The 46751-nt window shown below is 71.6% G+C and carries 39 protein-coding genes and 1 riboswitch (1 of these 40 running past the window's edge); of the genes, 15 read left to right on the top strand and 24 right to left on the bottom strand.

Annotated elements, in window-relative coordinates; translation table 11 throughout:
• The 3 genes from Cco03nite_RS08605 to Cco03nite_RS08595 all read left to right on the top strand — a co-directional run.
• A partial coding sequence (locus tag Cco03nite_RS08605; RefSeq protein ID WP_203690762.1) for a glycoside hydrolase family 48 protein occupies positions 1 to 2737 on the top strand: 2737 nt, incomplete at its 5' end.
• A gap of 154 nt (positions 2738 to 2891) precedes the next feature.
• Positions 2892 to 3605 carry a DUF4240 domain-containing protein gene (locus tag Cco03nite_RS08600; protein ID WP_203690760.1) on the top strand — a complete coding sequence of 238 codons (714 nt, stop codon included), beginning with the start codon at positions 2892 to 2894 and terminating at the stop codon, positions 3603 to 3605.
• Positions 3606 to 3832: 227 nt separating this feature from the next.
• Positions 3833 to 4129, top strand: coding sequence for a glycine zipper domain-containing protein (locus Cco03nite_RS08595; protein WP_203690758.1), 297 nt, complete (start codon positions 3833 to 3835; stop codon positions 4127 to 4129).
• Between the two features lie 110 nt (positions 4130 to 4239).
• Here Cco03nite_RS08595 and Cco03nite_RS08590 read toward each other — a convergent pair whose 3' ends face one another.
• Together Cco03nite_RS08590 and Cco03nite_RS08585 are read right to left on the bottom strand one after the other, a co-directional pair.
• Positions 4240 to 6351, bottom strand: coding sequence for an alpha-galactosidase (locus tag Cco03nite_RS08590; protein WP_239167215.1), 2112 nt, complete (start codon positions 6349 to 6351; stop codon positions 4240 to 4242).
• A 72-nt stretch (positions 6352 to 6423) separates the two neighbouring features.
• Entirely contained in the window at positions 6424 to 7182 is a 759-nt protein-coding gene (locus tag Cco03nite_RS08585; RefSeq protein WP_239167214.1) for a GNAT family N-acetyltransferase, read from the bottom strand.
• 55 nt (positions 7183 to 7237) lie between these two features.
• Between Cco03nite_RS08585 and Cco03nite_RS08580 the strand changes: the two genes are divergently transcribed.
• A complete protein-coding gene (locus tag Cco03nite_RS08580; RefSeq protein ID WP_203690756.1) occupies positions 7238 to 7984 on the top strand; it encodes a DUF72 domain-containing protein in 747 nt (248 codons plus the stop codon).
• A 176-nt stretch (positions 7985 to 8160) separates the two neighbouring features.
• Here the strand turns inward: Cco03nite_RS08580 and Cco03nite_RS08575 are convergent, their stop codons facing one another.
• From Cco03nite_RS08575 to Cco03nite_RS08550, 6 genes are all read right to left on the bottom strand, one after another.
• Complete coding sequence (locus tag Cco03nite_RS08575) at positions 8161 to 8799, bottom strand: hemerythrin domain-containing protein (protein ID WP_239167213.1); 639 nt, start codon at positions 8797 to 8799, stop codon at positions 8161 to 8163.
• A gap of 220 nt (positions 8800 to 9019) precedes the next feature.
• Positions 9020 to 9490, bottom strand: a complete 471-nt coding sequence (locus Cco03nite_RS08570; RefSeq protein ID WP_203690754.1) for a hypothetical protein — start codon at positions 9488 to 9490, stop codon at positions 9020 to 9022.
• 79 nt (positions 9491 to 9569) lie between these two features.
• Positions 9570 to 12143 carry a hypothetical protein gene (locus Cco03nite_RS08565; protein ID WP_203690752.1) on the bottom strand — a complete coding sequence of 858 codons (2574 nt, stop codon included), beginning with the start codon at positions 12141 to 12143 and terminating at the stop codon, positions 9570 to 9572.
• Between the two features lie 202 nt (positions 12144 to 12345).
• A complete protein-coding gene (locus tag Cco03nite_RS08560) occupies positions 12346 to 15435 on the bottom strand; it encodes a S1 family peptidase (RefSeq protein WP_203690750.1) in 3090 nt (1029 codons plus the stop codon).
• Positions 15436 to 15441: 6 nt separating this feature from the next.
• A complete protein-coding gene (locus tag Cco03nite_RS08555) occupies positions 15442 to 15747 on the bottom strand; it encodes a trypco2 family protein (RefSeq protein ID WP_203690748.1) in 306 nt (101 codons plus the stop codon).
• 178 nt (positions 15748 to 15925) lie between these two features.
• Complete coding sequence (locus Cco03nite_RS08550; RefSeq protein ID WP_203690746.1) at positions 15926 to 17074, bottom strand: site-2 protease family protein; 1149 nt, start codon at positions 17072 to 17074, stop codon at positions 15926 to 15928.
• Positions 17075 to 17194: 120 nt separating this feature from the next.
• Between Cco03nite_RS08550 and Cco03nite_RS08545 the strand changes: the two genes are divergently transcribed.
• Positions 17195 to 18163: a CapA family protein gene (locus Cco03nite_RS08545; RefSeq protein ID WP_203690744.1), complete on the top strand. Its 969-nt coding sequence runs from the start codon at positions 17195 to 17197 to the stop codon at positions 18161 to 18163.
• A 68-nt stretch (positions 18164 to 18231) separates the two neighbouring features.
• Entirely contained in the window at positions 18232 to 18411 is a 180-nt protein-coding gene (locus Cco03nite_RS08540) for a hypothetical protein (protein ID WP_203690742.1), read from the top strand.
• 106 nt (positions 18412 to 18517) lie between these two features.
• On the opposite strand, the gene Cco03nite_RS08535 is transcribed toward Cco03nite_RS08540, so the two are convergent.
• The 5 genes from Cco03nite_RS08535 to Cco03nite_RS42255 all read right to left on the bottom strand — a co-directional run bounded on the left by Cco03nite_RS08535 (position 18518) and on the right by Cco03nite_RS42255 (position 23468).
• Positions 18518 to 19282 (bottom strand): nucleotidyltransferase domain-containing protein, encoded by a 765-nt coding sequence (locus tag Cco03nite_RS08535; RefSeq protein WP_203690740.1) that lies wholly within the window; start codon positions 19280 to 19282, stop codon positions 18518 to 18520.
• Positions 19279 to 20775, bottom strand: coding sequence for an outer membrane protein assembly factor BamB family protein (locus tag Cco03nite_RS08530; protein WP_203690738.1), 1497 nt, complete (start codon positions 20773 to 20775; stop codon positions 19279 to 19281). Before Cco03nite_RS08530 ends, Cco03nite_RS08535 begins: the two co-directional genes overlap by 4 nt.
• A gap of 59 nt (positions 20776 to 20834) precedes the next feature.
• Entirely contained in the window at positions 20835 to 21530 is a 696-nt protein-coding gene (locus Cco03nite_RS08525; RefSeq protein WP_239167212.1) for a nucleotidyltransferase domain-containing protein, read from the bottom strand.
• A complete protein-coding gene (gene mgrA / locus Cco03nite_RS08520; protein ID WP_275412016.1) occupies positions 21530 to 22543 on the bottom strand; it encodes an L-glyceraldehyde 3-phosphate reductase in 1014 nt (337 codons plus the stop codon). Before mgrA ends, Cco03nite_RS08525 begins: the two co-directional genes overlap by 1 nt.
• A 112-nt stretch (positions 22544 to 22655) precedes the next feature.
• Positions 22656 to 23468: a hypothetical protein gene (locus tag Cco03nite_RS42255; protein ID WP_239167211.1), complete on the bottom strand. Its 813-nt coding sequence runs from the start codon at positions 23466 to 23468 to the stop codon at positions 22656 to 22658.
• A gap of 54 nt (positions 23469 to 23522) precedes the next feature.
• On the opposite strand from Cco03nite_RS42255, the gene Cco03nite_RS42250 reads away from it, so the two are divergent.
• Positions 23523 to 24113 carry an NUDIX domain-containing protein gene (locus Cco03nite_RS42250; protein WP_239167210.1) on the top strand — a complete coding sequence of 197 codons (591 nt, stop codon included), beginning with the start codon at positions 23523 to 23525 and terminating at the stop codon, positions 24111 to 24113.
• 10 nt (positions 24114 to 24123) lie between these two features.
• Here Cco03nite_RS42250 and Cco03nite_RS08510 read toward each other — a convergent pair whose 3' ends face one another.
• Entirely contained in the window at positions 24124 to 24705 is a 582-nt protein-coding gene (locus Cco03nite_RS08510; RefSeq protein ID WP_203690734.1) for a dihydrofolate reductase family protein, read from the bottom strand.
• A 177-nt stretch (positions 24706 to 24882) separates the two neighbouring features.
• A complete protein-coding gene (locus tag Cco03nite_RS08505) occupies positions 24883 to 25734 on the bottom strand; it encodes a helix-turn-helix transcriptional regulator (protein ID WP_203690732.1) in 852 nt (283 codons plus the stop codon).
• Between the two features lie 103 nt (positions 25735 to 25837).
• On the opposite strand from Cco03nite_RS08505, the gene Cco03nite_RS08500 reads away from it, so the two are divergent.
• Positions 25838 to 26566: an SDR family oxidoreductase gene (locus tag Cco03nite_RS08500; RefSeq protein WP_203690730.1), complete on the top strand. Its 729-nt coding sequence runs from the start codon at positions 25838 to 25840 to the stop codon at positions 26564 to 26566.
• Positions 26567 to 26612: 46 nt separating this feature from the next.
• Here the strand turns inward: Cco03nite_RS08500 and Cco03nite_RS08495 are convergent, their stop codons facing one another.
• A complete protein-coding gene (locus tag Cco03nite_RS08495; RefSeq protein ID WP_203690728.1) occupies positions 26613 to 27086 on the bottom strand; it encodes a molybdenum cofactor biosysynthesis protein in 474 nt (157 codons plus the stop codon).
• A 91-nt stretch (positions 27087 to 27177) separates the two neighbouring features.
• Between Cco03nite_RS08495 and Cco03nite_RS08490 the strand changes: the two genes are divergently transcribed.
• The 3 genes from Cco03nite_RS08490 to gcvP all read left to right on the top strand — a co-directional run bounded on the left by Cco03nite_RS08490 (position 27178) and on the right by gcvP (position 32602).
• Positions 27178 to 28392: a cysteine desulfurase-like protein gene (locus tag Cco03nite_RS08490; RefSeq protein WP_203690725.1), complete on the top strand. Its 1215-nt coding sequence runs from the start codon at positions 27178 to 27180 to the stop codon at positions 28390 to 28392.
• A 59-nt stretch (positions 28393 to 28451) separates the two neighbouring features.
• Complete coding sequence (locus Cco03nite_RS08485; RefSeq protein WP_203690724.1) at positions 28452 to 29429, top strand: zinc-binding dehydrogenase; 978 nt, start codon at positions 28452 to 28454, stop codon at positions 29427 to 29429.
• A 181-nt stretch (positions 29430 to 29610) separates the two neighbouring features.
• Positions 29611 to 29699, top strand: a riboswitch (glycine riboswitch).
• 98 nt (positions 29700 to 29797) lie between these two features.
• The gene (gene gcvP / locus Cco03nite_RS08480; protein WP_203690722.1) at positions 29798 to 32602 is read left to right on the top strand and encodes an aminomethyl-transferring glycine dehydrogenase; all 2805 of its coding nucleotides are present in this window, start codon (positions 29798 to 29800) and stop codon (positions 32600 to 32602) included.
• Positions 32603 to 32720: 118 nt separating this feature from the next.
• Here the strand turns inward: gcvP and Cco03nite_RS08475 are convergent, their stop codons facing one another.
• A complete protein-coding gene (locus tag Cco03nite_RS08475) occupies positions 32721 to 32918 on the bottom strand; it encodes a DUF5999 family protein (RefSeq protein ID WP_120321268.1) in 198 nt (65 codons plus the stop codon).
• A gap of 175 nt (positions 32919 to 33093) precedes the next feature.
• Here Cco03nite_RS08475 and Cco03nite_RS08470 point away from each other — a divergent pair, with 175 nt between their 5' ends.
• Positions 33094 to 34302: a chorismate-binding protein gene (locus Cco03nite_RS08470; protein ID WP_203690720.1), complete on the top strand. Its 1209-nt coding sequence runs from the start codon at positions 33094 to 33096 to the stop codon at positions 34300 to 34302.
• A 254-nt stretch (positions 34303 to 34556) separates the two neighbouring features.
• Here the strand turns inward: Cco03nite_RS08470 and Cco03nite_RS08465 are convergent, their stop codons facing one another.
• The 4 genes from Cco03nite_RS08465 to Cco03nite_RS08450 all read right to left on the bottom strand — a co-directional run bounded on the left by Cco03nite_RS08465 (position 34557) and on the right by Cco03nite_RS08450 (position 40806).
• The gene (locus Cco03nite_RS08465; RefSeq protein ID WP_203690718.1) at positions 34557 to 36296 is read right to left on the bottom strand and encodes a substrate-binding and VWA domain-containing protein; all 1740 of its coding nucleotides are present in this window, start codon (positions 36294 to 36296) and stop codon (positions 34557 to 34559) included.
• A 169-nt stretch (positions 36297 to 36465) separates the two neighbouring features.
• Positions 36466 to 37650, bottom strand: coding sequence for an alanine racemase (locus Cco03nite_RS08460; protein ID WP_203690716.1), 1185 nt, complete (start codon positions 37648 to 37650; stop codon positions 36466 to 36468).
• Positions 37640 to 39250 (bottom strand): IucA/IucC family protein, encoded by a 1611-nt coding sequence (locus Cco03nite_RS08455; protein ID WP_203690784.1) that lies wholly within the window; start codon positions 39248 to 39250, stop codon positions 37640 to 37642. The genes Cco03nite_RS08460 and Cco03nite_RS08455 overlap by 11 nt, the downstream gene beginning before the upstream one ends.
• A complete protein-coding gene (locus Cco03nite_RS08450; RefSeq protein ID WP_203690714.1) occupies positions 39250 to 40806 on the bottom strand; it encodes an IucA/IucC family protein in 1557 nt (518 codons plus the stop codon). Before Cco03nite_RS08450 ends, Cco03nite_RS08455 begins: the two co-directional genes overlap by 1 nt.
• A 229-nt stretch (positions 40807 to 41035) precedes the next feature.
• Here Cco03nite_RS08450 and Cco03nite_RS08445 point away from each other — a divergent pair, with 229 nt between their 5' ends.
• Entirely contained in the window at positions 41036 to 41986 is a 951-nt protein-coding gene (locus Cco03nite_RS08445; RefSeq protein WP_203690712.1) for a hypothetical protein, read from the top strand.
• Between the two features lie 79 nt (positions 41987 to 42065).
• On the opposite strand, the gene Cco03nite_RS08440 is transcribed toward Cco03nite_RS08445, so the two are convergent.
• Complete coding sequence (locus Cco03nite_RS08440) at positions 42066 to 42944, bottom strand: EamA family transporter (RefSeq protein ID WP_239167209.1); 879 nt, start codon at positions 42942 to 42944, stop codon at positions 42066 to 42068.
• 82 nt (positions 42945 to 43026) lie between these two features.
• Between Cco03nite_RS08440 and Cco03nite_RS08435 the strand changes: the two genes are divergently transcribed.
• A complete protein-coding gene (locus Cco03nite_RS08435) occupies positions 43027 to 43986 on the top strand; it encodes a LysR family transcriptional regulator (RefSeq protein ID WP_203690710.1) in 960 nt (319 codons plus the stop codon).
• Here the strand turns inward: Cco03nite_RS08435 and Cco03nite_RS08430 are convergent.
• Positions 43927 to 44706, bottom strand: a complete 780-nt coding sequence (locus Cco03nite_RS08430; protein WP_203690708.1) for a sulfite exporter TauE/SafE family protein — start codon at positions 44704 to 44706, stop codon at positions 43927 to 43929. The genes Cco03nite_RS08435 and Cco03nite_RS08430 overlap by 60 nt on opposite strands.
• Before the next feature lie 257 nt (positions 44707 to 44963).
• Here Cco03nite_RS08430 and Cco03nite_RS08425 point away from each other — a divergent pair, with 257 nt between their 5' ends.
• Complete coding sequence (locus tag Cco03nite_RS08425) at positions 44964 to 45767, top strand: alpha/beta fold hydrolase (protein ID WP_203690700.1); 804 nt, start codon at positions 44964 to 44966, stop codon at positions 45765 to 45767.
• A 168-nt stretch (positions 45768 to 45935) separates the two neighbouring features.
• Here the strand turns inward: Cco03nite_RS08425 and Cco03nite_RS08420 are convergent, their stop codons facing one another.
• On the bottom strand, positions 45936 to 46751 hold the 3' portion of the coding sequence (locus Cco03nite_RS08420; RefSeq protein ID WP_203690698.1) for a sporulation protein. 153 nt of this gene lie beyond the right edge of the window; 816 of the gene's 969 nt are visible here — the last part of the coding sequence; its start codon lies beyond the right edge, outside the window; it ends in the stop codon at positions 45936 to 45938.

Here is a 46751-nt window from a genome sequence, read left to right as displayed (position 1 = left end):
CACGTTCACGTCGAGCAACTGGAACACCAACCAGATCGTCACCCTGGCCGCGGCCGAGGACTCCGACACCACGAACGGCACCCGGCCGTTCACGGTCGCCGCCAGCGGCCTGACCTCGGTGACGGTGAACGCGACCGAGGCGGACAACGACTCGGTCACCCCGCAGGCCCTGATGGTGTCGGCGACCGGCGTCACGGTGCCCGAGGGCGGCACGGCGACGTACACGGTGCGCCTGGCCGCGCAGCCGTCCGGCAACGTGACCGTGACCAACACGGCCGGCTCCGGTGACACCAGCATCACCGTGTCGTCGGGGGCGAGCCTGACCTTCACCACGAGCAACTGGAGCACCGCCCAGACGGTGACCCTGGCCGCGGCCGAGGACTCGGACACGACCAACGGAACCCGCCCGATCACCGTGGCGTCCAGCGGCCTGACCTCGGTCACCGTGACCGCGACCGAGGCCGACAACGACACGACCACCACCCAGGCGCTGGTGGTCTCGCCGACGGGCGTGAGCGTGCCCGAGGGCTCCACCGCGGTGTACTCGGTGCGCCTGGCGATCCAGCCCAGCGGCAACGTCACGGTCACGAACACGGCCGGTTCCGGTGACACCGACCTCACGGTGTCGTCGGGCGCGAGCCTGACGTTCACGACCAGCAACTGGAACACCGCGCAGAACGTCACCCTGGCCGCCGCGCAGGACACCGACAGCACCAACGGCACCCGGCCGATCACGGTCGCGTCCAGCGGGCTGTCCTCGGTGACCGTCACCGCGACCGAGGTCGACGACGAGAACACCGCCAACGCCTACATCACCGAGTTCACGACGCAGTACAACAAGCTCAAGGACCCGGCCAACGGCTACTTCTCGCCGGAGGGCATCCCGTACCACTCGATCGAGACGCTGATCGTCGAGGCGCCCGACCACGGCCACGAGACCACGTCCGAGGCGTTCAGCTTCTGGATCTGGCTGGAGGCCCAGTACGGCCGGGTCACCGGCAACTGGACCCCGTTCAACAACGCCTGGAACATCACCGAGCAGTACGTCATCCCGTCGGCGTCCGCCCAGCCGGGGCAGAGCACGTACAACCCGAGCGACCCGGCCGACTACGCGCCCGAGGGGCTGCTGCCCAGCAACTACCCGGTGCCGCTCAGCACCAGCGTGGTCGCCGGCCAGGACCCGCTGGCCAACGAGCTGCAGTCGACGTACGGCAACCGCAACATCTACGGCATGCACTGGCTGCTCGACGTCGACGACGTGTACAAGTACGGCACCGGCCGCACCGGCGCCGAGTGCGGCGACAGCACGCAGCGGGTCACGTACATCAACACGTTCCAGCGCGGTCCGCAGGAGTCGGCGTGGGAGACGATCGCGCACCCGTCCTGTGACACGGGCCGGTTCGCGAACTTCCCGTCGCTGTTCATCCAGGGTTCGAGCACGGGGCAGTGGCGCTACACCAACGCCCCGGACGCCGACGCGCGTGCCGTGCAGGCGGCGTACTGGGCGCTGCAGTGGGCCACGGCCCAGGGCAACCAGTCGCAGATCTCGGCGACGGTGGCCAAGGCCGCCAAGATGGGCGACTTCCTGCGGTACTCGATGTACGACAAGTACTTCAAGAACCCGGGCTGCACCTCGCCGACCTGTGCCGCGGGCAGTGGCAAGAGCAGCAGCAACTACCTGCTGTCCTGGTACTACGCGTGGGGCGGCGACATCGGCGGGGCGTGGTCGTGGCGCATCGGCTCCAGCCACAACCACCAGGGCTACCAGAACCCGCTGGCGGCGTACGTGCTCGGCTCGTCCGGGCCGGCCGCGCTGCGCCCGCAGTCCCCGACGGCCGCGGCCGACTGGGACACCAGCCTCAACCGCCAGCTGGACTTCTACCTGTGGCTCCAGTCGGCCGAGGGCGCCATCGCCGGTGGCGCGACGAACAGCTGGAACGGCAACTACTCGGCCCCGCCGAGCGGCACGCCGACCTTCTACGGCATGGCGTACGACGTGAAGCCGGTCTACCACGACCCGCCGAGCAACCAGTGGTTCGGCTTCCAGGCGTGGTCGCTGCACCGGGTCGCGGAGCTGTACTACGCCACCGGCAACGCCAAGGCCAAGCAGATCATGGACAAGTGGGTCGCCTGGGCGGTCTCCCAGACCACGCTCGGGTCGGGCTCGTCGTTCACGATTCCGGGTGACATGACCTGGTCGGGTGCCCCGGCCGGCAACGTCAGCGGCGGGACCACTCCCGGCGCGAACCCGAACCTGCACGTCACCGTCGTCAAGACCAGCAACGACGTCGGCGTCGCGGCGGCGTACGCCCGCACCCTGACCTACTACGCGGCCAAGGCGGGCAGCACCACTCTCGGCAACTCCGCCAAGGCGACCGCCAAGGGCCTGCTCGACCGCATGATCCTGCTGAAGGCGAACGACAGCAAGGGCATCGTGGTGCCGGAGACCCGCGAGGACTACAACCGGTTCGACGACGTGTACAACGCGTCGACGGGCAACGGCCTGTACGTCCCGTCGGGCTTCAGCGGCACCATGGGCACCGGCGTGCCGATCAACTCCAGCTCGACGTTCATGTCGATCCGGCCGTTCTACACGACCGACCCCGCCTGGGGCCCGGTCCAGAACTACCTGAACGGCACCGGCCCCGCGCCCACCTTCACGTACCACCGCTTCTGGGCGCAGTCCGACATCGCCATGGCCTTCGCCGACTACGGCAGCCTGTTCCCCGCAGGCTGACCCCCACCGGCCCGGGCGGCGTCCCCCCACCGCCCGGGCCACCCCTCCATCCGCGTCGATCATGAACTTGTGGCACGGTTCGACGGCGTGTCCCGGCCCCGGCACCGTGATCGATCTCGGTGCCGGGGTCGGACCGTCGGACGGATGTGGGAGAGTGCCTGCCGTGGATGTGGGGGAGTTCTGGGCGCTCATCGAGCGCGCGGTGCGGGAGGATCCCGGCCGGGCGCGCCGTGCCGGGTGGATCCAGGGGCAGCTCGCGGCACGTGAGGTCGAGGAGATCCTGGATTTCGAGGCGCACCTCGACGACGCGTCCGACCGGGCGATGACCTGGCTCATGTGGGGCGCGGCGTACCGCGTCTTCGGCGGCTGCTCCGACGACGGCTTCTGCTACTTCCGCACCTGGCTGATGAGCCTCGGCCGGAACGCCTTCGAGCGCCTGGTCGACGACCCGGACGCGCTGGCCGGCCTGCCCCAGGTCCGCAGCCTCGCCGGGCGCGCGCGGGGCGAGTGGCGCGCCGACGAGTGGCCGGAGTGGGAGGAGCTCAACTACGCCGCCTCCGAGGCCTTCGAAGGCGTACGCGGCCACGGCGCCAACATCTACCGCGCGGTCGAGGAGCACCGCAGCCAGCCCCGGCTGCAGACCCTGCAGGACGAGCACTGGAACTTCGACGACCCGGCCGAGACGGCCCGCCGCCTGCCCGAACTCGCCCGGCTCTTCCCGCACCAGCCGTCCGAGTCCCTGCCGCCGGTGCCCCTGCCGCCCCTGCCGGCGGCCGCGAGCCCGTCCAACCCGTCCGACCGACCGGACGCGGGCGGCCCCACCCCGGAGATCCCCGGACAGCTCGCCATCCCCGGCCTCCCGGACTGACCCACCCGCCGCACTACCCAGCGTGCCCCCCTTGCTAAAGACGATCTTGCGCCGGTGGCCCCTCGACATGCCCATGACGGGCATCCGCGGGGTCATTTGTGCAAGATCGTCTTAAGCAAGGGACGCTTGCGGGTTCGGGGCCGGGCGGGGTTGCCGGTGTCTGACATGGTTCGGTGCGGGTCGGGTATGTGGTGTCCGACCGGAGGCGTGGGTAGAGGGAGGCGATCGTGACGGACGGCAGGGAACCGGGCGGGCCGGTGGAGGATCCGGCCGGCGGTGCGGACAAGCCGATGGAAGGTCCGGCTGATGGTGCGGGCAGCGGCGGGCCCGAGGGTGAGGGCGGCAACGGCGGCGACAAGGAGTCGGGCAGCGCCCTGGCCCTGGGCATCGCGCTCGGCGCGGGTATCGGTACGGCGCTGGGTCTGGCCCTGGACAACCTCGCCCTGGGCATCGGCATGGGCATCGCGGTCGGCGTGGCGCTCGGGGTCGGCATCCAGGCCCGGCGCCATCGGCAGGAGCCCTGACCCCGGGCGTCCGAGCAGCACCCACCCTTCTCAGGTGATCATGAACTTAGGGCAGCGACATGCCGTCGAGCCGTGCCATAAGTTCATGATCAACTCGGTGAGGGGGTGGGTCAGGGCTCGCGGTGCAGTTCCAGCACGAACGCCTCCGCTGGGCGCAGCGGCGGCGCGAGCAGGCCGTGGCCGGCCAGGGCCGCGCCGGAGAGCGCCAGGTCCGGCTGCCACGGGCGGCCGTGCAGCTGCGGGCCGGGCAGCTCGGGCAGCAGCGACACCCGGTAGACGCCGTCGGGGTCCAGGCCGGGCAGCCGCAGCCGGGTCGCGCCGTCCCGGGCGCTCGAACCCAGCTGGGCGTACGCGAACAGCGCGTGCCCGCCGTCGGCGGCGACCACGCCGTGCAGGTACGCCGTCGGGTCGGGGTGATCGGCGCGCACCGTGCGACCGGTGTGGATCAGCCCGCGCAGCCGCCGGTACGCCGCGATCCAGGAGGCCAGCGCGGCCCGCTCCTGGTCGGTGCAGCCGGTGATGTCCCACTCGATGCCCGCGTGGCCGAACAGCGCGGTGGCGCAGCGGAACGCCAGCGACGTGGCGCGGCCGTTGGTGTGCGACACGGGCGGGCCGACGTGGCAGCCGACCAGCTCCGGGGGCAGCAGCAGGCCGGTCCAGCGCTGGATGTGCTGGCGCTCCAGCGGGTCGTTGTTGTCCGAACCCCACACCCGGTCGGTGCGGGCCAGCACGCCGAGGTCGACGCGGCTGCCGCCGGACGAGCACGACTCGATCTCCAGGCCGGGGTGCCGCTCGCGGAGCGCGTCGAGCAGCCGGTACACGGCCTCGGTCTGCGCGTGAACCCCGGCCGCGCCGCCGTGCACCGCCTCGACCAGGTCCCGGTTGTGGTCCCACTTCAGGTACGCCGGGCGGTACTCGGCGACCAGCGCGTCGAGCCGCTCCAGCAGGTACGCGAAGACCTCGGGGCGGGCCACGTCGAGCACGTGCTGCCAGCGCTGCTCCTCGGGCAGCCGGCCGGGCGCGGCCAGCACCCAGTCGGGGTGCCGCTCCGCCAGCCGCGAGCGCGGGTTCACCATCTCCGGCTCGACCCACAGCCCGAACTGCATGCCGAGCCGGCGCACCTCGTCCACCAGCGGGTGCAGGCCGTCGGGCCACACGTCCGGGTCGACGTGCCAGTCGCCGAGGCCGGCCTTGTCGTCGCGGCGGCCGAGGAACCAGCCGTCGTCGAGCACGAAACGTTCCACGCCCAGCTCGGCGGCGGTGCGCGCGAGTTCGGTCAGCTTGCCGAGGTCGTGGTCGAAGTACACGGCCTCCCAGGTGTTCAGGGTCAGCGGCCGGGGCGTGACCGGGTGCGACGGCCGGGCGCGCAGCCAGCCGTGCACGGCCGCGGACAGCCCGTCGAGGCCCGCCGCCGAGTAGGCGAAGTGCGCCCACGGGCCGGTGTACGTCTCACCTTCGGCCAGCCGTACCTCGCCGGGTTCGAGCAGCTCGCCGCCGCCGAGCACGCCGTCGCGGTCGGGCAGGCGCTGGGCCAGGTGCTGGTGGTCGCCGGACCAGCCGACATGCACGCCCCACACCTCGCCGGTGCGCCAGCCGAACCCGGGCGTGCCCGCCGTGAACAGCGACGGCGCGCCGAAGCCGGTACGCCCGCGGCGGCTCTCGTGGGCGATGGTCTGGTCGCCGAACGCGCTGCGCTGCGGGGCTCGCTCGCGCGCCCAGCGGCCGGTGAAGTCGAGCACCTCGGCCGCCTGGGCGGGCACCGGGAGCAGGCAGAGCAGGCTGTCGACGTGCCAGACGCCCGGGGCGGTGCTGGTCACGGCGTGGCGCTGGCGGGCCAGGCCCTGCGGCGTCAGCTCCAGCTCGGTGCGTACCGCGATGCCCGCGACCTCGTCGTGCGAGACGGCGGTGACCGTACCCCCGCCGCTCGGGTCGACGGTGACCGTGACCGGCGCGGAGAGGGTGAGCCGCAGGTGGCCGGGACCGCCGTCGCGGTGGCCGGTCAGCCCGGGGCGGCCCGCCCAGCGGTCGTACTGGGTGGGCAGCAGCGGGGCGGTCGGCGGCAGCGCGTTGCCGCCCGCGTCCTGCGCGCCGGCGAGCTGGTCGAGCGGGGTGTCGCCGAGGTCGGCGCCCCAGTGCAGCACGCGGGGCAGGCCCGGCCCGGCCACGTCGAGCACCAGCGACACCCCTGCGGCGCGCAGCGCCACCAGCTCCGAACCGCCCACGGAATTCCACCTGTTCCAACGAAATCCAACATCACCGGACCGCGTAGAGCGTAGGAGCCGGAACGGAGCACGTCAACGAGCGGTGAAGGTGAACTCGCCGTACTCGGCTGCCGCCGTGAAGCCGAGCCCGGCGTACAGCGAGCGGGCCGCGGCGTTGTCGGCCTTCACGTTCAGCGTCACGTGGTCGACGGTGTCCAGCAGCCGCCGGCACAGCGCCGACACCGCGCCCCTGGCCAGGCCCTCGCCCCGGGCCTTCGGGTGCGTGGTCACGTTGCCCAGCGCCGCCACCCGGTACTTCGGCGACCACACGTGCACGCCCGCCACGGCCAGCAGCTCGCCGTCGCGGCGCACCCCGACGTACTGCCCGGTCTCCAGCATCCGCGCGTCGAACCAGTTGCCGGGGTACGCGGCCGCGTACAGCACCAGCAGTTCGGGCAGGTCGGCGCCGGTCAGCACGTCGCCGAGCGGGGCGGCGAGCGCGCCGGGGTCGGTCAGCGCCAGCTTCAGGTGCGGGCCGCCGGGCTCGGCGGCGAACTCCGCGGCCAGCACCTGCTCGGCCCCCGGTGACAGGTGGGCGTAGAAGCGGCGCGGCAGCAGCGGGACGAGCCCGGCCAGCAGCGCGTGCGAGCCCCGCGGGCGGTCGTCGAACGCGAGCAGCACGGGCAGCCCGCCGCCGTGGTACACCAGCGCGAGCGCGTCCCCGTCGCGATACCAGGTCGTGTACGGCCAGAAGAAGTCGTCCAGGTCACCGAGCTGGTACGCGTGCAACGCCGGATCCCCGCCCAGCAGCCGCGCCAGCTCGTCCCGATCGTGCACACCCGTCACCGCCACCGCTCGATGATCACACGCGGGTTTGCCCGGCCCGGCTTCGGGTGACAAGACAACGGTGATCCTCGTCGGCACGTCCGGCTGGCAGTACGCCGACTGGCGGGGCCCGTTCTACCCGCCCGGCCTGCCGCAGCGGCTCTGGCTGCGGCACTACGCCGAGCACTTCCCGACCGTCGAGGTCAACAGCGTCTTCTACCGCCTGCCGCCCCGCGACACCTTCACCGCCTGGCGCGACCAGCTCCCCGAGGACTTCGTGATGGCCGTCAAGATGAGCCGCTACCTCACCCACATCAAACGCCTGCGCGACCCGCAGGAGCCCGTAGACCGCTTCCTCGGCGTCACCGCCGCCCTCGCCGACCACCTCGGCCCGGTGCTCCTCCAGCTCCCCCCGACCCTGCGCGCCGACCCCGAAGCCCTCTCCGCGGTCCTGCGCTGCTTCCCACCGCACATCCGCGTCGCCGTCGAACCCCGCCACCGCTCCTGGTGGACCGATGAGACCCGGGCCGTCCTCGAACACCACCACGCCGCCCTGGCCTGGGCCGACCGCCTCGGCCGCCCCGTCACCCCACTCTGGCGCACCACCGACTTCGCCTACCTCCGCCTCCACGAAGGCCGCGCCAACCCCCGCCCCCGCTACGGCCCCACCGCCCTCACCACCTGGCACACCCGCCTGGCCACCACCTTCCCCGCCGCCACCGCGGCCTACGTCTACTTCAACAACGACCCCCACGCCGCCGCCATAGCCGACGCCGCCGCCTTCACCACCCGTATGAAAGGAAGGGCATCGTCGGCTGGCGCCAGCTAGCCGAGCAGCGGCTCTGCACATCGCTCTGCGTAGAGGAAGGGCGCCTTCTTACCTTCGCGGTGCGGTGAGCAGCGGGTTCGGGCGGTTCGACGACGGTGTGGCGCGCCGGAACCCCGACCCGGACACAGCGCCGCCGCCCGGACCGCGGGCGCGGTCGGGGCGGCGGCCGGTCGGGCTCAGGCCTTGGCGCTGCTCAGCGACAGCGGGTTCGACGGAGCCTTGCTCTTGGCGGCCTGCATCTTCGCGCCCAGCTCCTTCAGGTCAGCGCGGCTCATCGCCTTGCGGACCTCGGGGAACCACTCCTGCTCCTCCTCCTTGACGTGGTGGCGGACGTTCTCCATCAGCACCGTCATCTTGGCGTCGAAGCGCTCGTCGCGCGGGTCGGCGCTCTTCAGCTCGTTCAGCATCCAGGCCACGACGTGGTGCTCCTCGACGCTCTCCAGCACGTGCTCACCGGTCTCCGGCGCGGCCTTGCGCGCCGTCGGGTAGAACAGGCTCTCCTCGATGTACGCGTGCGTGGTCAGCTCGGCGATCACCTGATCGACGATCCTGCGCTTCTTGGCGTACGCCGAATCACCGGCCTTCTCGAACTCCCTGAACAGCTTCTCGACCACCTTGTGGTCGTCCTTGAGCATCGTGATCGCGTCCTGGCCCATCGCGGCCGCGGGCATGGACTTCTTGCCCTGCGGGGTCTTGGCAGCCGCCTTGGAGGTGGTCTTCGCCGTGCTCTTCACCGCGGTCTTCGTCGCCTTGGTGGCCTTCTTCGCCGCGGTCGTGCTCTTGCGCCGGCTGGTGGCGCTCGCCGTCTGGCTCATGCTTTCCTCCCAAAGGTCCGACAGTTCCTTCGCAGCCACATCTACCCGATAGGAGGCGGGCTTACTCGTAGATCGAGCAGACTCGTCGGGATTGAGGGGCCGGCGGGTCACCGGGACGGACCAAACGCGACCCCGTTGAGCGGCCCGGGAGGCCAGCCGACGACTGGGATGGGCGGCGCAGTATGGGCAGTGCGCGACCCTGATCGGCGCCGCGGAAGGGTCAGACGGCGACAGCAGTCAGCGCGCCCGCCGGTACCGGAGCCAGCTTGCGTAGCGGCTCCCACAGCTCCGGCAGCAGCAGGGCCGCGGTGGCGACGACGCGGTCGGTGTCGGCGAGCATCGCGAGGTGGCGGCAGGCGTGTGCGGCGACGGCGTCCAGGTCGACGGTCGCCGGGCTGGGCGCGAGCGGATGACCGCCATAGGTCACGGCGTCCAGCTGCACCGGCCGAGCCGACGCGGGCTGCATGTCGGGCAGCGCAACGTAGGTCAGCACGACGGTAGCCTGTTCCGCCCGCCACGAGGTTGAATGGAGCAGGCCGCCGCTGGTACACGGCGACAGGCCGGCAATCTGCCGGGCCACGTCGTCCGGGTGGGCGCGGTCACGGACTGCGGCTCGCGATTGCCGGTAACGCAGAACGCCTTCGCACTCGGAGAGCAGGATGACCTCGACCACGACCAAGGGTGACGACATTGCCGCAACTTAGCGGCTATTGCCATCACTTTGCAACAAGCCGCTCCGGATGGCGCCACTGTATCGGGCAGTGATGATTTCAATGTCCGATCGTTGCGTCACGCAGGCGGATGGAGGCGTACGCGAGATCCGCACGGGTGAAGCGGGTAGGACTGCGTTTCGCTCTATTGACGTAGTTCTGCCGCCACTCGCTGTATCTGCCGTCGCTGGTCTCGTCGAGGGTTTGATTGACTACTTTCAACTCGATGACATCGAGAACTCCGGTGTCGAAGCCGTTGGCCGCCAGATACTGGCCGCAGGCGCCCAGGTCGAGTTCCCGCGATCCCGGTCGCAGGTGGGACGGGGTCGAGGGGTGGAAGCTGGTGGCTCCGCCGGCCGGATGGCGAAAGTCGCCCTGGAGGAAGGCGTAGTGCATGGCGATGCGAGTCATGTCGGCGAAGTTGAGCGGGCTGAGATGCCGCAGCTGGAGCATCTCGCGGAACGCCGCCGGAACGCTCGGCAGCAACGAGCGTACGTCCTTGGCGACTCGAGTGGGAAATGACAGGTGCAGCGTTGCCCACAAGAGCAAACTTCGCATCCCCATCATCGACGTCGACGCCGGTGCCGTGTCGGGGATGTTCAACTCGCTGCGCTTGACGAGGTTCGTGTCAGCCACGCAGTTGAGGTCGTACAGTCGAGCGACCGCGAGGTTGGTGTAGGTGTACGAAGTGGTGGCCAGGTCCCGGATGTAGCGTGCGTGAGCCATGCGCTGCTCGCGGCTGCTGTACTTCAGCGGGAGGATCAACTCCGTTTCGGCGCTGCGAATAAATACTCCCCCTGCCTGCAATAGCGACAATTGAAGACCGGACAGCGCGTCGACGATGCGCTGGACGGTGGCAGACGGGCTGGCCATGAGCGCCTCCAGCGCTCGGCTGCCATAGATGACCGACTCGTGTGCGGCCTTCTGCGCCATAGCGAAGTTCGCTTTCTTGCTGTCCGCCAATGGGCGTACGCGCATGATCCTGGTGAGTGATCCGGCGAGGTCTGGTGCGAATTCGCTATTCTCCAGCTTGAGTAGCGCCTTGTATACCGGATCGTTGACGGAACGCATGTCCGACGGTGCGCGCTCGTCCGCCACCGTCCAGCCCAACTCGGCGAACGACTTGGCAACCGCAATCGTATGATGAGCAGCAGGTTGCCTGCTGAGCGCTAGCCCGCTGGCTGACAGCAGCCGCCAGCGGGCGTCCGCTGCGGACTCGATTTCGTCTGCCGGACCGCCGGGCTGCGTCAGCGCAGTGATGACCGCCGGCAGTTTCTCGGCGAATGTACTCAGGATTCCGTCACGCCCGCGACCAGCCACATACTGATCGGCGGCCTCGACCAGTCGTTCGATGTCCCGTCCACTGGCCGGGGTGGAGGATCGACCCGACTGGGCGTCGCCGCCGAGCCGGTTTTGTTGCGCGAGGTTAGTCAGCACCTGCTGTAGGACGGTGGCGCCAGGGGTGCCGTGGTCCTGCCGCTCTCGCGGATGTCGGCGCAGCTGGCGATGGATGTTGAGCATTCCGCTGGTACCGTGCTGAAGCTCACGTACCTCGATCACCTCGTCGACTAGCTCAAGTATCATGTCGTCGAGTCGATGGGTGCTGTCTGTGCGGTATTCCAGTACCTCGGCGATGGCAAGTTCGAGGTGGACGGCCAGGCGCCGGAAGTCGGCCGGGTTACCGGTGGGCTTGGGTCGCTGGGCAGTACGGCCTGTCTCGTGGAAGTAGCGCGCCCTTTCGGCAAATGTTCGGAATACCGCGCGAAAGTCCGCGTAGTCTACGCCTAGCGAGTCACCGCCCAACTCGGCGCTTTCTGCCGACGGCTCCACCCGGTCCAGCTCGACACTGAGCCGCCGCAGTTCCCGCCTTTCCGGCGGATCGGACCAGTGCGGCAGTACGGCAGCTGCCAACTCCTGCCACCTACTGTTTGTTTCGCGGAATGGATCGCTGAGCGCGGTGACGTAGTCCAATAAGGTTTCGCCGACAAGCAACACGCAGGCGAGCCGGGTCAACTGTTCGGTCTGCCCAGCGCTCAAGCCGTCGGTGACACCGTCGAACAGTGCGAGCCGGTCCGCGTTGGCGGGCACGAGGCGCCGACGCATGTCGGGGTTGAGTCGCCCGGGCCTGGGCTGGCCCCAGGGGACGCCATGGTCCAGAAGTCGGCGAACACCGGCGTCGATCAATTCTCCGGCAGCCGTGTCGGGATACAGGCCGGTATGGTGGATAAAGTGGTAGCTCATGCCGCTGCATGCCATGGGTTTGTCGGGTCCCCACCCCGTGGCTCGTTCGAGGAGGAGCACAAGGTCCGCGCCATCCGGGGGATCTTCACTCCGACCGCTGACCGGGATGGCCTTGGCGTACGACGCTCGCAACACGCGCAGCACAGTGGGTTCGGTAACCGCTCTGTCGGTGTTCCGCATGGGACGCAGCCACTGCAGTAGCAGAGAACGGAGTTCGCCGACGGGCCGCAGGCGGCCCTCGGCGTCCGACAAGTGGCCGGCTACGGTGCCGGCGAGCAAGTCTCGGCTGCCGGCGGGCAACAGGTCACCATCCCGGCCCTGCAGCACGCCGTTCCAGATCTGCAGTACGGCGTCGAGCACCGCCACCTTGCGCTGAACGTCACTGCGGTTCATTCGTGCTCCCGGAGAGGGCGTAGAAGAACATGACGTGCGATTCTTGTCCCGATGATCGGCTGTCACGAAGCGCCGAACCAGACAGTAGTAGTCTTCCACTGCTAAAACGATCGAAAATCATTCATTCGGGTCCAAAGTGCTGAGCATTGGTCCCGCACTCGTCACTGTCGAACTTTCTCGATCGCGAAGGAAGCCAGTGCGTCTACAGCGGTGGCCTGGTGTCGCGTTGACTAGGGCCTTCCTTGTCAATGCTGGCATACTCTCGTGCCTCCAGCTCGGCCTGATCGGCCTCTCTGTGGCGGCCGATCTGCCGAGCCCGGTCGGCGAGGGTGTACAGCGAGCGCTTCAAGTTCTGGCGATGGTCTCCCTGCCCGTCGACCACGAGCCGGCGGTAGATGTGCACCGCGTCATGGATCGACTGGTAAGCCTGGGTCGGTTGGCTCCACTCGGCGAAGCAGTCCGACTCGGTGCAAAGCGATCGAGCGAGTTCGGCGACATAGGCGCCGGGCCGCCGCGTCGTAAGCCGCTGGTAACGCTTCACTGCCTGCTTGCTCGCGGCCAGAGCGGCTCCGCGGTTACCTAAGGCGACGAGGCACAGCGTCAGATTGTTGTAGGAAGCTGCCAAACTGGGTAGGTAAGAGTCAGGAAGGGTATCGGCCAGAGGCCGGTACAGCTTCACCGCTTCTTTGACCGAGTCAGCTGCCTCTGAAAAGGCCCCGAGTCCGTTCAGGCTCGACGAAAGGCTGTTCAGGGATCGTGCCAGATCGGCGGTGTAGGTATCGCTCGCGGCGACGAGCAGGCGGCAGATCACCACCGATTCACTGGCGGCGATCAGGCTTTCCTGAGCTCCGAGTGCCGTGGACAGGTTGTTCAGCGCGGTGGCAAGACCGGCGAACAGGCTGTGGTCGTCCTCAGAGCTCAACTGTGTGGGCAGCGGGGGGAGTAGCTGCCGGTACGCGGTTACGGCCTGTCGGCTGACCTCTAGGCCTTCGGCCTGCAAGCCGAGGTCGTAGAGGCAGTTAGACAGGTTGTTCAATGTCATCGCATAGGTGCCCAGGTAGCTGTTCGCATTTGCCCGGGCCAGTCGCTGGCTAATGGCCACGGCCTGTCGCGCCTTCGCCAGCGCCTCCTTACCGCGTCCCAGCGCGGCCAATCGAACAGCATGGCTGTCGATCGCACGGGCCAGGCTGGCTTCGCTCTCCTGCGTGCGTGCACTCAGAAAGGCCAGAGGCGATCGTGCGCGACGTGGTGCCCGGCGCTGCAGCCCCGCCACCACGTGGCCAGCGATATCGGCGGCAAGCTTGGAATGAACCTCAGTCCTGTTTGGTATGCAATGGTAGAGGAGCTGCATCAGGGCCAGGTCGTTCCCTTGCGCGGCGACGAGACTCGACAGGGCACGGCGAAGCGGCTTCGGGTCGGCCGCCTCCAACGCCACTTGTACCGCAGCTGTCGCCAGTGATCGTGGATGGGTTGCCATGACAGCAGAGATCTGGTCCTGCAGGAACGCCCTCGGGCCGGCTGCAGCGGCCAGCATGGTCATCGCCTGCCGGGCCTGGCGCTGGTCGACCTGGGCTAGCAGCACCGGAAGGATCTTCGTGTTCCGTCCGAGTGCCTTGGCCACCAGATGTTCTGCGAGCAGGTCCGGGCGCAAACCTCCCCAGAAGTCGGCGGAGCTCGGATAAAGGTCCTCCAGCCAGGCAGCCACTGCCCCTTTACGATCCTGGGTCAGCTCCTCGATTTCGGGCACTCGTCCCAGAATGGCAATAGCCTGGTCTCGATCGGCCGCAGGGAGCAGACAGGCGGCCGCGACGGCGACCTCCTGGGTGTCCGAATGGAGATGGAGGCCGTGTCGCGCTGCGATTCGCTGCCAGTATTCGGCCTCGTGGTTGCTTAGCAGGTCTCGGGCTTCGGTCACCACGTCGTCGCCATCCGTTGGCCCTCCGGCACGCAGCAGGCTGACCAGCGCGGTCAATTGGACGTCCAGCGCCGTCATCGGCCCGGGCAGGTGGGGCGTCTGCACGGCCGCTGCGATGATGTCCCAGTCTCTGGGGGCGATGCCGCCGCGTTCAGAAAGTCGGTGCAAACCGGCGGCGAATGATCGGACGGCTTGAGCAAACGCCACGCGACGCTCTTCAGGGGTGTCCAGCGTGCGGAGTTCGCGATGGTTGTGCGTCGTGGCCGAGATGGCAAAGCCCAGGCCGGCCGGAAGCTGCGTCCGCCACTCGCCTGCGCGCCGGGCCAGAAGGAGGACTCGCAGTGGCGTCGCATGAGTACGTTCGTTCAGTGCCTTACCCAGCACGGCCATTTGTTCTGATCGGTGTTCGGCGAAGTCTATGACGAGCAGGAGCGGCTGGTGCACCGAAGCGAGCTGCTGTACGGCCTCTGGCTCGAGGGTGCTGGTCGCCAGCACGACCGTGGCCCAACCCGCACGGCGCATCTGATCGGCGAAGTGACGGGCCGTTCGGGTCTTTCCGCGTCCTGCCGTTCCGGTGATCAGGAAGGCGGACTTCGGCAGCGGTTCAGTGCACCAGCCATGTAGGCGTTCGATCAGGTCCTCCTGACCGCTGAACGGCACCACCGCGGCATCGGCGCGCAGCAGCGACGCGGGGGATAGCGGTGGTTCCACCGGCTGCTGGAGGGAGACCAGTTCGGCGGGTTCGAGTCCTGGCCGCGATTTCATCTCGCCCGGCCAGGCAAGCGCGGCGAACTCCGGGTCGTCGGCGAGTGTCGCAAGATGAACCCCACTCACGCGGGTCTGCGGGAAATGCGGATTCGCTCGGGCGATCACGCCTACGAACCGTTCGTTGCAGAACAGGCCCGCACCTGACATGCCGAACCAATCGTCAGGTGGTTTGTCTGCCGCGATGTCGAGTCGACCGGACTTGGCGGATGCAGACTGCCGGACCGTGCCGGCCAGGTGTTCGGTGTCTCTCGCTCCGTCGTCGGGATCCACAGTGGAACTGGGAAAACCGACCGCCTCCACGCGGACGGTGCCGGCACCGCAGACCAGCTGACCCCAACGCAGCGCGGCAAGATCGCCAGGATCAATCGCATCGGGCACGCGTATCAGCGCGGCGTCGACCGCGTGGTCGTTCCTGCTCCATATCACCGTGCCGGGGTGGAGCTCGTGCTCGTGAAGCCGCCGTACGCTAACCGCACTGCCGACCGGCCCTACGGCGTGGGCCGCAGTGATCACTAGGCCACCGGGCATCAGGGTGCCTGAAGCGCACCGCATGGACGTGGTGCCCTGCTGTGCGGCATAAATCTCACATACGCGTGCCAGATCCGTCACAGAAGATCACCTGTTGGGTATGGCTTGCACCTCATCATTGATCTCGGGTCGCCGGCCCGTCTTTCGATCTTTCGGGGTCAGCGTCACCTTGACTCGATGGGTCTCCTCCCGGCCGACGCTCCCGTTCACGTCAACGATCACCCCGAACGAGATGCCCACCTTGCCGCCGCCGGACTTCTTGGCCACCAGACTGAATTCGACTTCTACCGGTCCTACTTCGAACCCGAGCGGATCATTCTCGCCCAACTTCTGTGCTTCGGCTAGTTCCCTGCGCAGCGCGTCCACTGCGTCTGCCAGGCCGATGATCTCCATCGCTTCCCTCCGTCGTCCGCAACGCCACCGCCGCGAAGCGTATGCACGAGGCCCCGAGCATGCATCCGCCGAACAGCTCAACCGGGCAGAGATGCCTAGAACCGGACACTTGTGGATGACGGTACAGCCCGTTGGGGTAGCGGAGCGTATGGGAGTGAAGTTAATAAGGTGCCGCCCTCTACGCAGAGCGAGGTGAGGGTGCCCTTCCTCCGGTGAGGGTGTGGAGGTCGATGGTGCGGGAGAGGTCGGCGGTGGTGAGGAGGCCTACAAGGAGGCCTTCGGAGAGGACCAGGCAGGGCAGGCGGGTGGCGGTGATGCGGTGGGCGGCTTCTTCGAGCGGGTCGTCGGGGGCGAGGAGGGTCAGGCGGTCCAGGGGGAAGCGGACGTCGCGGAGGGTCTTGTCGGTGCGCTGGGCGGGGGACAGGCGGGCCAGGGAGAAGAGGGTGACCAGGCCGGCGGGGCGGCCGTCGGGGTCGAGCACGGGGTACGCGTCGGCGGGGCGGTGGGCGGCGGCGACGGTGATGAAGTCGTCGAGGCGCTGGGTGACGTAGCCGGCGACGGGCAGCGGGGTCATCGCGTCGCGTACCAGCACACCGGACAGGGCCGAGCGCAGGCGCGCGTCGGCCTGCTCGGCCTGGCCGGCGAACAGCAGGAACCAGCCGAGCAGCACCAGCCACAGGCCGCCGATGTCGGCCAGCCACAGCACCTGCAGCGTGCCGCCCGTGATCATCAGGATGCTGACGACCATGCCCGCCCGCGCGGCGGTGCGCTGGGCGAAGGCCCGGTCGCCGCGCCACCACCACAGCGCCGCGCGCAGCACCCGGCCCCCGTCCAGGGGCGCGCCGGGCAGCAGGTTGAACACCGCCAGCACCGCGTTGACCAGTGCCAGCCAGGCCAGCGCGACCCAGGCCAGCGGGGCCAGCCCGGTCAGGTACAGCCCGCCGGCCGCCGCGCCGAACAGCGCCGCCGCGCCGAGGCTGGCCAGCGGCCCGGCGAGCGCGACGAGCAGGTCGGCGCGGGCGTGCGGCGGCTCGGACTCCAGTTCGGCCATGCCGCCGAGCAGCCACAGCGTGATCCGGCGCACGCTGACCCCGTAGTGGCGGGCGACGATGGCGTGGCTCAGCTCGTGGGCGAGCAGCGAGCCGAGGAACAGCACGGTGACGGCGAGGGCGACGATCCAGTACGCGCCGGCCGAGCCGCCCGGCGCGCCCGCGGGCAGCACGGCGGTCGCCAGCCCCTGGCCCAGCAGCAGCATGATCAGCAATACCGACCAGTGCACGCCGACCGGGATGCCGGCGATGCTGCCCAACCGCAGAGTGGGTCGCATGGCCGTCCTCCTGTGCCCCCATCATCCCTCGGCGCGCCCGCTGTCGGGAATCTTGTCCGAACGGCCGGATTTCGCGCGGCAAACCAGCCCACAAGATCGGCGGAGGGGCACAATGAGGGCGTGAAGCTCGTCCTGGCGGGGGACACGATGCTCGGCCGCTCCGTGGCGGACCGGCTCACTCTCGGGCACGCGGCGTACGAGGAGATCTTCGCCGAACAGGTGCGGCAGCTCACCGCCGCGGCGGACCTGTGCGTGGTCAATCTGGAGTGCTGCATCTCCGAGCGCGGCGAGCCGTGGCCGGCGCCGGGCAAGCCGTTCTTCTTCCGCGCCCCGCCCCGGGCCGCTGGGCTGCTGGCCTGGCTGGGCGTCGACTGCGTGACCCTGGCCAACAACCATGCCCTCGACTTCGGCCCGGTCGCGCTCGCCGACACCCTCGACCACCTGGACCGGGCCGGGGTCGCCGTGGTCGGCGCGGGCCCCGACCAGGCCAGGGCGCGGGCGTGGCGGCTGCTGGAGGCGGGCGGCGTGCGCCTCGGCGTGCTCGGCGTCACCGACCACCCGCAGGACTTCGCGGCCACCGAGGACGGACCCGGCGTCGCCTTCGCCGACCTGTACCACGGCGTGCCGGACTGGCTGGCCGAGCTGGTCGCCGAGATGGCCGCGCAGGTCGACGTCGCGCTGGTGACCCCGCACTGGGGCCCGAACATGACCAGTGGCCCGGTCGGCCATGTACGGGCCGCCGCGACGCAGCTGCTCGCCGCCGGAGCGACGCTGGTCGCCGGGCACTCGGCGCACGTGTTCCACGGCGTGCACGGGCCGGTGCTGTACGACATGGGCGACTTCGTCGACGACTACGCCGTAGATCCCGGCCTGCGCAACGACCTCGGGCTGCTGTTCGAGGTGACCGTGGACGCACTCGGGCCGGTGTCGGTGGAGGCGGTGCCGCTGGCGCTGGACTTCACCCGGACCCGGTTCGCGATGCCGCACGAGGCGGAGTGGATCGGCTGGCGGTTCGGCAAGGCCTGCGCGGAACTGGGCACCCAGGTCACCACCACCGAGCAGGGCCGATTGCTGGTGGCACTGCGCTGAGGTTTGCGCTCATGCGCATGTGGACATCGCAGGGTCAGTAAACCCCTACCGACATAACTGGAGTCACGATGTTCGCCATCATCGCCGCGATCTGCTTCGGGCTCGCCCTGCTGCTGGACCTGCTCGGCGAGGGCGTCGAGCCGCTGTTCACCGTCGGCACGCTGTCCCTGCTGGGCTTCCTGTTCATCGCGCTGCACCTGGCCGGCTTCGCCACCGCCGTGCGCGGCCGCAACTGGCGCCGCCGGTAACCCGCCCTACGGGCCCATGAACGCCCGCCTGCGCCGGTCAGGGGCGCAGGCGGGCCCTTTTGTGTCCGTCGTCGGCCGGCCGGGCAGGCCCGCCCGAGCGGAGCGGTCAGCCGGCCGCGAGGCGGGCCCGTACGACCAGGTCGTGCAGCGCGTCGTAGGCGGTCGGCGCGGCGGGCAGTTTCGTCGCCGCCTTGGCCTCGGTCAGCTGCTCGCGCAGCCGGACCGTGTCGGCGAGGATCCGCTCCGGTCCCGGCAGCCCCGCGTCGACGCCGAGCCGCCGGTGCTCGCCCTGCCGCTTGGCCGCGATCAGATCCGGCACGTACGGCAGCTTCGCGTCCTCGTGCAGCAGGTTCACATCGGCCACGACCTCGCCGGTGCGCATCAGGTGCAGGCCGGTCGCCAGCACCCGCAGCAGGTACAGCGCGGGTTTGAGTTCGCCGGTCTTCGCGAACAGCTTCTCCGACGAGATCGAGAAGCCCAGGTAGTGGTCGGCGTACCCCGCGTTCAGGCAGCCCGGCACCAGCGACAGCAGCTCGGCGTGCAGCGCGGTGGTGCGCACCACCAGCGGCGAGGTGACCTGCTCCAGCACGTCGCCGCTGCGGCCCAGCAGCAGCTTGGCGCACTTGGCCAGGTCGTGGGTGACCAGGTCCAGCTCCACACCGTGCCGGTCGCCGATGTGGTTGATCGTCGCCGGGCCCTGCCGCAGCCCGGCCAGCTCCGCGACCGGCAGCAGGTGCGCCCCGCGCAGGTCCACATCGGAGTCCACCGAGGCGAAGCCGTACAGGTGCGCGCCGCTGACGGTCGCGAAGACCAGCGGGTACGGCTGCTCGTCGGCGACCTGGCCGGTCCAGTCCGGGATCGTGACCGTCATCGCAGCGCGAGGGCGTGCAGCTGCCCGGCCCGGGTGCCGACGTAGATCACGCCGTTCCAGACCGCGGGCGTCGACTCGATGCACGCGCCCGGCTTGACCTTCCACAGCGGCTTCGGCGCGACCGAGGTGTCGGCGACGTCGAACGCGTACAGCCAGCCCGCGTTGCAGTCGCCGATGATCAGCACGTCGTCGATGATGACCGGTGAGCCGTGGCCCATCCCGGGCACGTGGTGCCGCCAGCGCACCTTGCCCGTCTCGCGGTCCACGCCGACCAGGTCCATGGCGTGCGTGCCGAAGATGACGATGTCCTTGTGCAGCGCCGCGGTGCTGTACGTGCCGCCGTTGCGCTCGTCGATCTTCCAGACCAGCGGGTCGTCCGGCTTGCTCGGGTCGAGTTTCATCAGCTGCCCGACGGTCTTGGACCGGGCGTTCTTCTTCTCGTACTCCGAGCCGACGTACAGCATGCCCTGCTCGTCGGAGACGATCGAGCCGTCGGTGTCGTCACCGGTCCAGAAGCGCAGCACCCGCTTGGGCTTCTGCCCGCTCTTCAGGCCGCTGATGTCCCAGCCCTGCACCAGCCCGGCCGAGTTCGCGAAGTAGATGGTGTTGCCGGACACGTTGACCGAGTTCTCCACCGAGAACGTCTTGTGCCCGGCCTCCTTGATCAGCTTGTCGTCCCAGCTCGGGGTGTTCCAGATCAGCTTCGGCTTGACGGTGACCTTGCCGTTGCTGTCGTAGCCCCGGTTGAGCTTCACGATGTGGAACTGGCTGTTCTCGCCGCCCTCGAACAGGTAGTCGTCGATGATGATCGCCGAGCTGTCCCAGTCGTTGTTCCACAGCGTCGGCTTCACCGCGTACGCCGACAGCTTCCACAGCTCCTTGGGCTTGTCGCCGTCGATCGCGATGATGCGGAAGTAGTCGTCGCGCGAACCCGTGTACACCAGCGGGAAACCGTCCGGGTCGATGGTCACCGAGCCCTTGATGATGTCGTTGGTGGTGAAGTCGGGCAGCAGCCGCTCACCGTTGCTGGCGTCGAGGAAGTGCACCTTGCCGTCGTACGCCCCGAACACGATCCAGGTCTTGCCCTCGCGCTCGAACACCGCGGGCTGGCCGGTCCAGCCCATGCCGCACCAGATGCGCTCGCCGTGCTCGTCGACCGACGGCCGGCACATGTTGCCCGACTTCGGGAAGCGCCACAGCTCCTCGGGCTTCGTCTTCGGCATCGGCCCGGTGCCGTGGTACGTCCGCGTCGGGTTGCCCCGGAACGTCAGCAGGCCCTGCACCTTGTCGCCCCACGGCTTGCCCGCCGACGCGGGGTCGTGCCAGCCGCTGAACGCGGCCGGGGCCGGTTCGGGCGCGCCCGAACCCGACGGCGCGGCCGAACTCGGCGACACGAACGCCGGGTCGTCGGGGGCGGAGTCGCAGGCGGCGACGGCGGTGGCGAGAAGCGCGGCGCAGAGCAGCGCGAGGCGGCGGCCGAGGGGTCGGGTCACCGGGCAAGTATCCACAACGACCGAGCCGTGCCGTAAGGCCACCCGATCGGCCGCCGCCGTCACCGAACGGCCGAGTCCAGCCCCTCTTCGCGTGCGCCCACCAGGAACTTCTCCACCGCGGCCCGGTCCGGCTCGGCCGGCAGCACAGTGTCCGCCGCCGCCCGCGCCAGGTCCGCGGAGCGCTCCTCGGCCAGCGCCGACACCTGCTCGAACGGCACCTCGCCGCGCTTGACCGACAGCATCAGCTCCCGCTCGTCGGACACGTCCACCAGCACCTCACCGAAACGCAGCACGTGCGCCCCGGCCCGCAGCAGCCGCAGCATGTGCATCGCCTGCTTCCAGCGCACCTCGCCGGTGCGCTCCCGGTGCGCCCGCAGCTTCGCGAACTGGTCCGCGGCGTAGCGGCCGTACGTCTCCGCGGCCCGGCTCGACAGGAACGCGCCGCGTACCGCCAGCAGCCGCTCGCCGGTCGGCGTGCACAGCTCGACCAGGGGCGACCACAGGCACTCCAGCACCGTCGGGTTCGCCGTCAGCGCCAGCGTGCACAGCCGCTCGACCTCCCAGGAGAACTGCTCCTCGGCCGGGCCGTCCACGTGCGTGGGCGGCTTGTCCAGGCCCCAGAACAGCCGGGTCGGCGCGACGAACACGCCCCGGCGGTCGGTGTCGGAGGCGGGGCCCGCGAGGCCGTACGCCCGCGAGCCCACCACCACCGACAGGATGCCGTGCTCGACGACGAGCTGATGCGCGTCCAGCACTAGATGACGATCTCCGCCTCGGTGGCGAACTGGTCGATCTCGGTCAGCTCCTCGGCGGTGAAGTCGAGGTCGCCCAGCGCGGCGATGTTGTCCTCCAGCTGGGCGACACTGGACGCGCCGATGACCAGGCTGGTCATGCGCTCGTCGCGCAGCGCCCAGGCCAGCGCCAGCTGCGCCAGCGACTGCCCGCGCCGCTGGGCGATCTCGTTGAGGCCCTCGACCTTGACCCGGTTGCTCGGGGTCAGCGCGTCCTCGTTGAGGAACCGGCTGGTCCGGATACGCGAGTCGGCCGGCACGCCCTTCAGGTAGCGGTCCGTGAGCAGGCCCTGCGCCAGCGGCGAGAACGAGATGCAGCCCGCGCCGACCTCCTCCAGGGTGTCCAGCAGCTGGTCGCGCTCGGTCCAGCGGTTGATCATCGAGTACGACGGCTGGTGGATCAGCAGCGGCGTGCCCAGCGACTTCAGGATGGCCGCGGCCTCGCGCGTCTGCGCCGAGGTGTACGAGGAGATGCCGACGTACAGCGCCTTTCCGGCCCGGACGGCCGCGTCCAGCGCGCCCATCGTCTCTTCCAGCGGCGTGTCCGGGTCGAAGCGGTGCGAGTAGAACACGTCGACGTAGTCCAGGCCCATGCGCCGCAGCGACTGGTCCAGGGACGCGGTCAGGTACTTGCGCGACCCCCACTCGCCGTACGGACCCGGCCACATGTCGTAGCCGGCCTTCGTTGCGATGACCAGCTCGTCCCGGTACGGCTTCAGATCCGTCGCCAGCATCCGGCCGAAGTTCTCCTCGGCCGCCCCCGGCGGCGGGCCGTAGTTGTTGGCCAGGTCGAAGTGCGTCACACCCAGGTCGAAGGCGCGGCGCACGATGTCGCGCTGGCGGTCCCACGGACGCTCGTGACCGAAGTTGTGCCACAGCCCCAGCGAGATCGCGGGCAGTTTCAGCCCGCTACGCCCGGTCCGGCGGTAAATCATGGACTCGTATCGCTTCGCGTCTGCCACGTACATGCCGATCAGCCTAGTCCGCCCGCCCGGAGCCCATCTCCGGTGCGTGCCGCGCTCGCAGTTTCGGGGAAACTGCAGCAATTCGGTCCGCGATTGCTGCAGTTTCCCCGAAAGTGTCCGCGGTTCAGGGGGCGTCGGTGAGGCAGAGGGTGACGACGTGGGTGCCGTCGTGCCAGCCCATCATCACGGTTTGTACGGGGGTGTTGCCGCAGGAGACGGATTGGGGGCCGTCCGGGCCGGTGGAGGGCAGGGTCAGGATGCCGGTGACGCGGTAGACGGCCCGTGCGTCGTCGCAGGCCACCAGCTGCGCCTGACCTGGGAGCATGAGGCCGGGCCGGGCGGGGCCGCCGTCGGAGGACGTCAGGCAGCGGCCGGTCAGCACGTCGGTGGGCGGCGGCGCGGGCTCACCGCGCGGCCGCAGGATCAGCGCGGCGACGACACCGACGGCGACCAGCGCGACGACGATCCGGCCGCCGATCGCGACCACCTGCAGGGCGGTATACCTGGCTTCGAACCTGCGAGCGCCCGCATCCGGCGGCCGGGGACCGCGCCGGAGGAAGACCCGGTGCCGCCACCGGCGGTGCAGCCGCGCGGCGGCGCCCAGGACGCGGGTGTACGCCCGCGAGGCCGTGACGAAAGCGGCGATGACGGCGAACAGGGTGACGCCCGCCGCGACGCCCCGCCCGGCCGGCGTGCCCGCGAACGGCCGGAGCAGCAGCGCGACGAAGGGCACGGCGACACAGGCCCACGCCACGATCCGGCCGGCCCCGGCCGGGCTGGGCGGCCGGCGTACCAGCCGCCGCATCGCCCCCGGCAGCCGCACATAGGACCACGCCACGCCCCCGGCCACCAGCACGGCCAGCGCGCCACCGGCGATCCGCTCGTCGCGCGGGCTCCCGGTCAGCAGCACGGCCGCCCAGCACAGCCACGCCAGCACCGCGCCGTCCGCGAGGCGGGACAGCCACGCGTTGCCGGCCTGGCCCAGGTTCCGGTGCAGCAGCTCGTGCTGCGGGTCCTGGGCCAGCGCGTCGATGAGCGTCCGGCCGCCCGCGGTGTAACGGCCCGTCCTGAGCTGCTCGACGGCCAGGTTGTTGCGCGCCGCGACGTGCTGCGGATCGAGCGCGAGCCTGAGATCTGGTACCGGAACCTGCCGACCTTCTCTGCCGCGGCAGGTGTTCTGATCACCGACGAGCGCGATCGACTTCTGCTGGTCAAACCGAACTATCGTGACCACTGGGCATTCCCCGGCGGGATGATCGAGGCGGGCGAGCCGCCGCACGTAGCCGCTGCCCGGGAGCTCACCGAGGAGATCGGCCTCAAGGCTGAGCCGGGCGGCCTGCTCGTCGTCGACTGGGCGCCGCCGATGGGCCATCGGCCGAGCGCGATCATGTACTACCTGTTCGATGGCGGATCTGTACACAGCGAGATCAACTTCGAGGCGGATCCGGAGGAGATCGAGCGGGCCGGGTTCTTCCCGCTCGACGAGTGCGTGACCCTGCTTCCTGGACATACCGCGACCCGGGCGACGGCGGCGATGGCGGCCAGGGCTTCCGGCCGCACCGCCCACCTGCCGAACATGTGAGCGGTTCGGGTCAGACCACGTCGTAGCCGAGCATGAGCACGCCGGTGCTCGTCGGAGTGCTGTCGACGAGGCGGAGCCGCTGCGGGCGGGGCATGTCGTCGAACAGTCGCTTGCCGGTGCCGAGCAGCAGCGGGTGCAGGAACAGCCGGTATCCGTCGACGAGGTCGGCGGCGATCAGCTCCCGCACGAGCACGCCGCTGCCGAGCACGGAGATCACCCCGTCGCCCTGGGCTTTGAGGTCGCGCGCCGCGTCGGCCAGGTCGCCCTGGAGCACCGTCGCACCGGGCCAGTCCAGGGCGGTCAGGGTTCGGGACGCGACGTGTTTGGGGGTGGCGTTGAGGTGGGCCGCCATCGGGTTCGCGTCGGGCTGGGCGGGCCAGAACGCGGCCATCTTCTCGTAGGTGCGCCGCCCGAACAGGTATGCCGTGGTGTCCTTGAGCCCTTCACCGGCCGCCGACGCCTGGACCTCGTCGAAGTACGGTGCGGCCCAGCCGCCGTGCTCGAAGCCGCCGTCGCGGTCCTCGTCCGGGGAGCCGAGGCTCTGCATGACCCCGTCCAGCGTCACGAACTCGATGACCATCAGCTTGCGCATCTGTCTCTCCCTGCCACTCGCGGCCGACCGCGCCGACCCGTCCCCCTCTGTACGAACGAGCGGCCGCCGGATCGACACCACAACCGCCGACGCGTAACCCCGAGCCCGCCCAAGGACCGCAAGCCCAAGCCGTGATCGCGCCTGGCACGGCCCCGGCAGGGGCGGTTCGGTGGGGAGTCAGGCGAGGTGGTCCGCCGGCCATTGGGTGCCGACGACGCCGAGTAGTTTGAGGGCCTCGGCGGAGGGGGTGCCGGGGGTGGCGGTGTAGACGATCAGGCGTTGGCCGTGGCCGGCGACGTCCAGGACCTCGCACTCCAGGGTCAGTTCGCCGACCACGGGATGGCGGACCTGCTTGGTCGTCGAGCCGCGTCGTACGTACACCCGCAGCTGCTCCCACCGCCGGACGAACTCCGGGCTGGCCGCGCGCAGCCGGGCGATCAGGCCGTGGATGCCGGGGTCCCGCGGATACTGGGCGGCGGCGGCGCGCAGCTCGGCGACGCACTCGTCGGCGAAGGCGGACGACTGCGGGTCGGCCAGGGCGATCGCGCTCAGCTCGCTGCCGAACATGTTCCACAGCATGTTGCGCCGGCCGGGCGGCCAGGTCGTCGGGTCGCCGAGCAGGGCGGCGGCCATCGGGTTCCAGGCGAGGATCTCGTACTTGACGTCGATGACGTACGCGGGGGTGTCGTCGAGCCGGTCGAGCAGGTGCAGGATGCCCGCGGGCACGTCGGGGCTGGGGCCGGTCGGCGGGGCGGGCAGCTCGCCGGCCAGGTGGTACAGGTGCGCGCGCTCGTCGTCGGACAGTCGCAGGGCGCGGGCCAGCGCGGACAGCACCTGCCGCGACGGGCGCGGGCCGCGGGCCTGTTCCAGCCGCGTGTAGTAGTCGACCGAGATCCCGGCGAGCCGGGCCGCCTCCTCGCGTCGCAGGCCGGGTGTGCGGCGCCGGGTCCCGGCGGGCAGTCCCACGTCGCCGGGCTGCACGCGGGCGCGGCGGCTCTGCAGGAACTCGGCGAGCTGGCGGCGATCCATGCCGCCATCATGCGCCGGGCGCGCCGCGGCCATCCAGGGACCGCCGGTCCCTGGTTACGCCGTGCTCTCCTCACCGGGCGGGGAACGCCGCAGGCTCGGCAGCATGAGCGAACCGAAGATCGCCCTCGTGACGGGGGCCAACAAGGGAATCGGGTACGAGATCGCGCGAGGGCTCGGCCTGGCCGGGGTGACGGTGCTGGTCGGCGCGCGTGATGCGCACCATGGCTCGGTCGCGGTCGAGAAGCTGGCCGCGGAGGGGATCACCGCCACGGCTCTGGAGCTGGACGTGACCGATCCGGGATCGGTGTCGGCGGCCGCGGCCCGGATCGAGCTGGCGCACGGCCGCCTCGACATCCTGGTGAACAACGCGGGCATCCTGCTCGAACGCGGCCAGCGGCCCAGCGCGATGCCGGTGGAGGTGCTGGAGCGGACCTTCGCCACCAACGTGCACGCCGTGGTGCGGGTGACCAACGCGCTGCTGCCGCTGCTGCGGCGTGCCCCGGCGGGGCGGATCGTCAACCTGTCCAGCGGGCTGGGCTCGCTCGCGCTGACCAGCGACCCGGACGGGCCGTACGCGCCGTTCCCGCTGCTGGCGTACAACGCGTCGAAGAGCGCGCTGAACTCGGTCACCGTCTCCTACGCCAACGAGCTGCGCGGCACGGCGATCAAGGTGAACGCGGCCGATCCCGGCTACTGCGCGACCGACCTCAACGGCCACGCCGGACCGCGTACGCCCGCGCAGGGCGCGGCTGTCGCGGTGCGGCTCGCCACGCTGCCGGACGACGGCCCGACCGCGGGCTTCTTCAGCGAGGACGGCTCCGAACCCTGGTGAGAACCGCGTGCGCAGGCGGTCTGCGACGGGCTGCCTGCGCGCGGGGTCAGCCGACGATCGAGACCTGGACCGGGCCGACGCGCAGGATGCCGTCGTCGAGGGGCGTGCAGCGAATGCCGCCGTGGCCGCGTAGGGTCCGCCAGGCTCCGGGGCCGATGGTCACGTCCATCCAGGCGCAGGGGTGGGCCGGGCGGTTGACGCGCAGGCGCACCGGCCCGTCCCCGGAGTCGAGCACCAGCACCGAGCCGACCAGCTCGTCGACGGCGATGCCGCTGGTCAGGATGTTGCGCCGGACGTGGGTCAGGTCCGCGCCGGGCGGCAGCGACTCCTGCGCGATCACGGTCACGCTCGCGTCCCGGTGCGCCTGCCTGCCGAAGTAGCGGTCGCCGACGATGCCGAGCTGCGCCCGGATCCGTACCTGCTCGACCAGCTCACCCGGCGGCGCGGGCGACGGCCCGTCCGCGGGCCGCCCCTGAAACCGCCGCACCCCCGACGCCAGCAGCTGCACGATCTCCGCCACCAGCCCACCCTACGACCGCGGCTGCGCACGTGGCGCGGACACCGGCCGTTTGGATCATGACGGCGAGTGGGCGGGTGGTTAGGGTGGCGGCATGGCGTTCGACATCGCGCGGGCTCGCGATGCATACCCGGCCCTGGGTGAGGGTTTCCGGCACTTCGACGCGGCCGCGGGCTCGCTGGTCGCCGAGCCGGTCGCGCAGGCGGTCGACGCCGTCTACCGGGGTGCGGTGGCCAACCGCAGCGACGCGTTCGCGCCCGGCCGGCGCGCGATCGGGATCGTCGCGGACGCCCGCCGCGCGGTCGCCGACCTGCTCGGCGCGGACCCGGCCGGGGTGGTCTTCGGCAACAGCGCGACGTCGCTGGTGTACCTGGTGGCCCGCACGCTCGGCCAGTCGTGGGGCCCGGACGACGAGGTGGTCGTCTCGCGGCTGGACCACGACTCGAACGTGCGCCCGTGGGTGCAGGTCGCCGAGGAGCAGGGCGCGACCGTGCGCTGGGCCGAGTTCGACCCGGCCACCGGCGAGCTGCCGACCTGGCAGTACAAGGACCTGATCAACGACCGGACCCGGCTCGTCGCGGTGACCGCGGGCAGCAACGCGATCGGCACCCGGCCGGACGTGGCCGCCGTCGCCGCGATCGCGCACGCCGCCGGGGCGCTGGTGTTCGTGGACGGCGTGCACGCGACGCCGCACCAGCCGACCGACGTGGCGGCGCTCGGTGCGGACTTCTACGTGACCAGCGCGTACAAGTGGTCCGGCCCGCACCTGGCCGCCTGCGCCGCGGACCCGGCGCTGTGGGCCGGAATGTTCCCGGCGAAGCTGCGCCCGTCCAGTGACGCGGTGCCGGAGCGCTTCGAGTTCGGTACGCCGAGCTTCGCGTCCCTGGCCGGGGTCACCGCCGCCGTCGACCACCTGGCGGGCCTCGACCCGGCCGCGACCGGGTCTCGGCGTGAGCGCCTGCTGACCTCCCTGGCCGCGGTACGCGACTACGAGGCGGAGCTGTTCGCTCGGCTCGTGGACGGGCTCGCCGCGATCGACGGGGTGTCGCTGTGCCCGGCCCCGGCCGACCGGTGCCCGACGGTGTCGTTCCGGGTCGGCTCGACGCACCCGGCCGAGACGTCCAGGGCGCTCGGCGACGCGGGGATCTGCGCGTTCGCCGGGGACTACTACGCGTGGGAGTACTTCCACACGATGGGCCTGCGGGACTCCGGCGGCGCGGTGCGGGCCGGGATCTACCACTACACGACGGCCGAGGATGTCGACGTGCTCCTGGACGCGGTCCGCGCGCTGGCCAAACAGGCGGCTTGACCTCAAGTGCACTTGAGCTCTTAGCGTCGGCGGCAACCGACGCACACCCAGGAGCGCCCATGCACGCCATCCGGCAGTACGAGTTCGGCCCCGCCGAGAACCTGCGCTTCGAGGAGGTCCCCGACCCGGTCCCCGGCGAAGGGCAGGTGCTGATCGAGGTCGAGGCGGCCGGCGTACACCTCATCGACACGACGATCCGCTCCGGCGGTCCGGGGCCGTTGCCGCCGCCGGCGCTGCCGATGACGCCGGGCCGCGAGGTCGCCGGCCGGGTGGCGGGCACCGGGCCGGGCGTCGACCCGGCGTGGCAGGGCCGCCGCGTGGTCGCGTACCTGGGCATGACCAGCGGGGGGTACGCCGCGCGCGCGGTCGCCGCCGTCGCCTCCCTGCACGAGATCCCCGAGCGGCTGTCCGCCCCCGCCGCCGTGGCGATGATCGGCACGGGCCGGACCGCGGTCGGCGTGCTGCGCCTGGCGCGGCTGAGCGAGCAGGACGCGGTGCTGGTCACCGGCGCGGCGGGCGGCCTGGGCACGCTGCTCGTGCAGGCGGCGCAGCGGGCCGGGGCGCTGGTCGTCGGCGCGGCGGGCGGCCCGGACAAGGTGGCCCGGGTGCAGCGCAACGGGGCCGACGTCGCGGTCGACTACCTGGATTCCGGCTGGGCCGGGAAGGTGCGCGCCGAGCTGGGCGAGCGCGACCTGACCGTGGTGCTCGACGGCGTCGGCGGCGAGCAGGGCCGCGCGGCCCTGGAACTGCTCGCCCCGCTCGGCCGCTTCCTGATCTTCGGCGGGTCCGCGGGCGCGCCGACCCAGCTCACCACCCAGGACCTGTACGCCCGCGGGATCGTCGCCTCCTCGGCGATCGGCCCCGCCATGATGAAGCTCTCGGGCGGCCTGCGCCCGCTGGAGGAGCAGGCCCTGCGCGACGCCGCCGAGGGCTGGTTCACCCCGGCGATCACCCCGTTCCCGCTCGCCGAAGCGGCCCGTGCCCACACCGCCCTGGAGACCCGGGCCACCGTCGGCAAGGTCGTCCTGGTCCCCTGAGTCCCGTCCCGCCCTCGATCATCCGACTTGCCTGGCACATGTGTGAATGGGTTCGCAAGATACGCACAGGTGCCGGGCAAGTCGAGCGATCATGGGGCGTCCGGGGGCCGGGCGGGCGGCGTGGTGAGTGGTGTGGGTTACGGTGCCGCAGCACACGTGCTGGTAGCGTGGGCGGTGCCGGCACACCCGTGTGGGAGAGTCCGCGTAAAGCGGCGCCGAAGGGGCAATTCCTCCCCGGAACCTCTCAGGCACCCGAACCGCACGGGCATGGCGACTCTGGAGCGGCGCGACCGCCGTGGCGAGGCTCACGAGCATCGCCCGTGACAGAGGGGGAGGGCTATCCATAGTCCTCGACCCCGGAGCACACATTGAGCGCCTTCGTAGAACGCCACATCGGTCCCGGTTCCGCCCAGACCGAGCGCATGCTCAACGCCATCGGCTACTCCTCGATCGAGGAACTGATGGACGCCGCCATCCCCGAGGTGATCCGCTGGCACGGCGCGCTGGACCTGCCCGCCGCCGCCACCGAGGCCGAGACCATCGCCGAGCTGCGCGCCTTCGCCGACCGCAACACCGTCGCCACCTCCATGATCGGCCTGGGCTACTACGGCACCCACGTGCCCGGCGTGATCAAGCGCAACGTGCTGGAGAGCCCGGCCTGGTACACGGCCTACACGCCGTACCAGCCGGAGATCAGCCAGGGCCGGCTGGAGGCCCTGCTCAACTTCCAGACCGTGGTCACCGACCTCACCGGCCTGGCCACCGCGAACGCCTCCATGCTCGACGAGGGCACCGCCGCCGCCGAGGCGATGACGCTGGCCCGGCGCTCGTCGAAGAGCAAGAGCAACGTGTTCGTCGTCGACGCCGACACGCTGCCGCAGACCATCGACGTGATCGCCACCCGGGCCGAGCCGCTCGGCATCGAGGTCCGCGTGCTCGACCTGGACACCGAGGAGCTGCCCGAGCAGTTCTTCGGCCTGCAGCTGCAGTACCCGGGCGCGTCCGGCGCGCTGCGTGACCACGCCGCCCTGATCGAGACCGCGCACGCCCGCCAGGCCCTGGTGTCGGTGGCCGCGGACCTGCTGGCGCTGACCCTGGTCCGCGCCCCGGGCAGCATCGGCGCGGACATCGCCTGCGGCAGCGCCCAGCGCTTCGGCGTGCCGATGGGCTTCGGCGGCCCGCACGCCGGCTACCTCGCGGTGCGCGCCGGCCTGGAGCGCTCGCTGCCCGGCCGCCTGGTGGGCGTCTCCAAGGACGCCGACGGCACCCGCGCCTACCGGCTCGCCCTGCAGACCCGTGAGCAGCACATCCGCCGCGAGAAGGCGACCAGCAACATCTGCACCGCGCAGGTGCTGCTCGCCGTCATGGCCAGCATGTACGCCGTCTACCACGGCCCCGACGGGCTGCGGAAGATCGCCCGGCACGCCCACGACAGCGCGAGCCGCCTGGCGGTCAGCCTGCTCACCGGCGGCGTCGAGATCGCGCACACCGCGTTCTTCGACACGATCACCGCGGTCGTGCCGGGCCGCGCGCAGACCGTGGTCGCCGCCGCCGAGCGCGACGGGATCAACCTGCGCCTGGTCGACGCCGACCGGGTGAGCGTGTCCTGCGACGAGACCACCACGGTCGCGCACCTGAAGGCGGTCTGCGCCGCGTTCGGCGTGGCGCTGGCCGAGCCGCGCCAGGCCGGCGCGATCCCGGCGGAGCTGGCCCGCGACACCGAGTTCCTGACCCACGAGGTGTTCTCGAGCCACCACAGCGAGACGGCGATGCTGCGCTACCTGCGCCGCCTGTCGGACCTGGACTACGCGCTGGACCGGGGCATGATCCCGCTGGGCTCGTGCACCATGAAGCTCAACGCCACCACCGAGATGGAGGCCGTCACCTGGCCCGAGTTCGGGTCGCTGCACCCGTTCGCGCCGCAGCACCAGACCGCCGGCTACCGCGACATGATCGCGCAGCTGGAGGGCTGGCTGGCCGAGGTCACCGGGTACGACGCGGTCAGCGTGCAGCCGAACGCCGGCTCCCAGGGCGAGCTGGCCGGTCTGCTGGCGATCCGGGCGTACCACCGCGCCAACGGCGAGGCCCACCGCGACGTGTGCCTGATCCCGTCCAGCGCGCACGGCACCAACGCGGCCAGCGCCGTGATGGCCGGCATGCGCGTGGTCGTGGTGGCCTGCGACGACTCCGGCAACGTGGACCTGGTCGACCTGGACCGGGCGATCGACAAGCACCGCGACGACCTCGCCGCGATCATGGTCACCTACCCGTCCACGCATGGCGTGTACGAGACCGGCATCGCCTCGCTGTGCGCCAAGGTGCACGAGGCGGGCGGCCAGGTGTACGTCGACGGCGCGAACCTCAACGCGCTGGTCGGCTTCGCCAAGCCGGGCAAGTTCGGCGCGGACGTGTCGCACCTGAACCTGCACAAGACGTTCTGCATCCCGCACGGCGGCGGCGGCCCCGGCGTCGGCCCGGTGGCCGTGCGCGCGCACCTGGCCCCGTACCTGCCGGGCACCAAGGACGTGTCGGCGATCAGCGCGGCCCCGCACGGGAGCGCCGGCATCCTGCCCATCCCGTGGGCGTACCTGCGCATGATGGGCCCGGACGGCCTGGCGGCCGCGACCGGCACCGCGGTGCTGGCGGCCAACTACGTCGCGGCCCGGCTGAAGGAGCACTACCCGGTGCTGTACAGCGGCAACAAGGGCCTGGTCGCCCACGAGTGCATCCTCGACCTGCGGCCGATCACCAAGGCCACCGGCGTGACCGTCGACGACGTGGCCAAGCGCCTGATCGACTACGGCTTCCACGCGCCGACGATGTCGTTCCCGGTTGCCGGCACCCTGATGGTGGAGCCGACCGAGAGCGAGGACCTGGGCGAGCTGGACCGCTTCGTGAACGCGATGATCTCGATCCGCCGCGAGATCGACAAGGTCGGCGCGGGGGAGTGGCCGGCCGAGGACAACCCGCTGGTCAACGCGCCGCACACGGCGTCGATGGTGACCGGGGACTCCTGGGAGCACGCGTACCCGCGTTCGGTCGCGGCCTACCCGGGTCTGGTGAGCGCGTCGGAGCGCGCCGGAAAGTACTGGCCGCCGGTCCGGCGCATCGACGGCGCCTTCGGGGACCGGAACCTGGTGTGCTCGTGCCCGCCGCCGGAGGCGTTCGCCTGAGGCCTGCTGCCGCCGGCCCGGGGAGGCGTCCTGGTGACGCGGGCTTCGGGCCGGCTCGGCGGGTGTTCTAATGATCTTTCGGGGCGCTTCGTCGCGCCCCGGGTCTTCGCCGTTAGGGTCAGGCCATGGCGTGCACCGCGGGACCGCGGTGCGGGGCGATGCTCGACCCGTCGGGGAGCAGCTCGCCGGTGTCCTCGAAGACGATGACGCCGTTGCAGAGCAGGCTCCAGCCCTGCTCAGGGAAGGACGCGACGACCTTGGCGGCGTCGTGGTCGATCGCGTCGGCTGAGGGGCAGACCGGTTGGTGCTGGCACAACATCGGGGTTCTCCGCGATTCGGTTAGGGGTGGTGGCGTTGGAAGCTCGATCCGAGACCGTCCGTCGCCGGTGTGCTGTCGATCACAACAGTGACGCACGCTACCAAGCCGAACGAGCCTTTTACGAGCAGGTAACGCAGGCCCTTTCTAGATATCAACCTTTCGGACGAGCGGAATGAAGCCAGTCGGTCTAGCCCCCACCCACGGGACGGCCAGGGATATTCCCGGCATTCCGGCGACCTGCCGTGACCAGGCATGGGAACGCTCCCGGCTGGAGTGGCGTGTGGGCGATCCGGGCGATCCGGCCACGCTGGTGGAGAACTTCCTGGCCCGCCACGGGCTGCCGGTCGGCGACCTGTCCGGGCCGTCCCTGGCGGGGCTGGCCCACGAGGTCTGCGGCGCCGCGCTGTTCGTGTCCGCGGCGGGCGGGGCCGCCATGATCGGCGGCTGCCCCGGGGCGCCCAGCCCCGCGCCGGCCGTGCCCGACGTGGTCGTCGTGGTATACGAACACACGGCAAACCTACGCCTCCAGGAGCCGTCCGCGGGCCACCTCGGCCGAACGGTGGGGGCGTGGCGGCTCGGCCCGTGGCGGCCCTCCTGGAGCCCTTCGCGCCATGCCGAGGCGGTGGAGTCGGTCCGCGAGGCCATCGCCCGCGGCGACGTTTACCAGGTCAACATGGTCGGCCACGCCGCCGCCGGGTACGGCGGCGACCCGCTGCCCGCGCTGCGCCGGCTCATGCGCCTGCCCGGGGCCCGCTACGCCGGGATCCTGCAGGGCGACGGCTGGGCGATCGGCTGCGCCTCCCCGGAGACGCTGCTGGAGGTCCGTGGCGGGCACGCCGTCACCCGGCCCATCAAAGGCACCACGCCGGCCACCGAAGCCGGCCGTGCCGAGCTGCTCTCCTCGCCCAAGGAGCGCGCCGAACACATCATGATCGTCGACCTGCAGCGCAACGACCTGTCCCACGTCGCGCAGACCGGCACGGTACGGGTGCCCGAGCTGTTCGCGGTGCGCCGCTGGGCCGACCTGTGGCAGGCCGAGTCGGAGGTGACCGCGCTGCTGCGGCCCGGCACCGGCCTGGCTGAGCTGCTCCGGGCGATCTGCCCCGGCGGCTCGGTCACCGGCGCGCCCAAGCTCGCCGCGCTGCGCGAGATCGCCGCCCTGGAGCCGGTCGGCCGCGGCGTCAGCATGGGCGCGCTCGGCTGGATCGGCCCCGACGGCATCGACCTCGGCCTGACCATCCGCACGGTCGCCGCCGACGGCCAGGACCTGCACATCTGGGCCGGCGGCGGCATCACCATCGACTCCGACCCCGCCGCCGAGGTAGCCGAAGCCGCCGCCAAAGCCGCCCCCGTCCGCGCCGCCCTCCACGGCCTCCTCTGACACCGCCCCGCCCGTCCCGCCGCCCCGCCCGTCCCGCCGCCCCGCCCCGCCGCGCCTGCGCCGCGCTCCGCCCGTCATAGACGTTGGCCTATCTCATTGAGTTTCTCGCGACCAAAGTCGATGAGATAGGCCAACGTCGACGTAAAGCGCGTCGACGTAAAGCGCGAGCCGCGCCGGCGGGCGCCCCGTGTGGAGGGCGGCCGCCGGCGCGGCTCGGTCGTGCGGGCGGGGCCGGGCGGGTGCCCGGCCGTCGGTCACTGGAAGTCGAAGATGGCGGCGCGGAGGACGGCGCCGATGTCGTACGAGCGCTCGGAGCTGTACGTGCTGACCTTGGTGGCGGCCGAGATCTTGGCGAGGGCCTCGCTGTTGGAGGGCTTGCCCAGGGCGATGGTGACGACCTTGACCGGCCGCTCCTTGTCCGCGCCGTTGATCTTCTCGATCAGCTGCTCGAGCTTGAGGCCCTGCAGCTGGTCGTCGTCCGCGCCGTCGGACAGCAGCACGATCATGTTCGTCGCGCCCGGCACGTAGTTCTTCTGCATGGACTGGTACGCCGCCCACACCGTGTCGTACATGCCGGTGGCGCCACCCGGCTCCAGGCCCTTGAGCTTGGACGTGAGCTGGTCGCGCCGGGGCTTGCCGGAGACATCCTCGGTCATCTTGCCCAGCGGCACGAGTTCCTTGTACGCCCGGTTGCCGGTCTGCTTGGACGAGAAGCTCCACAGCCCGACCTGCGCGTCGTCGCCGAACATGTCGACGGCTTCCTGCGCGCCCGCCTTGGTCAGGTCGAGCTTGGTCTGGCCGCCGGTGCCCCGCACCACGCCGCCCATGGAGCCCGACACGTCGAGCACCAGCAGCATGTTGGTGGGGCGGGTGAGCGCGGTCCAGGTCTCCGTCGTCTTGGTGATCGACTCGGTGAGCAGCACGCCGCCCGGCAGGGCGGTGAGCTTGCTGATCACGCCGTTGGCGGTGGACAGCTGCGGGCCGGGCTGGCGGTTGGAGTCGCGGTAGCCCTGCTTCTGCACCTCGCCGCGGGCGGCGTCGCCGCGCAGGTAGCCCAGGAACGCCTCGGCCGCGGCGGAGCGCTGCGGGCTGGTCCAGGAGGCGTTCCTGAGCACCAGGTACGGGTTGTCGGCCTCGGTGGTGGCGTTCTGCGGGTAGACGGCCACCAGCTGCAGGTCGGGGTGCTCGGTGTTGTGCCGGACCACGTCCTGCTCCAGGGCCGGGAACGCGTTCACCGTCTTGCCGCCGCTGCTGACGAACTCGGCGAACAGCTCCTCGGTGGTCGTCCGGTACAGCGCCATGCGCTGCTCCAGCGCGAAGACGCGGCCCAGCTCCTCCGGGTCGACCTCGGTGTTGTCGTCGGCGTCGATGATCGCCGACAGGGCCAGCAGGCCGGCCGTGGACGCCGCCGGGTCGCTCATGCCGACCTTGACGGAGCTGTCCTTGGCGAGCTTGTCGAGCAGGTCCTTCCAGTCGAGCTTCGCGTCGGGCCAGCCGAGCTTCTCGGCTGCGGCCTTCGGCATGGCGATGACCACGGGCGTACGCGCCACGCTCGGCAGCCGGTCCGGCAGGACCTTGTCGGCTGCCTCGCTGGTGGCGGCGGCCGCCTTCACCCAGGCGCTGGACGGCGGGACCCACACGTCGGGAGCCGGGCCGGAGACGGCCGTGTCCCATTCGCGGGCCAGCGCGCGCACGGTCGCGGCGGTGTCCTGCTCGCCGATCGTCACCGAGGCACAGACGCCGTCGACCGACGGGTTGGTCTCGGCCCACTTGCCGGCCAGCGCGCGCAGCAGGTTGGCGGTTCCCGGTTCGGCCACGACAGTGGCCTGGGTGCTGCCGCTGCACGAGTCCTTGATGACGTACACGTAGCCGATGGTCGCACCGGAACCGATCAGCACGAGCGCCGTCGGGATGACGATCCACGGTGCGATGCTGCGGCGACGGCCACCACCGCGCCGGTGCGATCGGACCGTGGAGTTACGGCCGTTCGGCATCGGGGCCTCCGCTTTCGAGGGGTGTCGAGGGGGGTGAGAGAGGGGTGTTGCGCACCACAACTCGTGGTGGAACCGGCACAGTCTAGGACCTTGTCAAGCCAGGTCGAACAGGGTGGACCATCTCGTGATCATCCGATTCGCTGGGTAGACGCGGAATCACTCTGCGCGGTCAGAGGACGAGGAACGCCGGCGCCGGATGGCGCAGGAACCCGTGGTGCGAAATGTCCCACCCGTACGCCCCGGTCCGCCCGAACACCAGCAGGTCACCGACCCGCAGCCGGGCCACGTGCCGGCCGCGGCAGAGCACGTCGCGGGGGGTGCACAGCTCGCCGACGGCGTCCACCGCCACCCCGGCGACCTCGGGCCGCGGCCACGGGTAGTCCCAGCGGTCCACCGGCAGCACCGTGAACGGGTGGTCGTATCCCCAGGCCGCGGGCAGCCGGAAGTGGTGCGTGCCGCCGCGCAGCACCGCGAACCACCGCCCGTGGGTGTGCTTGAGGTCGAGCACCTCGGCGGCGTACCAGCCCGCGTCGGCGGCGAGCCACCGCCCCGGCTCGACGACCAGCTCGACCCTGTCCGGCACGCTCACCCGCAGCTCGTCGAGGGCGAACACCGCGCCGCCGGTGTAGTCGACGCCGAAGCCGCCGCCCGCGTTCACCGTGCGCAGCGGCACGCCCAGCCGCCGGGAGGTGGCCGCCGACCAGCGCAGCGCCTCGGCGAGGAAGGCCGAGTGCGCGGCCGCGTCGAGGTTGTTGGAGACCGCGTGCAGGTGCCAGCCGGCCAGGTCCAGGCCGGGCAGCGAGCGGGCCAGCGCGACGGCCTCGGGCAGCTGCGCCTCCGCGACGCCGAACGGGGTCGGCGCGCCGGTCATCGCGTGCGTGCCGGGCAGCCCGGCGTCGGCGCGGTTCACCCGCAGCGTGATCGTCGCCGTGCTGCCCGCCCGCTGCGCGAGCAGGCTCAGCCGGCGCAGCTCGTGCACGCTCTCCACGTTCACGGTCACGTCCGCGGACGTGCTCAGGCGCAGCGCGTACGACAGCTCGGCGTCGGTCTTGGCCGGCCCGCCGAACACGATGCGCCGTGCCCCGGCGGCCTCGGCCAGCGCCAGCTCGCCGCCGGACGCGACCTCCAGGCCGTCGCAGGCCTCGGCCGCCGCGCCGACGATCGCCGGGTGCCCGTTGGCCTTCACCGCGTAGCAGACGGTCACCCCGGGCAGCGCCCGCCGCAGCTCACCGACCCGTGCCCGCAGCACGCCGGGGTCGTACACGTAGGCGCAGACCGGTCCGTCGAGTTCCCGCAGCGCGGTCGCGACGGACGTGGGCACCTGGTGCGAGTCGTGCGGCTGGTCAGCGGCCATGGAGCGGATTCTGCACCGGGACGTACAGGTCGCCCGCGCCGGCCAGGCGCATCCGGGTCAGCGCCTTGTGCGGCACCGTCGCGGCCGTGTAGAAGGCGTGGTCGGGGTGCCCGGCCAGGCTCGTGTCCACGACCTCCCGCACGACGCGCCAGGCGGCGTCGGCGGCCAGCCCGTGCGACTGCCCCAGCCGCAGCACCAGCTCGCCCAGGTGCGCCTGGAACGCGGTGTACGCCACCTTCGACCGCAGCACCGTCTCGTCCTCGGTGCCGATCACCGAGCCGGGCCACAGCTGCAGCCGCGCCCCGGACGCGGCCAGCCGAGGGTGGTGCACGCGCAGCCCGGCCAGGTCGCGCAGGGCCAGCCGGTGCGGCACGCCGTCCCGGAACGTGGGCACGCAGTTCTGCAGGTGCGCCTCCAGCCCGATGCCGTGCCGGGCGGCCAGCGCCAGCACCGGCGGCAGCAGCAGCTCGGCGTACTCGCGCAGGAAACCCGAGGCGGCCGAGCGCGGGTCGGCCAGGCCGCGCGTGGCCGCGTACCGGTCGACGACCCCGGCCAGCAGCGTGCGCCCGGTGACCGGGTCGAGCGCGGCCAGCGAGCTCGCCGGGACGGGCTGCTCGCCGGCGGCCAGCCGGCCGCCCAGGCCTTCGCGCACGATGGTGCTGAGCTGGCGGCCGTCCTCCAGCAGCCCGGCGACGCCCGCGGGCTCGGCCATCAGCAGCACCCGCCCGCCGCCCGGCACCAGCTCCAGCAGCCGGGACAGCACCTCGCTCAGCGCCGGCCCGTTGCGGGTGGAGGCGATGGAGATGCTGCGCCGGGTCGAGGTGACCTGGATGTCCAGCGACAGTTTCAGGTACGTCGACCCCGGCGGCAGCACGGTGCGCAGCGCCGCGGTGGGCCGCGCCGGCACCACGTCGTCGAGCACCCGCAGCGTGCCGTCGGCGAACAGCTCCGGGTGCCGGCCGGTGAGGTGCCGCAGCTGCCAGATGTGCACCGGCAGCAGCCGCCGCCCGCCGGGGGCCGGCACGCCCAGCCGCTGGGACAGGTCGTCGCCCAGCGCCAGTTCCGGCGGCACGGCCAGGAAGCCGATCGCGGTCGACTCGCTCTCCAGGTCGTGCGCGATCAGGTCGCCGGTGCCCCAGCCCAGCCGGGTGCGCCCGCACGGGTGCAGGTTGTGCCCCTCGACGGCGAGCTGCTCCAGCCGGGCGGTGCGCTCGTCGGGCGCGGCTCCGTCGAGCAGCGCCAGCATGTCGGCGGCGCCCGCGACTGCCGCCGCCGCCCGGTGACCGGGGTCTATGGTGGCGCGGCGGGCGTACGCCAGCGCCAGCCCGTGCACCGCGCTGTCCAGCTCCGCGCGCAGGCCATCGTGGGTGACCAGGGTGACCGGGTCCGCGTCCACCGGGTCGAGCAGCACCCGGTCGAAGCCGTGCCGCTCGCCGTGGAAGCGGGCGCGCGCGTCGCCGAGGTCCTCGCGCCACAGCGCCTCGGCCAGCCGGGTCGCCACGGTGACCCGGGCCTGCGGCAGCGCGTCGAAGTAGCCGCTCAGCAGCTGCGGGGCCAGGTCCGCCAGGTCGGCGGCGATGGGGTCGGTGAGCGGGCGCATCACGCGGCCAGCGGGTTGGGCAGCTGCGCCCAGGCGTCGTCGAGCGGGTCGGCGGCCAGCCGCATCGCGGTCGTCGCCTTGAGCGGCAGCGGATCGCCGAGCACCGAGCGCGCGTCCGCGGCGGCCGACGGGGGCAGGTTGTCGTACGCCTGCTCCACCCGGTCGCGGACCAGCCGCCACAGTTGCCGCGGCTCGATGCCGTACTCGCGGGACAGCACCGCGATCGGCTCGCCGAGCGCCACCGCGATCCCCGAACCCAGCGCCTTGGCCCGCAGCTCGGCCGGGTCGTCGCTGGCCAGGTCGCCGTGCAGCCGGGGCACGTCCACGCCGTGGCGGCGCAGCCGTTCGGGGCTCAGCCGCACCCCGCCGACGTCGCGGTAGGACAGCCCGGTCGGCCGCCCGTGGGAGAGGGCGACCAGCAGGTTCTGCCCGTGCGCCTCCAGCGCGACCCCGCGGTGCAGCAGCGTCAGCAGCACCGGCACGATCAGCGCGGCCAGGTCGGCGAGGAATCCGGCCGGGTGGCCGCCGTAGCCGAGCATGACCGCCTCCCGGATCAGCGGGCGGCCGTCCGCCGGGGACGGGGCGGCCAGCGCCGCGACCGGCAGGATCACCTCGTTCGGGCCGGGCTTCGGGGCGCGCCGCACCACGACGGCCAGGCTGCGCAGCGGGGCGCCGTCGGTGTCCAGCACTGCGCCCGCGGCGAGCTCGGGCCACACCTGCAGGCCGAGGTCCGCGGCGACGACGGCCAGCAGCTTCGACACCACCGGGCCGTTGCGCACCGCGGCGGGCGAGACGATCCGCACCGCGCTGGTCATCTGCACGTCGACCGCGGTCTTGTAGTGCCGCGTCGGGTCGGCGACCGCGGCCAGGGTGCGCAGCGACATCAGCGGCCGGGCCGCGATACGTGCGCCGTCGGGCTTGAGGAAGGGGTACGCCGACAGCACGTGCTCGCGCTGCCACGGATGCACCGGCAGCCGCGGCGCGAGCCCCGCGCCGGTGGTCAGCCAGCGCTTGGCCGGCACGGTGAACACCTCCAGCTCCACCGTGGGCCGGTGCTCGGGCGCGTAGCGCAGCAGCTCGGCCTGGGACATGCCCAGCCGGGTGCGGCAGCACGGGTGCAGCGGGTGACCGTCCACCACGGACTGCTCCAGCAGCGCCAGCCCGTCCGGGCGGCCCGCGAGCAGGGTCAGCGAAGGCTCGCCGCCGGGCCGGTACGGCTGGTTGGCGCGGGCCAGCGCCACTCCCGCGACACTGTCGGCGACCTCGGCGGTGAGCCGGGCGCCGTCACCGGGCAGGTCCAGCGCGCGCAGCAGCTCGACCGGGTCGTCGAACGCGCCGGTGTCGGTGACGATGCGCATGCCCTCGGGTGGCACGGCGAACGGTTCGGCCAGCGCGGCGGAACCGATGACCCGCTTGCCGCCGGCGAGGGTGACCCGGACGTCGCCGCCGTACACCTGCCGCTCGACGCCGGGCAGCGGCTCACGCACCAGCGCGCCCCACAGCCGGGCCAGAATCGCCGCGCGGGCTCCGGGAAGCTTCTCGGACACACTCGGCACGCTGTTGATGGTCCACTCCCTCGTCCGGCGGGCTCGGCAGAGATCCAGTGTGGACCACCGAGGCGGCTGCCTGCCAGCGCCCGCTCTCAGCCTAGCGTCCTAGGATCGCCTAGCGGATGTGACGTCCCCGGGTCGCCCGCCGGCCAGGAGCGCCGAGCCCACCGGGTTCCGCCTGCTCGGGTCCGCGCGCCCGCGCCGGGCCTTGTCCGGGGCTGCTGCAATGTGGGTCATGGGACACGGGGACATGGAGGCGCGGTTGGCGGCCGCGGCCGAGGCGCACCGCGAGCGGCAGACCGCCGTCGCCCGGCATCGCGAACTGCTGCGGCTGATCGACGACGCCGCCGCGCTGGTGCGCGAGCTGTCGCAGGCACACGCCCGAGAGGTTCGCGACGTCGTACGCCTGGAGACGGTCACCCTCACCCGCGTGATCGCCGCCCTGCGCGGCACCCGCCACGACGCGATCGCGCGGGAGCGGGCCGAGGCCGACGCGGCGGCGTACCGGCTGGGCCGGGCCGAGGCCGACGTGGCCGCCCTGCGCGGGGAACTCGACGGCGTCGCGGCCCGCTTGTCGGCGCTGGAGGACGCCCCGGGCCGGTACGCGGCGGCGCTCGACGAGAAGGAGCGGGTCCTGGCGGCGGGCGGCGACTCCCGCGCGCGGCGGCTGCTCGACCTCGCCGAGGCGCGCGGGGTGGCCGAGGCGGAGCTGAAGGAGATCCGGGAGGCCCAGCACGCGGCCGCCGCCGCGTCGAAGGCGCTGCACGAGCTGCGGCGGCTGCTCGACAGCGCCGACGGCTGGTCGACGTACGACACGTTCTTCGGCGGCGGGATGATCAGTAGTGCGATCAAGCACGATCGGCTCGACGAGGCGGCGAAGGCGGCGGCCCTGGCCGATCAGCGCATCGCCGCGCTGAACGCCGAGCTGGCCGACGTGCCCGGCGGCGGTGCGGCGACCGCGCTGGCCATCAGCGGGCTGACCCGTTTCCTGGACGTCTGGTTCGACAACATCTTCACCGACCTGGCCGTACGCGATCGGATCAAGCAGGCGCTGGCCGGCGCGAAGCAGTGCGACGAGCAGGTCGGCCGGATCGGGCAGCAGCTCGACGGGCGGCACGCGCAGGTGCGGGCGCGGCTGGCGCAGCTCGCCGCCGACCGTGAACAAACCCTGACCACGGCCGCATAACCCCTGCCTGCGGCAGTGGGTGGTTAAGAAGGGCACCTTCTACAACGCGGAGCGTTGTGAAGGTGCCCTTCCTTTGTTCTCAGCGGTGGCCGGAGCGCTGGGCGCCGATGCCGGCGGCCACGACGAAGGCGACGCCCGCCACCTGGAGCGGGTGGGGGGTCTGGTGGAGCACGGTCGCGCCTACGAACAGGGCGAACGCGGGTTCCAGGCACATCAGGGTGCCGAAGGCGGCGACGGTGAGGCGGCGCAGGGCGAGCAGTTCGAGGGCGAACGGGAGGACCGGTAGGAGCAGGGCCAGCCAGGCGGCCTGGGCGAGGATGGCCCAGGTCAGGTTCGGCAGGGCCTGGGGTGCGCCGATGACGGCGGCGGCGACGGCCGATACAGGCATGGCGATGGCGAGGCCCTTGACGCCGCTGAAGCTGTCGCCGACGCGCTGGGTGAGCACGATGTAGCCGGCCCAGCCGGCGGCGGCGACCAGGGCGAGCGCGACGCCGGTGAGGTTGATGTCGCCGCGCCAGGGCCGGGTCAGCGCGAGTACGCCGGCCAGCGCGAGCGCGGGCCACAGCAGGCCCCAGCGGCCGGTGCGGCGCAGCACGGCCAACGACAGCGGGCCGAGGAACTCCAGGGCGACGGCGGTGGCCAGCGGGATGCGGGCGATGGATTCGAAGAAGGCGACGCTCATGGCCGCGCTGACGACGCCGAGTCCGATCGCGCCGCGCAGGTCGCGGCGGGACTGGGCGCGCAGCCAGCGCGGCGAGGGGCGGGCGATGAGCACGAAGGCGAGGGCGGCCCAGCAGCCGCGCAGCCAGGCGGTGCCGGCGGGGCCGATGTCGTCGAACAGGCGGGTGGAGGCGGCCGCGCCGACCTGCACGGAGAGCATCGACCCCATGATCAGTCCGATGGCGGGGGCGGTGCTCTGGCGGCGGGTGGTGCTGGTGGCGAGGTCGACTGCGGTCACCACTCCATGTCACCGGATGAAGATCACGCCGTCCACCACGGGTCTGCGGACGGACCGTCCGCGATTCGCGGATGATGGGGGCGTGGACACCAGGCTGCTGCGCGTGCTCGTCGAGCTGTCGGACCGGGGCACGCTGCGCGCGGTCGCCGAGGCCACCGGGTACGGCACGTCGGCGGTGTCGCAGCAGCTGGCCACGCTGACCCGGGAGGTGGGCGCGCCGCTGGTCGAACGCACGGGGCGGACGGTCCGGCTGACTCCGGCGGGGCGGCGGCTGGTGGCGCACGCGCGGCCGATCCTGGCGGCGGTGGACGCGGCCCGCGCGGCGCTGGCCCGGGGCGGGGAGCCGGGCGGGGCGGTGCACGTGGCGTCGTACGCGTCGGTGCTGTCGGGGGATCTGATCCCGGTGGTGCGGGAGCTGGTGGTGTCGCATCCGGGGCTGCAGCTGCTGCTGCAGGAGCAGGAGCCGCCGGAGGTGCTGCGGCTGCTGGCCGAGGACCGGGTGGACCTGGGTTTCGTGTACGACTACGACCTGGTGCCGCGCGGCTGGGACGGGTACACGGTGCGGCAGCTGTGCGAGACGCCGATGGTGCTGGCGGTGCCGGCGGAGCGGGACCTGCCGGAGCGGATCGACGCGCCGGGGCGGCTGTGCGCGCTGGCGGGGCAGTCGTGGGTGGTGAACTCGCGCGGCCCGGCCGACGACGAGCTGGCGGTGCGGGTGTGCGCGCTGGCGGCGTACCAGCCGATGATCGAGCATCGGGCGGACAGCATGGATCTGGTGCTGGACCTGGTGTCGGCGGATCTGGGGGTGGCGCTGGTGCCCGGTCACCTGCCGGAGCATCCGGGGGTGCGGTTCGTGCCGATGCCGGGGGTGCCGGTGCGGCGGCGCATGTTCTCGATCACCAGGCCGGGCCGGGAGCACTGGCCCGCGGTGAGCCTGGTGATCGAGCGGGTCGCCGCGCATGCGCTGGCGGAGCGGTGGCGGTCAGGCCAGCCACTGGTCGTAGGACAGCCGGGCGATCAGGGCGAGCACCACCACGAGTAGCACGATGCGGACGAAGCCGGAGCCGCGTCTGATGGCCATCCGGGCGCCGAGCTGCGCGCCGATGATGTTGCAGACGGCCATGGCCGCGCCGAGCTGCCACCAGACGTGGCCGCCTGCGGCGAACACGATGAGCGCGCCGAGGTTGGTGCCCGCGTTGACGATCTTGGCCATGGCGGAGCCGTGCAGGAAGTCGGCGCCGATGACGGTGGTGAAGGTGAGCACCAGGAAGGTGCCGGTGCCGGGTCCGATCATGCCGTCGTACAGCGCGATGACGCCGCCCGCGAGTGCCACGGCGAGTACGGCGCGCTCGCGGGTGCGGCGTTCGGGGTGGGCGTAGATGCCGTTGTTCGGGCGGAACGTGACGAACAGCGCGACGGCGACCAGGATGGCCAGCACGACGGGCCGGTAGACGTCCTTGTTGGGGGTCAGTTCGATGGCCAGCCACGCGCCGAGGCCGGACACGAACACGGCGATGGCTCCGGCGGGTCCGGCGACGCGCCAGTCGATGCGGGTGCGCCGGGCGTAGGTGATCGCGGCGCTGGTGGTCCCGGCGATCGCGGTCATCTTGTTGGTGCCCAGGGCGGTCGCCAGCGGCACCTGCGGGGGCAGTCCGATGAGCAGGGCCGGGAGCAGGAGCAGTCCGCCGCCGCCGACCACGGCGTCCACCCACCCGGCGGCGGTGGCGGCGGTCAGCAGCAGGCTGAGGCTACCGGCGTCCACGGGCCGGTGCGGGGGTGCTGTGGATCATGATTTGCGGCGCTGGGTGGCGAGCCACATCCCGATCGCCCCGATGGCGATGAAGAGCAGCATGAAGCAGACGAGGGCCTTGAACACCCGGCAACCATAGCGACTGCGCGGCCCGTGATCGAGGGCGGCGGTGGGCGGTCTCGAGGGAAGTCCGGTGGCACCGCGCCGGCCTGGCGTAGGTTGGGTCGTGGCCGACCCCCGGGCCGTAACCGGGATGGAAGGAGTCGGCCATGATCGGCCGCAGCAGGTTCTTGGGCGTGCTCGCCCTGTCCGCCGTCACGGCGCTCGCGGTGGTGGCCACGCCGGCCACGGCCGCGCAGAAACAGACAAAACCGACGATCGTGTTGGTACACGGTGCGTTCGCGGACTCGTCGAGCTGGAACGGTGTGATCCCGCTGCTGCAGGCGCAGGGTTATCCGGTCGTGGCGGTGCCGAACGAGCTGCGCAGCGTCAAGGGCGACGCCGCCGAGGTCGCCGCCGTGCTCAAGAGCATCAGCGGGCCGATCGTGCTGGTCGGCCACTCCTACGGCGGCAGTGTGATCTCCAACGCGGCCGAGGGCAATCCGAACGTCAAGGCCCTGGTGTACGTCGCGGCGTTCGCGCCGGAGGTGGGCGAGTCGGCGGCGGCGCTGTCGGCCAAGTTCCCGGGCAGCACGCTCGGGCCGGCGCTGGCCAAGCCGGTGGCGCTGCCGGGCGGCGGCAACGACCTGTTCATCGACCAGGCCAAGTTCCGCGACCAGTTCGCCGCCGACGTGCCCGCGGAGCAGGCCGCGCTGATGGCGGCGGGCCAGCGCCCGATCACCGAGGCGGCGCTGAACGAGGCGTCGGCCAACGCGGCGTGGAAGAACATCCCGTCGTGGTTCGTGTACGGGTCGGCGGACAAGAACATCCCCGCCCAGGCGCAGGCGTTCATGGCGCAGCGGGCCGGGTCGAAGGAGACCGTCGTCGTCGACGGCGCCTCGCACGTCGTGATGATCTCCCACCCCGACCAGGTCGCGAAGCTCATCCAGAACGCCGCCGCGACGGTGCAGTAGGGCGCGAGCGCCGCTGCACCCGTGCCAAGCCGGGGACGGGTCGCACCATGATCGTTCGACTTGCCAGGCAGGTGGGTGAAAGCGGGCGCAAGATACGCACAGGTGCCCGGCACATCGGATGATCATGCCGGGCCGCCGTCCCGGCGGGGACGGCGGCCGCATGCCTGGTTACTCGTCGCCGAAGCCGAAGTCCATGTCCATGTCGAAGACCTCCTCGGCGACCTCGCCGGCGACCATGCCGCCGACGAAACCGGCCGCCGCGCCCGCGGCCGCCATGCCCATGCCGTGCCCGCCGCCGTGACCGTGGTGGCTGCCGTGGAATCCGTGGCCGCCGTGCCCGCCGTGGCCGCTGTAGCCGTGGCCGGAGCCGTGGCGCTCCAGCGCGCCGCGGATCCAGCCGTCGACGACCGTGTGCCAGTCGTCGCGGCCGGCTTCGGCGTGCGAGACGTGGTGGCGGCTGAACGTGTCGTGCGAGCCGAGGAAGCCGCGCTTGTCGAACTCGAGCACCACGTCCATGCCCTGCGGGCTGGTCACGAAGGTCAGCTCCAGCTGGCGCATGCGGCCCGCGTACGCCTGGGACGGGTGGAACTCGATCTCCTGGTAGAACGGCAGCGTCTGGTGCACCCCGTGGATGCGGCCGCGCTCCAGGTCGGCGCGGGTGAAGTGGAAGCCCAGCCGGCTGAACGCGGCCATGACCGCGGCCTGCAGCGGCAGCGGCTCGACGCCGACCGGGTCGAGGTCGGTCTTGTCGACGGCCTTGGCCACCGACAGCTCGGTGCGCACGCCCATCGTCATGCCGTGCAGCGGCGTGCCGTAGAACCGGGTGACCGGCGTCTCCCAGGGCACGTCGATCGAGAACGGCAACGACTGCTGCGCGCCCGCGGCCAGGGTGAACGACCCGGTCAGGTGGACCCGGAGGAACTCCACGGTGGCGTCGTACTCGCTGTCGTGGCCCTCCACCTCGACCCGGGTGACCAGGCCGAC

Source organism: Catellatospora coxensis (assembly GCF_016862635.1).
GTDB lineage: Bacteria > Actinomycetota > Actinomycetes > Mycobacteriales > Micromonosporaceae > Catellatospora > Catellatospora coxensis.
This window is presented reverse-complemented; position numbering and strand designations above follow the sequence as displayed.

Coding starts and splice junctions, on each gene's coding strand:
- Cco03nite_RS08575 (WP_239167213.1), bottom strand. CDS start 8,799: ATGAGCCAGACGGCGAGCGCCACCAGCCGGCGCAAGAGCACGACCGCG.
- Cco03nite_RS08570 (WP_203690754.1), bottom strand. CDS start 9,490: ATGTCGTCACCCTTGGTCGTGGTCGAGGTCATCCTGCTCTCCGAGTGC.
- Cco03nite_RS08565 (WP_203690752.1), bottom strand. CDS start 12,143: ATGAACCGCAGTGACGTTCAGCGCAAGGTGGCGGTGCTCGACGCCGTA.
- Cco03nite_RS08555 (WP_203690748.1), bottom strand. CDS start 15,747: ATGGAGATCATCGGCCTGGCAGACGCAGTGGACGCGCTGCGCAGGGAA.
- Cco03nite_RS08550 (WP_203690746.1), bottom strand. CDS start 17,074: ATGCGACCCACTCTGCGGTTGGGCAGCATCGCCGGCATCCCGGTCGGC.
- Cco03nite_RS08540 (WP_203690742.1), top strand. CDS start 18,232: ATGTTCGCCATCATCGCCGCGATCTGCTTCGGGCTCGCCCTGCTGCTG.
- Cco03nite_RS08535 (WP_203690740.1), bottom strand. CDS start 19,282: ATGACGGTCACGATCCCGGACTGGACCGGCCAGGTCGCCGACGAGCAG.
- Cco03nite_RS08510 (WP_203690734.1), bottom strand. CDS start 24,705: ATGCGCAAGCTGATGGTCATCGAGTTCGTGACGCTGGACGGGGTCATG.
- Cco03nite_RS08505 (WP_203690732.1), bottom strand. CDS start 25,734: ATGGATCGCCGCCAGCTCGCCGAGTTCCTGCAGAGCCGCCGCGCCCGC.
- Cco03nite_RS08500 (WP_203690730.1), top strand. CDS start 25,838: ATGAGCGAACCGAAGATCGCCCTCGTGACGGGGGCCAACAAGGGAATC.
- Cco03nite_RS08490 (WP_203690725.1), top strand. CDS start 27,178: ATGGCGTTCGACATCGCGCGGGCTCGCGATGCATACCCGGCCCTGGGT.
- Cco03nite_RS08485 (WP_203690724.1), top strand. CDS start 28,452: ATGCACGCCATCCGGCAGTACGAGTTCGGCCCCGCCGAGAACCTGCGC.
- Cco03nite_RS08470 (WP_203690720.1), top strand. CDS start 33,094: ATGAAGCCAGTCGGTCTAGCCCCCACCCACGGGACGGCCAGGGATATT.
- Cco03nite_RS08465 (WP_203690718.1), bottom strand. CDS start 36,296: ATGCCGAACGGCCGTAACTCCACGGTCCGATCGCACCGGCGCGGTGGT.
- Cco03nite_RS08460 (WP_203690716.1), bottom strand. CDS start 37,650: ATGGCCGCTGACCAGCCGCACGACTCGCACCAGGTGCCCACGTCCGTC.
- Cco03nite_RS08455 (WP_203690784.1), bottom strand. CDS start 39,250: ATGCGCCCGCTCACCGACCCCATCGCCGCCGACCTGGCGGACCTGGCC.
- Cco03nite_RS08445 (WP_203690712.1), top strand. CDS start 41,036: ATGGGACACGGGGACATGGAGGCGCGGTTGGCGGCCGCGGCCGAGGCG.
- Cco03nite_RS08425 (WP_203690700.1), top strand. CDS start 44,964: ATGATCGGCCGCAGCAGGTTCTTGGGCGTGCTCGCCCTGTCCGCCGTC.